58 protein-coding genes are annotated in these 53,177 nt (G+C 66.6%); 32 read left to right on the top strand and 26 right to left on the bottom strand.

The genetic code is table 11. From position 1 onward, the window contains the following. The first annotated feature begins 93 nt into the window (after positions 1–93). The 3 genes from J3E64_RS15865 (at position 94) to J3E64_RS15875 (ending at position 2,463) form a co-directional block, all read left to right on the top strand. Positions 94–1,095: a YjgN family protein gene (locus tag J3E64_RS15865; RefSeq protein WP_253344009.1), complete on the top strand. Its 1,002-nt coding sequence runs from the start codon at positions 94–96 to the stop codon at positions 1,093–1,095. 2 nt (positions 1,096–1,097) lie between these two features. Next, on the top strand, positions 1,098–2,177 hold the full coding sequence (locus tag J3E64_RS15870) for a M48 family metallopeptidase (protein ID WP_253344010.1): 1,080 nt from the start codon (positions 1,098–1,100) through the stop codon (positions 2,175–2,177). Positions 2,178–2,289: 112 nt separating this feature from the next. Beyond that, positions 2,290–2,463: a hypothetical protein gene (locus J3E64_RS15875; RefSeq protein WP_253344011.1), complete on the top strand. Its 174-nt coding sequence runs from the start codon at positions 2,290–2,292 to the stop codon at positions 2,461–2,463. 4 nt (positions 2,464–2,467) lie between these two features. Here the strand turns inward: J3E64_RS15875 and J3E64_RS15880 are convergent, their stop codons facing one another. From J3E64_RS15880 to J3E64_RS15900, 5 genes are read right to left on the bottom strand one after another with little or no spacing between them, the layout of a single operon-like run. Then, entirely contained in the window at positions 2,468–2,833 is a 366-nt protein-coding gene (locus J3E64_RS15880) for a DsrE/DsrF/DrsH-like family protein (RefSeq protein ID WP_253344012.1), read from the bottom strand. Then, positions 2,821–3,588: a HesA/MoeB/ThiF family protein gene (locus tag J3E64_RS15885; RefSeq protein WP_253344163.1), complete on the bottom strand. Its 768-nt coding sequence runs from the start codon at positions 3,586–3,588 to the stop codon at positions 2,821–2,823. Before J3E64_RS15885 ends, J3E64_RS15880 begins: the two co-directional genes overlap by 13 nt. Beyond that, a complete protein-coding gene (locus J3E64_RS15890; RefSeq protein WP_253344013.1) occupies positions 3,585–3,989 on the bottom strand; it encodes a hypothetical protein in 405 nt (134 codons plus the stop codon). The genes J3E64_RS15885 and J3E64_RS15890 overlap by 4 nt, the downstream gene beginning before the upstream one ends. 4 nt (positions 3,990–3,993) lie before the next feature. Continuing rightward, entirely contained in the window at positions 3,994–4,449 is a 456-nt protein-coding gene (gene dut / locus J3E64_RS15895; protein ID WP_253344014.1) for a dUTP diphosphatase, read from the bottom strand. Next, positions 4,424–5,680: a phosphopantothenate--cysteine ligase family flavoprotein gene (locus J3E64_RS15900; RefSeq protein WP_253344015.1), complete on the bottom strand. Its 1,257-nt coding sequence runs from the start codon at positions 5,678–5,680 to the stop codon at positions 4,424–4,426. Before J3E64_RS15900 ends, dut begins: the two co-directional genes overlap by 26 nt. Positions 5,681–5,769: 89 nt before the next feature. Between J3E64_RS15900 and J3E64_RS15905 the strand changes: the two genes are divergently transcribed. Beyond that, a complete protein-coding gene (locus J3E64_RS15905) occupies positions 5,770–6,228 on the top strand; it encodes a hypothetical protein (RefSeq protein ID WP_253344016.1) in 459 nt (152 codons plus the stop codon). Here J3E64_RS15905 and J3E64_RS15910 read toward each other — a convergent pair. The 3 genes from J3E64_RS15910 to J3E64_RS15920 are packed head-to-tail and all read right to left on the bottom strand — an operon-like array spanning position 6,202 to position 8,931. Beyond that, complete coding sequence (locus J3E64_RS15910) at positions 6,202–6,654, bottom strand: hypothetical protein (RefSeq protein WP_253344017.1); 453 nt, start codon at positions 6,652–6,654, stop codon at positions 6,202–6,204. The two genes, J3E64_RS15905 and J3E64_RS15910, sit on opposite strands and share 27 nt — an antisense overlap. Next, positions 6,654–8,192, bottom strand: coding sequence for a 2-polyprenylphenol 6-hydroxylase (gene ubiB, locus J3E64_RS15915; protein WP_253344018.1), 1,539 nt, complete (start codon positions 8,190–8,192; stop codon positions 6,654–6,656). Before ubiB ends, J3E64_RS15910 begins: the two co-directional genes overlap by 1 nt. A gap of 7 nt (positions 8,193–8,199) precedes the next feature. Then, positions 8,200–8,931: a class I SAM-dependent methyltransferase gene (locus J3E64_RS15920; protein ID WP_253344019.1), complete on the bottom strand. Its 732-nt coding sequence runs from the start codon at positions 8,929–8,931 to the stop codon at positions 8,200–8,202. Positions 8,932–9,012: 81 nt separating this feature from the next. Here J3E64_RS15920 and mutM point away from each other — a divergent pair, with 81 nt between their 5' ends. The 4 genes from mutM (at position 9,013) to J3E64_RS15940 (ending at position 12,645) form a co-directional block, all read left to right on the top strand. Continuing rightward, positions 9,013–9,825, top strand: coding sequence for a bifunctional DNA-formamidopyrimidine glycosylase/DNA-(apurinic or apyrimidinic site) lyase (gene mutM, locus J3E64_RS15925; protein ID WP_253344020.1), 813 nt, complete (start codon positions 9,013–9,015; stop codon positions 9,823–9,825). 116 nt (positions 9,826–9,941) lie between these two features. Then, a complete protein-coding gene (gene rpsT, locus J3E64_RS15930) occupies positions 9,942–10,205 on the top strand; it encodes a 30S ribosomal protein S20 (RefSeq protein ID WP_253344021.1) in 264 nt (87 codons plus the stop codon). Positions 10,206–10,614: 409 nt separating this feature from the next. Beyond that, complete coding sequence (dnaA, locus tag J3E64_RS15935; RefSeq protein WP_253344022.1) at positions 10,615–12,015, top strand: chromosomal replication initiator protein DnaA; 1,401 nt, start codon at positions 10,615–10,617, stop codon at positions 12,013–12,015. 33 nt (positions 12,016–12,048) lie between these two features. Then, complete coding sequence (locus J3E64_RS15940) at positions 12,049–12,645, top strand: peptidylprolyl isomerase (RefSeq protein ID WP_253344023.1); 597 nt, start codon at positions 12,049–12,051, stop codon at positions 12,643–12,645. Positions 12,646–12,687: 42 nt separating this feature from the next. On the opposite strand, the gene J3E64_RS15945 is transcribed toward J3E64_RS15940, so the two are convergent. Together J3E64_RS15945 and J3E64_RS15950 are read right to left on the bottom strand one after the other, a co-directional pair. Then, positions 12,688–13,923 carry a dicarboxylate/amino acid:cation symporter gene (locus J3E64_RS15945; RefSeq protein WP_253344024.1) on the bottom strand — a complete coding sequence of 412 codons (1,236 nt, stop codon included), beginning with the start codon at positions 13,921–13,923 and terminating at the stop codon, positions 12,688–12,690. A 102-nt stretch (positions 13,924–14,025) separates the two neighbouring features. Further along, positions 14,026–15,231 (bottom strand): penicillin-binding protein activator, encoded by a 1,206-nt coding sequence (locus J3E64_RS15950; protein WP_253344025.1) that lies wholly within the window; start codon positions 15,229–15,231, stop codon positions 14,026–14,028. 11 nt (positions 15,232–15,242) lie between these two features. On the opposite strand from J3E64_RS15950, the gene rsmI reads away from it, so the two are divergent. Genes rsmI through J3E64_RS15970 form a run of 4 tightly spaced genes read left to right on the top strand, consistent with a single transcriptional unit; the run spans position 15,243 to position 18,093 of the window. Further along, a complete protein-coding gene (rsmI, locus tag J3E64_RS15955) occupies positions 15,243–16,085 on the top strand; it encodes a 16S rRNA (cytidine(1402)-2'-O)-methyltransferase (RefSeq protein WP_253344026.1) in 843 nt (280 codons plus the stop codon). Beyond that, positions 16,082–16,435 (top strand): YraN family protein, encoded by a 354-nt coding sequence (locus tag J3E64_RS15960; protein ID WP_253344027.1) that lies wholly within the window; start codon positions 16,082–16,084, stop codon positions 16,433–16,435. The genes rsmI and J3E64_RS15960 overlap by 4 nt, the downstream gene beginning before the upstream one ends. A gap of 43 nt (positions 16,436–16,478) precedes the next feature. Then, the gene (gene gshB, locus J3E64_RS15965; RefSeq protein ID WP_253344028.1) at positions 16,479–17,453 is read left to right on the top strand and encodes a glutathione synthase; all 975 of its coding nucleotides are present in this window, start codon (positions 16,479–16,481) and stop codon (positions 17,451–17,453) included. A 40-nt stretch (positions 17,454–17,493) separates the two neighbouring features. After that, entirely contained in the window at positions 17,494–18,093 is a 600-nt protein-coding gene (locus J3E64_RS15970; protein ID WP_253344029.1) for a DedA family protein, read from the top strand. A 4-nt stretch (positions 18,094–18,097) separates the two neighbouring features. On the opposite strand, the gene J3E64_RS15975 is transcribed toward J3E64_RS15970, so the two are convergent. Continuing rightward, the gene (locus J3E64_RS15975) at positions 18,098–18,988 is read right to left on the bottom strand and encodes a tyrosine recombinase XerC (protein WP_253344030.1); all 891 of its coding nucleotides are present in this window, start codon (positions 18,986–18,988) and stop codon (positions 18,098–18,100) included. Between the two features lie 155 nt (positions 18,989–19,143). On the opposite strand from J3E64_RS15975, the gene J3E64_RS15980 reads away from it, so the two are divergent. The 7 genes from J3E64_RS15980 to J3E64_RS16010 all read left to right on the top strand — a co-directional run bounded on the left by J3E64_RS15980 (position 19,144) and on the right by J3E64_RS16010 (position 26,052). Then, on the top strand, positions 19,144–20,391 hold the full coding sequence (locus J3E64_RS15980) for a hypothetical protein (protein WP_253344031.1): 1,248 nt from the start codon (positions 19,144–19,146) through the stop codon (positions 20,389–20,391). 65 nt (positions 20,392–20,456) lie between these two features. Continuing rightward, on the top strand, positions 20,457–21,335 hold the full coding sequence (locus tag J3E64_RS15985) for an MBL fold metallo-hydrolase (RefSeq protein WP_253344032.1): 879 nt from the start codon (positions 20,457–20,459) through the stop codon (positions 21,333–21,335). Further along, positions 21,320–22,039: a DUF4230 domain-containing protein gene (locus J3E64_RS15990; RefSeq protein ID WP_253344033.1), complete on the top strand. Its 720-nt coding sequence runs from the start codon at positions 21,320–21,322 to the stop codon at positions 22,037–22,039. The genes J3E64_RS15985 and J3E64_RS15990 overlap by 16 nt, the downstream gene beginning before the upstream one ends. A gap of 32 nt (positions 22,040–22,071) precedes the next feature. Beyond that, the gene (gene nadA / locus J3E64_RS15995; RefSeq protein ID WP_253344034.1) at positions 22,072–23,061 is read left to right on the top strand and encodes a quinolinate synthase NadA; all 990 of its coding nucleotides are present in this window, start codon (positions 22,072–22,074) and stop codon (positions 23,059–23,061) included. A 13-nt stretch (positions 23,062–23,074) separates the two neighbouring features. Then, positions 23,075–24,394, top strand: a complete 1,320-nt coding sequence (locus J3E64_RS16000) for a DUF2254 domain-containing protein (RefSeq protein ID WP_253344035.1) — start codon at positions 23,075–23,077, stop codon at positions 24,392–24,394. Beyond that, on the top strand, positions 24,375–25,226 hold the full coding sequence (gene nadC, locus J3E64_RS16005; RefSeq protein WP_253344036.1) for a carboxylating nicotinate-nucleotide diphosphorylase: 852 nt from the start codon (positions 24,375–24,377) through the stop codon (positions 25,224–25,226). Before J3E64_RS16000 ends, nadC begins: the two co-directional genes overlap by 20 nt. Further along, entirely contained in the window at positions 25,219–26,052 is an 834-nt protein-coding gene (locus J3E64_RS16010) for a ribonuclease T2 (RefSeq protein ID WP_253344037.1), read from the top strand. Before nadC ends, J3E64_RS16010 begins: the two co-directional genes overlap by 8 nt. Before the next feature lie 3 nt (positions 26,053–26,055). Here J3E64_RS16010 and J3E64_RS16015 read toward each other — a convergent pair whose 3' ends face one another. Together J3E64_RS16015 and J3E64_RS16020 are read right to left on the bottom strand one after the other, a co-directional pair. Continuing rightward, the gene (locus J3E64_RS16015) at positions 26,056–26,478 is read right to left on the bottom strand and encodes a DUF4112 domain-containing protein (RefSeq protein ID WP_253344038.1); all 423 of its coding nucleotides are present in this window, start codon (positions 26,476–26,478) and stop codon (positions 26,056–26,058) included. Between the two features lie 21 nt (positions 26,479–26,499). Next, entirely contained in the window at positions 26,500–27,924 is a 1,425-nt protein-coding gene (locus J3E64_RS16020) for an ABC transporter substrate-binding protein (protein ID WP_253344164.1), read from the bottom strand. 215 nt (positions 27,925–28,139) lie between these two features. On the opposite strand from J3E64_RS16020, the gene J3E64_RS16025 reads away from it, so the two are divergent. Beyond that, a complete protein-coding gene (locus J3E64_RS16025) occupies positions 28,140–29,534 on the top strand; it encodes an OprO/OprP family phosphate-selective porin (protein WP_253344039.1) in 1,395 nt (464 codons plus the stop codon). A gap of 74 nt (positions 29,535–29,608) precedes the next feature. Further along, positions 29,609–30,073: a hypothetical protein gene (locus J3E64_RS16030; protein ID WP_253344040.1), complete on the top strand. Its 465-nt coding sequence runs from the start codon at positions 29,609–29,611 to the stop codon at positions 30,071–30,073. 108 nt (positions 30,074–30,181) lie between these two features. Here the strand turns inward: J3E64_RS16030 and rplL are convergent, their stop codons facing one another. Both rplL and rplJ read right to left on the bottom strand, forming a co-directional pair. Next, entirely contained in the window at positions 30,182–30,559 is a 378-nt protein-coding gene (gene rplL / locus J3E64_RS16035; protein WP_009820791.1) for a 50S ribosomal protein L7/L12, read from the bottom strand. A 69-nt stretch (positions 30,560–30,628) separates the two neighbouring features. Beyond that, positions 30,629–31,144: a 50S ribosomal protein L10 gene (gene rplJ / locus J3E64_RS16040; RefSeq protein WP_253344041.1), complete on the bottom strand. Its 516-nt coding sequence runs from the start codon at positions 31,142–31,144 to the stop codon at positions 30,629–30,631. 405 nt (positions 31,145–31,549) lie between these two features. Between rplJ and J3E64_RS16045 the strand changes: the two genes are divergently transcribed. The 5 genes from J3E64_RS16045 to cobA all read left to right on the top strand — a co-directional run bounded on the left by J3E64_RS16045 (position 31,550) and on the right by cobA (position 37,385). Continuing rightward, complete coding sequence (locus tag J3E64_RS16045) at positions 31,550–32,131, top strand: ANTAR domain-containing response regulator (protein WP_253344042.1); 582 nt, start codon at positions 31,550–31,552, stop codon at positions 32,129–32,131. Next, positions 32,128–33,336, top strand: coding sequence for an ABC transporter substrate-binding protein (locus J3E64_RS16050; protein ID WP_253344043.1), 1,209 nt, complete (start codon positions 32,128–32,130; stop codon positions 33,334–33,336). The genes J3E64_RS16045 and J3E64_RS16050 overlap by 4 nt, the downstream gene beginning before the upstream one ends. Before the next feature lie 239 nt (positions 33,337–33,575). Beyond that, entirely contained in the window at positions 33,576–33,995 is a 420-nt protein-coding gene (nirD, locus tag J3E64_RS16055) for a nitrite reductase small subunit NirD (protein ID WP_253344044.1), read from the top strand. After that, entirely contained in the window at positions 33,995–36,604 is a 2,610-nt protein-coding gene (locus J3E64_RS16060) for a nitrate reductase (protein WP_253344045.1), read from the top strand. The genes nirD and J3E64_RS16060 overlap by 1 nt, the downstream gene beginning before the upstream one ends. Then, positions 36,591–37,385: a uroporphyrinogen-III C-methyltransferase gene (gene cobA, locus J3E64_RS16065; RefSeq protein ID WP_253344046.1), complete on the top strand. Its 795-nt coding sequence runs from the start codon at positions 36,591–36,593 to the stop codon at positions 37,383–37,385. The genes J3E64_RS16060 and cobA overlap by 14 nt, the downstream gene beginning before the upstream one ends. Positions 37,386–37,404: 19 nt before the next feature. Here cobA and J3E64_RS16070 read toward each other — a convergent pair whose 3' ends face one another. Further along, complete coding sequence (locus J3E64_RS16070; RefSeq protein ID WP_253344047.1) at positions 37,405–38,400, bottom strand: LacI family DNA-binding transcriptional regulator; 996 nt, start codon at positions 38,398–38,400, stop codon at positions 37,405–37,407. An 88-nt stretch (positions 38,401–38,488) separates the two neighbouring features. Between J3E64_RS16070 and J3E64_RS16075 the strand changes: the two genes are divergently transcribed. The 6 genes from J3E64_RS16075 to J3E64_RS16100 all read left to right on the top strand — a co-directional run bounded on the left by J3E64_RS16075 (position 38,489) and on the right by J3E64_RS16100 (position 44,288). Further along, a complete protein-coding gene (locus tag J3E64_RS16075) occupies positions 38,489–38,713 on the top strand; it encodes a DUF4169 family protein (protein WP_253344048.1) in 225 nt (74 codons plus the stop codon). A gap of 136 nt (positions 38,714–38,849) precedes the next feature. Further along, positions 38,850–39,833 carry a hypothetical protein gene (locus tag J3E64_RS16080; protein ID WP_253344049.1) on the top strand — a complete coding sequence of 328 codons (984 nt, stop codon included), beginning with the start codon at positions 38,850–38,852 and terminating at the stop codon, positions 39,831–39,833. Between the two features lie 137 nt (positions 39,834–39,970). Next, on the top strand, positions 39,971–41,188 hold the full coding sequence (locus J3E64_RS16085) for an argininosuccinate synthase (protein ID WP_253344050.1): 1,218 nt from the start codon (positions 39,971–39,973) through the stop codon (positions 41,186–41,188). A gap of 213 nt (positions 41,189–41,401) precedes the next feature. Then, positions 41,402–42,058: an EF-hand domain-containing protein gene (locus J3E64_RS16090; protein ID WP_253344051.1), complete on the top strand. Its 657-nt coding sequence runs from the start codon at positions 41,402–41,404 to the stop codon at positions 42,056–42,058. A gap of 137 nt (positions 42,059–42,195) precedes the next feature. After that, positions 42,196–42,915 (top strand): response regulator, encoded by a 720-nt coding sequence (locus J3E64_RS16095; protein WP_253344052.1) that lies wholly within the window; start codon positions 42,196–42,198, stop codon positions 42,913–42,915. After that, on the top strand, positions 42,912–44,288 hold the full coding sequence (locus J3E64_RS16100; RefSeq protein ID WP_253344053.1) for an ATP-binding protein: 1,377 nt from the start codon (positions 42,912–42,914) through the stop codon (positions 44,286–44,288). The genes J3E64_RS16095 and J3E64_RS16100 overlap by 4 nt, the downstream gene beginning before the upstream one ends. Before the next feature lie 9 nt (positions 44,289–44,297). On the opposite strand, the gene J3E64_RS16105 is transcribed toward J3E64_RS16100, so the two are convergent. The 10 genes from J3E64_RS16105 to J3E64_RS16150 all read right to left on the bottom strand — a co-directional run bounded on the left by J3E64_RS16105 (position 44,298) and on the right by J3E64_RS16150 (position 53,150). Further along, positions 44,298–45,347 (bottom strand): flagellar motor protein MotB, encoded by a 1,050-nt coding sequence (locus J3E64_RS16105; RefSeq protein WP_253344054.1) that lies wholly within the window; start codon positions 45,345–45,347, stop codon positions 44,298–44,300. A gap of 3 nt (positions 45,348–45,350) precedes the next feature. Further along, positions 45,351–46,214, bottom strand: coding sequence for a flagellar motor stator protein MotA (motA, locus tag J3E64_RS16110; protein WP_253344055.1), 864 nt, complete (start codon positions 46,212–46,214; stop codon positions 45,351–45,353). A gap of 124 nt (positions 46,215–46,338) precedes the next feature. After that, complete coding sequence (locus J3E64_RS16115) at positions 46,339–47,184, bottom strand: flagellin (protein ID WP_253344056.1); 846 nt, start codon at positions 47,182–47,184, stop codon at positions 46,339–46,341. A gap of 18 nt (positions 47,185–47,202) precedes the next feature. Beyond that, positions 47,203–48,543, bottom strand: a complete 1,341-nt coding sequence (gene flgK, locus J3E64_RS16120) for a flagellar hook-associated protein FlgK (RefSeq protein WP_253344057.1) — start codon at positions 48,541–48,543, stop codon at positions 47,203–47,205. Further along, positions 48,540–48,869 (bottom strand): rod-binding protein, encoded by a 330-nt coding sequence (locus J3E64_RS16125; protein WP_253344165.1) that lies wholly within the window; start codon positions 48,867–48,869, stop codon positions 48,540–48,542. Before J3E64_RS16125 ends, flgK begins: the two co-directional genes overlap by 4 nt. After that, the gene (locus J3E64_RS16130; protein ID WP_253344058.1) at positions 48,869–49,984 is read right to left on the bottom strand and encodes a flagellar basal body P-ring protein FlgI; all 1,116 of its coding nucleotides are present in this window, start codon (positions 49,982–49,984) and stop codon (positions 48,869–48,871) included. Before J3E64_RS16130 ends, J3E64_RS16125 begins: the two co-directional genes overlap by 1 nt. Next, a complete protein-coding gene (locus J3E64_RS16135; RefSeq protein WP_253344059.1) occupies positions 49,984–50,664 on the bottom strand; it encodes a flagellar basal body L-ring protein FlgH in 681 nt (226 codons plus the stop codon). The genes J3E64_RS16130 and J3E64_RS16135 overlap by 1 nt, the downstream gene beginning before the upstream one ends. A 7-nt stretch (positions 50,665–50,671) precedes the next feature. Continuing rightward, a complete protein-coding gene (gene flgG, locus J3E64_RS16140; RefSeq protein ID WP_253344060.1) occupies positions 50,672–51,460 on the bottom strand; it encodes a flagellar basal-body rod protein FlgG in 789 nt (262 codons plus the stop codon). 69 nt (positions 51,461–51,529) lie between these two features. Beyond that, positions 51,530–52,273: a flagellar basal body rod protein FlgF gene (locus J3E64_RS16145; RefSeq protein WP_253344061.1), complete on the bottom strand. Its 744-nt coding sequence runs from the start codon at positions 52,271–52,273 to the stop codon at positions 51,530–51,532. A gap of 31 nt (positions 52,274–52,304) precedes the next feature. Continuing rightward, the gene (locus J3E64_RS16150) at positions 52,305–53,150 is read right to left on the bottom strand and encodes a flagellar hook-basal body complex protein (RefSeq protein ID WP_253344062.1); all 846 of its coding nucleotides are present in this window, start codon (positions 53,148–53,150) and stop codon (positions 52,305–52,307) included. Positions 53,151–53,177: the final 27 nt, after the last annotated feature.

Below are 53,177 nucleotides of genomic sequence, written 5' to 3' on the forward strand. Positions count from 1 at the left end.
CCCGGCTGTCCTGCCATTCCTGCCTCCGCCACAGCGTCGGCCAAGTGAATCAAATCTACCCCTCAAAGGCCAGCGTTTTTCGAGGTGTCCAACTTGCTGCTGACGATCGTGACGCTGGGCGTCTATCGTTTCTGGGCGACCACCCGGACGCGCCGTTACCTGTGGGCCAATACGCGGTTCATCGACGATCGTCTGGAATGGACCGGTACCGGCATGGAATTGTTCATCGGCTTCCTGATGGTGCTGTTGCTGATCGGTGTGCCTTTCCTGTTCATCCAGTTCGGCGCGCAGGCGCTGGTGCTGCAAGGCCATGGCGGACTGGCGGCGATACTGGGCGTCGTCGCTTTCTTCACGATTTTCTACATGGTGGGCCTGGCCCGGTTTCGCGCGCTGCGTTACCGGCTGAGCCGCACCTGGTGGCACGGCATTCGCGGTGGCAGCGACGATGCGGGCTGGGCCTATGGCCTGTCCTACATATGGAAAAGCATCGTCGGCACGCTGGCGGCGGGGCTGATGATCCCCTGGTCGATGATGTCGTTGTGGAACGAGCGCTGGAACAGGATGAGTTTCGGCGGCCATATGTTCGAATCGGCGGGTGAGCACGGGCCGACGATGAAGCGGTTTCTGCTCTTCTATCTGATGCCGTTCGTCATTCTGGCGATCGGCGGGCTGGCCGCCGTCTGGCTGTTTCCCGCGATGCCCGCCCTGGAGGAAGGGACGCCGCCGCCGGTCAGCGTGATGCTGATGCTCGCCCTGCTGCCGATCAGCTTCTACCTCGTCTTCGGCCTGATCGCGCTTGCCTTCTACGCCAAATTCTTTCGCATCGCGGTGGAGGGGCTGTCGCTCGCGGGCCTGAATTTTCATTTCTATGCGCGCACGAAGGAATGGCTGCTGCTGTTCCTGGGCGACGTCGCGCTGGTCGTCTGCACCTTGGGGGTCGGCGCGATTTTCCTGCAATATCGCCATTGGCGCTTCCTGATCACCCATCTGGGTGTGACCGGCGAAATCTACACCGATGAACTGACCCAGTCGCAGACCCGCACCGCCCGCCATGGCGAGGGACTGCTGGACGCGCTGGACGTCGGCGCCTTCTGACGATGGAGGATTTTCGGCTCTGGCACTATGACGGTGAAAGCGCGATCCGGCGGGATGTGCTGCTGGTGCCCGAAGACGATGCGCATTTCCATCTGGACGAGCCGGAGCGGGCGTGGCGCGGGGCAACGGTAGCCTGGGCCGAACTGACCGTCATCGGCGCGCAGGGCGGGCGCCATGCCTATGGCCTGCGCGACCGTCCCGGATGGCGCATGGGCTTTGCCGGAGAGCCGCCGCCCGCGCTGGCGGCGCGGTTGCCAAGGGCCGAACGCTATGGGCGGTGGATCGACCGTTTCGGCCTGTGGCCGGCGGCCGGGGCCTTTGCGCTGGTGGCGGCGCTGGTCGTGTGGGGGGCGCTGGAAGCCCCCGGAGTCATCGCCCCGATGATCCCGCGAAGCTGGGAAAACCGGATGGGCGACGCGATGGTCGGCGATTTCGGCGGGCGGATATGTTCCACGCCGGCGGGTGACGCCGCGCTGGCCGCGCTCGTCGAGCGGATCGACCCCGAAGGCGAGGCCCGGTCGCTCGTGCTGGCCAATATTCCCGTGGTGAACGCGGTGACGCTGCCGGGCGGACGCATCATCCTGTTCGACGGGCTGGTCCAGCAGGCCGCGTCACCCGACGAGGTGGCCGGCGTGCTGGGTCATGAACTGGGCCATGTGCGCCATCGCGACACGATGACGGGGCTTGTCCGGCAACTGGGCCTCAGCGTGCTGCTCGGAGGATTTTCGGGCAATGCGGGCAATTATCTGAACGGCGTGCTGGCGCTGAGCTACGGCCGCAAGGCGGAAAGTGCCGCCGATACCGTCGCCATCGACCAGATGCGCGCGGCCGCGATTTCGCCCGCCGGGGCCGCCGCCTTCTTCGAACGGATGGGCGGCAAGGGCGAAAGCGGCGGCGTCGCGCGCGCGGCGACCTGGTTTTCGTCCCACCCGCTGTCGACCGACCGGCGCAAGCTGTTCGCGGCGGCGGTCAGCAAGGACGCGCATTACCGACCGGCGCTCGATGCGGCACAGTGGCGGGCGCTGCGCGCGACCTGCGCGTCCGATCCAAGCGTGGAAAAATCATGGGACATGCGGTTCTGAGGGATACCGCCCCGCCGGTGCCATCGGCCAGGCGCCGGACCTGCGCGCGACGGCGGGCTTGTCGGGGCGCGCGGCACGGGATATTTTGCCCTGTCCGGGAAGGAGCGCAGGGGTGAATCGCGCATTGCATCATGCCATGGCGATTTCGCTGTGTGCCGCAGCGCTGTGGGGCGCCGCGCATATCGGAATGCTGCCCGGCCTGCGGGGTGGGGCGTTTCTGTCCTTTGCGCCCCATGCGACGGGGAAGGCGGACACAGCGTTGCGATTGCTGCCGATCCTGCGGTGACAGGTCAGGCGATCAGGAGCCGCGCGCTGTCCTCCACCTGTTGAAGGAACGCGACCGGGCCCGACGCGGTCACGCCATCCGGCAGGTCGCCGATGCCGAGCCCGCACAGGTCCATGCCGCTTTGGCACGCCATCATGGTGACGCCCAGATCCATGGCTTCGGCGATCAGCGTCGCAAGGTCAGGCAGGCCGGCGGCGACATGGGCGGCATCGCGCGGCGCGGCGACCGGCGGGGACAGAAGGCCGACGGCGTCCAGTTGCAGGAACAGGGTGGCCCGCCCCCCCGACGCGGCGTGGGCGGCCGCGAGCATCAGAGCGCCGCGCAACCGTTCGGCGTCGGCCGTCAGCACGGCGATGGTCAGGGAACGCATGTTTCCGCCATGCAGCCCGGGCAGGCGGGGTCCTTGGGCAGGGTGAGCGTGCGGAAACGCATGGAGAGAAGGTCCGCGATCAGCAGCCGGCCTGCCATATCCTCGCCAAAGGGCACGAGGGTGCGGATCACCTCCAGCGCGGCGAGGCTGCCGATCGTGCCGGTCAGGGCGCCGAGCACGCCGGTTTCCGCGCAGTTGCGTTCCGGATCGTCCTGTGGTGCGCCCACCAGGCACCGATAGCAGGGCCTGCCCGCTTCCCAGCCGCGATAGACGCCAAGCTGCCCTTCAAAGGGACCGACCGCCGCCGAAACGAGCGGCATGCGCAGGCGATAGGCGGCGTCCGCGACCGCGAGCCGGGTCGCGAAATTGTCGCTGCCATCCAGCACCACGTCCGCTTCCCGCAGCATGAGGTCGGCATTGGCCGCATCGATGCGGGCGTTGATGGGGATGACCTTCACCCCCGGATTGAGTCGCGTAACCGCGGTCATCGCGGCCTCCGCCTTGGCGGTGCCGACATCGCCGGACCCGAACAGCACCTGCCGCTGGAGATTGGAAAGGGCGACGACGTCATCGTCTATGACGCGGATGGTGCCGATGCCCGCGGCCGCCAGATACAGGATCGCCGGACTGCCGATGCCGCCCGCGCCGATGACGGCGACATCGGCCGACGACAAACGCACCTGCCCCGCGCCGCCTATTTCCTTCAGCACGATGTGGCGGGCGTAGCGGTCCAGCTGATCGTCGGTCAGCATCAGGGCGCGTCGGACCAGAGAAAGCGGACCTGCGAGCGCATCCAGCGCGGATCGGGGCTGTTGCCCCTGGGGAAGGATCCGCGCAACGATCCCAAAATGCGGTTGCTGACGAATTTCTCGACCTCTGGGCAGCGGGCGTTGACCGGTGCGATCCTCAGCGGCTTGCCGTCGCCCGACAGCAGGAACAGCATTTCGATCTCCAGCAGTCGCGACCCTTCATGATTGACCGCGCCACTGCATTCGCCCCGGCGGTAGAGCCTGGCGACATCCTCCGACCAGCGTGGCGAGACCTTGCGTCCCAGCCAGTTCGGGATCACCGGAACCGCCGCCAGGTCGCGCGGCATGTCCGGTGCGCCGGACGGCATGGGCGTCGCGGCCAGCATCAGCGTAAGCAGAAACGTCATCGCCCTACACTCCTGTCGAACCGAAGCCGCCCTGTCCCCGGGCGGTGTCGTCGAGACTATCGACTTCGGTGAAGCTGGCAAGCTGAACCGGCGCGACGACCAGTTGCGCGATCCGGTCGCCCCGCCGGATCGGGAAGGGGACATCGCCCAGGTTGATGAGGATGATCTTCAACTCGCCGCGATAGTCGGCGTCGATGGTGCCCGGCGTGTTGGGCAGGCTGATGCCGTGCTTGAGCGCCAGGCCGGATCGGGGGCGGACCTGAATTTCGTAGCCCTCCGGAATGGCCACCGCAAAGCCGGTCGCGACAGCGTGGCGCCGGCCCGGGAGCAGGTCCAGTTCCTCGGCCGACACCACGTCCATCCCGGCGGCGTGGGCGGTGGCGTAAGCGGGCAGGGGCAGTCCTTCGCCATGGGGCAGGCGCTTGAGCTGGATGTCAATCGGTGCGAGCGGCGAGGGCATTGGCGACCTTTTCGATGAGTTTGGCGGCGACCTGATCCTTGGGCAGGACCGGCCAGCTTTCCAGTCCGGCGGCGGTCACGATCTGGACGGCGTTGGCATCGCCGCCCATCACGTCGCCGGACACGTCGTTGGCGACGATCCAGTCCGCACCCTTCTTTGCCAGCTTTGCCTGCGCATGTTCGGCGATCTTCTGCGTTTCGGCGGCAAAGCCGATCAGGAGCGGCGGGCGGCGATCCGAATGGCCGATCGTGGCCAGGATGTCGGGATTTTCGACGAGGGCGAGCGGGGCGGGCTGGCCCGAACCGTCCTTCTTGATCTTCTGGCCGGCGGCGTCCGCAGTGCGCCAGTCGGCGACGGCGGCCACCATGATCGCAGCGTCGGCCGGCAGGGCGGCTTCGACCGCCGCCAGCATGTCGCGCGCGGTTTCCACGTCGACCCGGTCGACGCCGGCGGGCGTGGGCAGATGCACCGGCCCGGCGACCAGCGTCACGCGCGCGCCCGCCCGTGCGGCGGCGGCGGCGATGGCGAAGCCCTGCTTGCCCGAGGAGCGATTGGCGATGTAGCGCACCGGGTCGATCGGCTCGTGCGTCGGCCCGGCTGTGATCAGGACGTGCCTGCCCGCCAGCGGGCCTGCGTCGCCGGCGAAATCGGGCTGGCCCGTCAGCGGATCGGCCAGAGGGGCAACGGGTAGCGGCAGGGTGAGCAGCCGCTCTATCTCCGCTGCTATCGCGGCGGGTTCGGGCATCCGGCCCTTGCCATATTCGCCGCACGCCATTTCCCCGGCATCCGGTTCCATGACATGCACGCCATCGGCGCGAAGCTGGGCCAGGTTCCGCTGCGTCGCCCGGTGACGCCACATGCGCACGTTCATCGCCGGGACGGCCAGCACCGGCTTGTCGGTGGCGAGCAGCAGGGTAGTGGCGAGGTCGTCGGCGATGCCGTTCGCCATCCTGGCAAGGATATTCGCGGTCGCGGGGGCGACGACAACCAGATCAGCCTGACGGCTGAGCTGGATATGCCCGATCTCGCGTTCGGCCTTCAGGTCGAACAGGGCGTCGAACACCTGATCCTCGGTCAGCACGCCAAGGCTGAGCGGCGTCACGAACTGCTTGGCGCTCTCGGTCAGGACGGCGCGCACCGCGATGCCGCGCTTGCGCAGCAGCCGTACCAACTCCAGAGACTTGTACGCCGCGATGCCGCCAGAAATGATGAGGAGGATGCGCTGGGTCATGATTGACCGCACATTTGGTCGTGCGGTGGTGGCTTGTCCAGACTATTGATCATTCGAACAAGCGGAGGTGCCGAATGCGGAAATGCTTGATGCTCTGCACGGCGTTGTTTTTGACGGGATGCTCGCCGCCACCGCCGGTCGTGGTTGCCATGATGGAGGCGGACGGATTGATCTTCCATGTGCGCTATCGCGGTTTTGTAGAAAGGATATTTGGCTGGGATGATGAACGGGAAACCGTTGACCGGCTTTCCATTGTTGATGGCAATGCGGCGATCCTGCGTTTCGAACGGGATCGGGGGGCTGTCTCATCATCCTGCCGGTCTTCAACGACATTTCCGGTAAGATTAGGCGAAACGCGCTGCGGCTACCGATGGATGGGCAAGGCCAGCTTTCTGCGCCCCCATATCGTCTACCACATCTTTCTCGATTCCTGTTCTGGATCGTCGCAGGGCTGTGATGGCAGTGCGCCGCAATATTGGTCGGATACGCCGGTCGGCCGCTTCCGACTCGCTCAGGATGGATCAGTCCGCAACTTTCGGCCCGATTAGCGCCCGACACAAGGTTGCGCACAACATGCCACAGATCATGCCAGTAAGGATCAGGTTGCCCCATAATGTCTGACCCAGTCCCAGCGGAAAGGAATAGGCAAACAGGGCAGGCGGTCCGAGAAGCGCGCCGGCCATGATCCAGAATGGCCAGTTGAGGCGGATAGCGATGATAGGCTCCATACGGAACATGGCCTGCACGACCAGCAGTACGACCGGCCACACGGCAAATAAGGCAAACAGTCCGGCGGGTACGAAAAAGAATAATCCGCTTACCAGCAATTGCGCAGGGTTGCGGATCATTTCCCAATCCGGGCCGAAAGGAGCCCCAGGATAAATGTCCAGCACGAGGCAGAACAGGCTCAGCCAGCAAGTGAGCATCGATGCAAACAGCAGGCGACTGTATGGATTGTCCCGCCTGCTAACCATCACAGGAACTGCATGCCCCACATAGCGCCAGCCCCAGCCGCCGCCGCAATCGCCGCGACCAGCGCATAGCGCCAGCCGCCGCCCACGCGGATCAGTTTTACCTCGGTCAGCGGCGGTGGGGGCGGGGCGCCGCCCTTTTCGGGGAAGGCGTCCTCGATCCTGCGGACCAGGTCCGGCAGCCGCTGGAGCGTGCGCCAGTTTTCGATCAGCGTGTCGGCGACCTTGGCCTCCGGTCCCAGTTCGTCGCGCAGCCAGCCCTTCACATAGGGTCCGCTCGTTTCCCACAGGTTGATGTCCGGGTCGAGCGCTGTGGCGACGCCCTCCACCATGACCATGGTCTTTTGCAGCAGCAACAGGTGCGGCTGGGTCTGCATGTCGAAGTCACGGGTGATGGCGAAAAGGCCGTCGAGCATCCCGCCGACCGACAGTTCGCGCACCGGCTTGCCGCGCATCGGTTCGCCCACGGCGCGCAGGGCGGTCGCGAATTCCGCGATATTATGATGGGCGGGCACATATTGCGCCTCGAAGTGGATTTCGGCGACGCGGCGGTAGTTGCCGGTGATCAGGCCGTACAGAATTTCCGCCAGCCACATGCGCGCGCGCCGGTCGATCCGGCCCATGATGCCGAAATCGATGGCGACGATGTCGCCGCTGGCCGTCACGAACAGGTTCCCCTGATGCATGTCGGCATGGAAGAAGCCTTCGGCAATCGCCTGCCGCAGGAAAGCGTTGACCAGGCGGGCGGCCAGATCCTTCACATCATGGCCCGCCGCGATCAATGCGTCGCGGTCGGAAATCTTGATGCCGTCGACCCACTCCATGGTCATGACCTTGCCGGTCGTGCGGTCCCAGTCGATGGCGGGGATGCAATAGCCGGGCATCGCTTCCATCGCCTCGCTGAGTTCGGAGGCGGAGGCCGCCTCGCGCCGCAGGTCCAGCTCGCGCGCGGTCCAGCGCTTCATGTTGGCGATGACGAGGCGCGGGCGCAGGCGGGCGATTTCGCCGCCCAGTTGCTCGACATGGGCGGCGGCCCATTCATAGGTCTGGATGTCGCGGTTGAACTGGTCGATCACGCCGGGGCGGATGATCTTGACCGCGACGTCGCGCCCGTCCGTCGTCACGGCGCGATGCACCTGCGCGATCGAGGCGGCGCCGACCGGTACTTCGTCGAACCGGCTGTAGAGGGCGTCGAGCGGGCGGCCGAAGCTGTGTTCGACCTGCGCGCGGATCGTGTCGAACGGGACCGGCGGCAGCGCGTCCTGCAACCGCAGCAGGTCGTTGGCGGCGTCCTCGCCCACCAGATCGGGCCGGGTGGCGAGCGTCTGGCCCAGCTTGATCGCGGCGGGGCCGATCGCCTGGAAGGCGTCGGCATAGCGCGGCTGTGCGGGCACGCGTGCCCCCATGCGGGCGATGCGCACCAGCCGCCGGACCGGAGCGGGGGTCAGCGGATCGCGTTCGATGCCGCGCAGCGCCCCGTGTCGCGCCAGGGTGCGGCCCCATTTCAGGAGCCGCCAGATATGGGTGATGTGGGTGGTCATGCGGGCGTCAGATCTTCCAGCCCGAATGAATGGCGACCAGCCCGCCCAGGATCGGTTCGACCTTCGTATTCACGAAACCGGCCTGACGGATCATGCTTTCGAATTCGGGCATGGGCGGGAAGCGGCGGATCGATTCGATGAGGTAGCGGTAGCTGTCGGGATCGTTGGCGAACAGCTTGCCCAGCCGGGGCACCAGCTTGTGCGAATAGACGTCGTAAACGTCGGAAAAGCCGGGCCAGGTGGTCGTCGAAAATTCCAGGCAGAAAAAGCGGCCGCCATATTTCAGCACCCGGTGCGCCTCGCGCAGCGCCTGGTCGATATGGGTCACGTTGCGGATGCCGAAGGCGATCGTATAGGCGTCGAATTCCCGATCGCCAAAGCTCAGCCGCTCGGCATTTTGTTCGGACCAGATCAGCCCTTCCAGCCCCTTTTTCTGCGCCCGCTCGACCCCGACCGCCAGCATTTCGGGATTGATGTCGGACACGGTGACGTGCGCGCCGTGCCTGTGCATCCGGAACGCGATGTCGCCGGTGCCGCCGGCCATGTCGAGGATCTGTTCGCCGGCGCGCGGCTTCACCCGGCGCACGAATTGATCCTTCCAGAGGCGATGCGCGCCGCCCGACATGGCATCGTTCATCAAATCATATCTGGCCGCGACATTGGAAAATACCGCGCGGACCATGCCCGCCTTTTCGGCGGCATCGACGTCGCGATAGCCAAAGGATGCTGTTTCGTTCATGCCAAATCCTCTAGCCAGAGATTGCGTGCCGTTCCAGCCAAGAAGCTGGTTATTCCGACCGCCTTTTCCTAGATGCCTTTCATGCCAGAGCTTCCCGAAGTCGAAACCACCGTCGCCGGACTGCGCGCCGTCCTGCAAGGCAGCGTGCTGACGCGGGTGGAGCCGCGCCGCGCCGACCTGCGCTTTCCCATTCCGGTGGACCTGCGCCAGCGGCTGACCGGCGCGACCGTCACCGGCCTGTCGCGCCGGGCCAAATATGGCCTGGTCGAAACCGATCGCGGCGACATGATGGTCTTTCACCTCGGCATGTCGGGCCGCTGGCGGATCGACCCGGCGGAAATCGGCGCGCACGATCATCTGCTGATCGAAACCGGCGCGGGGCGGCTGCTTTCGCTCAACGACCCGCGCCGGTTCGGGTCGATCGACCTGGTGCGGGCGGAGGACTGGCAGGCCCATGCGCCCTTTATCCGCATGGGCCCCGAGCCGCTGGGCCCCGATTTCGATTCGGCGCGCCTGGCTGCCGTGCTGAAGGGCAAGGCCACGTCGATAAAGGCGGCGTTGCTGGATCAGCGGATCGTCGCGGGCCTGGGTAACATTTATGTATGCGAGGCGCTGAACATGGCGGGAATCGCGCCGACTCGCGCAGCCGGGAAGATCAGTCGGCCGCGCCTTGCATTGCTGGTGGATGCGATTCGCGCGGTGCTGTCCGCCGCGATCAGCGCGGGCGGGTCGACCCTGCGCGATTATGCCCGGCCCGACGGCGAGCTGGGCTATTTTTCAAAACAATGGCGGGTCTATGGGCGCGAGGGCGAATCCTGTGCGTGCGGCGGGACTGTCGCGCGGCGGGTCGATGGCGGCCGATCGACCTTTTTCTGCCCGAATTGCCAGAAATAGACCGCCGCCCGATGGTTGACGGGGGGCACCATCCCCTGTAAGGGGCGCACCTTCACGAGGCGGGGCGATCCATCGACCGGCCTCTTCCCGAGATTTGACGAGGACCGAGGAATAGAATGGCCAATACGCCGCAAGCCAAGAAGCGCATCCGTCGCAACGAGCGTCGTGCCGCAATCAATGGCGCCCGCATCAGCCGGATCCGCACCCTGGTGAAGAAGGTGGAAGCCGCCATCCTGGCCGGTGACAAGACCGCCGCCGCCACCGCGCTGCAGAGCGTCCAGCCCGAACTGGCCCGTGGCGTCGCCCGCGGCGTGCTGCACAAGAACACCGCCGCGCGCAAGTTCGGCCGCCTGACCAAGGCCGTCGGCGCGCTCGCCTGATCCGAGCTTCCCTTTTCGGGCTTGGAAAAAACCCGCTCCGGCATCCGGAGCGGGTTTTTCGTTATTCCTTCACCTTTCAGTAATATTTGGGAATCGGCGCTATTCCCGCGATTCGACGCGGTGCACCATAAATGCCGCCATTTAGCGCGATGAAAAACAACGGAAAAAACAAGCGCTTTGCTTTTCCGCGGCTTTCCTGAGTCAACGGGTTTATTTCACTTTTTTGAACGCGGCCGGCCTTGATCCGGCGAAGCGGGGCTGTCTATTTTGACCTTCGGCCGCCAATCGAATCATACATCCGGCGGCCGTCATTATGCCAACGCATGACACGAAATCGGAAGGCCAGGCGCTTTTCCGGACGAGGATCATCGCGTCGCGTGAACAGGGTTGCTGGGGGGCTGGCAGAATTATGAAGGACAAGGCGGCAGTGGTGGAACGGCAGGTCATGGAGGTGCATGGGGACACCGGCCTGGATTCCGCCTGGGCCGCGATCCGGGTCGGTCTGCGCCGCGACATCGGCGCGCGGATGTTCGACCAGTGGCTCAAGCCGGTGCAACTGGGCAGCTATTGCTCCGAATCGCTGACACTGGACCTGCTGGTCGCGTCGGATTTCACCGCTAATTTCGTGTCCGGCCAGTTCGGCGACCGGTTGCGCATGGCGTGGCGGTCGGCGGGCGTTGGCGTGCGCGAAATCCGGCTGCGGCGGGCAACCGAATCGACCGGGCCGCGCGTGCTGGAGGTGGTCCGCAACGAGGTCGAGGCGCCGGCGCCGGTGCCGACGGTTTCAGCCGCCAATTTCCTGCCGCGCCATGATTTCGACGGTTTCGTCACCGGCGACAGCAACCGGCTGGCCTTTTCCGCGGCACAGGCGATGGCCGGCGAGGCGACACCCCGGTTCAGCCCCTTGTTCATCCATGGCGGCACCGGGCAGGGAAAGACCCATTTGCTGCACGCAATCGCGGCGGCCTTCTGCGCCCATTCGCCGGCCGCGCCCGTGCTGTACATGTCGGCCGAGCGGTTCATGATGGAATTCGTCAACGCGATGCGCGCCAACGAGACGATGGCGTTCAAGGCCCGGTTGCGCGCGGCGCGGCTGCTGCTGATCGACGACATCCAGTTCATTGCCGGCAAGGGATCGACGCAGGAGGAGTTCCTGCACACGATCAACGACCTGATCGATTCGGGCGCGCGCATCGTCGTGACCGCCGACCGGGCGCCGCAAATGCTGGAGTCGATCGACGCGCGCATCCTGTCGCGCCTGGCCGGCGGGCTGGTGGCCGACATACGCCCTGCCGACCTGGACCTGCGCCTCGCCATATTGGAAACGAAGCGGGCGGTGGCGGGCGATCCCCCGGTGCCGGATGCCGTGATCGACTTTCTGGCGCGGTCGATCCGGTCCAACGTGCGCGAACTGGAAGGGGCGTTCAACAAGCTGGTGGCCTATGGGCAATTGACCGGCCGCTCCATCGACCTGGAATTCGCGCAGGGGATGCTGGCCGACGCGGTGCGCGCCAGCGCCCGGCGCATCACGGTGGATGAGATACAGAAGGCGTGCGCGGCCCATTATCGCATCGATGCGGCCGAGATGCGGTCCAAGCGCCGCGCGCGAGCGGTCGCCCGGCCGCGGCAGGTCGCGATGTATCTCGCCAAGAAGATGACGCCGCGTTCGCTGCCCGAGATCGGCCGCATTTTCGGCGGTCGCGACCATAGCACGGTGATCCACGCCGTGCGGACCATAGAACAGCTGCGCGAGAGCAATCCGGAACTGGATGCCGACATCCGCGCGCTTCAGCGCCAGCTGGAGGGATAGGCGGGCGCGGCGTTGCCGGTTAGGCTGGCCACCATGATTCGCCAGCTCGCCTTCCTGATCGCCGCCCTTCTTTTCGTCCCCGCCGCGTCGGCGCAGGCACCGTCCGTCGGAGACGTGCAGGTGGCGCTGGAAACCGGGAAGGGACGCATCGTCATCGCCGTCCACAAGGACAAGGCGCCGGTAACCGCAGCCAATTTTCTGCGCTATGTCGATGAAAAGCGGCTGGACGGAACCGCTTTCTATCGTGGGGTCGGCGCGCCGGACTATGGTTTCGTGCAGGGCGGCGCGCAGAATGATCCCAAGCGGGTGCTGCCGCCGATCCGGCATGAGCCGACCAGCGAGACGGGCCTGACCCACGACGACGGCGCCCTGTCGATGGCGCGCTATGCGCCGGGCAGCGCGACCGGAGATTTCTTCATCGTGCTGGGCAAGATGCCGGGGATGGACGCCAATCCGGCGGCACCGGGCGACAATCAGGGCTTTGCCGTGTTCGCCCATGTGACCGAGGGGATGGACGTGGTGAAGGCCATATTGGCGGCGCCCAAGTCACCAACCGCCGGCGAAGGCGTGATGAAGGGGCAGATGCTGGAAGCGCCGGTGACGATCGTGACCGCACGGCGGGTGCCCTGAGGCGCGGCCATCGCGCAACGGCCGGCGCGGCCATCGCGCCTGTCATGCGTCGTCGTCCGCGCCGCGCCGGTCGATGATCCGCGTCGCCGCCAGGTCGGCGGTGACATTGCCCACGGTGCGGAAGATGTCCGGCACGGTTTCGACGGCCAGCAGCAGCGGCAATGCCTCCACCGGTACGCCCATGGCCAGGCAGATGGGGCCGGTCGTTGTGAAGAAGGTGATCTGGCTGGGCAGGCCGACCGCGGCCAGGCTGACGATCGCGGCGACGGCGATGCCGACGAGAAGCTGGGTCGGGCCGAGCGGCACGCCGTTCATCGCCGCCACATAGATCGCGACGCCCAGATTGGCCGGCGGGCTGGTGATGCGGAAGAGCGAAATGGCAAGCGGCAGCACGATGGAGCGGCTGGTTTCGCGCACGGCCAGCGGCCCGTCGCTGGCCTGGATCATCGCGGGCAGCGAGGCGATGGAGCTTTGCGTGGAAAAGGCGATGGCCTGGGCCGGGAGGGCGGCCCGGACGAAGCGGCCCGGCGCGATCCGACCCGCCAGCACCGCCAGGGGATAGACCAGCGCTGTGACGACGGCGCAGATCACGACGATGAAGCCGATATAGTGCAGCAATGCGCCCGCCGTGGCGAGCCCGGAGCGGGCGCCCGCCACCAGCGCCAGGGCGAACACGCCCACCGGCGCCAGCCACAGCACCCAGTTGACGACCACCAGCAATGCATCGCCCAGCGCGTCGAACAGCCCGGTCAGTTGCGCGCGGCGATCCGGCGCGATGCGCGTCACGGCAAAGCCGAAGACGAGCGCGAACAGGACGACGGCCACCACCTGGCCTTCGGCAGCCGACCGCAGCGGATTGACCGGGATGAACCCAAGCAGCCATTCGGCCGAGGGACGCACGTCCGGCACGTCGCTGACCGGTCCGGCGCCGGCCAGGGCACCAACCGCGCCCGCCGGGACAGGCCAGAGATGCAGCATCAACGGCCCGATCAGGGCGGCAACCGCGGCGGCGGCCGTCAGCAGGACGGCGAACAGGCCGATCGCCCGGCCGGCCATGCCGTTGGCGCGGGCGGTTGCCGCGGCTCGCGCGATACCAGTGACCAGCAGGGCGAAGATGAGGGGGATGAGCGGCATTTGAAGCCCGCCCAGCCAGGCCTTGCCGACCGGCTGTGCCACGGCCACCAGCGCTGCTTCCGCGCCGCCGCCCCATTCGGCGAGGGCGATGCCGCAGGCGAGGCCCGCGACCAGCGCGATCAGGATGCGAACGGTCAGCGACATGGGCGACAGGGTCCTTTCCGGTTCCGCACCTGTCCGGGTAACGGATCAGTCCAGACTAAGCCGCCATGGCGCCCCGGCGACAGCGGAAACTGCGCCGGCCGGTCAGTCCGCGAAGTTGCGCGGCGCGGCATCGACGACGGTGACGCTGCCTGCCCCGACTTCCGACACTTCCAGCGCCCGTTCCGCCACGCCCGACCGGGTGAAGCGGAATGCGCCGTCAATGCCCGAAAAGCCGCCGGAATCGCGCAGGCGCGCGCTGGGGAAGGCGGTGCCGGGCTTCCAGACCTGGGCGATTCGCACGGTCAGCAGCACCGCGTCATAGCCGAGCGACGACAGGCGGAAGGGCGTGGTGCCGTAGCGCGCGCGATATTTGGCCGCGAGCTGGCGATAGAGCGCGTCGGAGACGCTGGCGAACCAGGCCCCGCGCAGCGCCGGGCTGGACGGCAGCGCGGCGTCGGTGTTCCACAATTCCGTTCCCAGCAGTCGCGCGCTCGCGCCGCCGCCCTTGCGCACAAGCACGGCAACCTGCGACGCGACGCGGCCGGAATCGGCGATCAGCAGGGCGTCATAGCTGGATGAAGCCTGCAATTTCTTGACCGCCGCCGCCATCGACCCCGCCGACCGGTCGAACGTCTGCATCGAAACCACGGTGCCGCCCGATTGCTGAACCGCGCGCAGCAGGGCATTGCCCGCCCGTTCGCCATAGGTGCCGCGCGGGACGAGGGCGCCGAACTGGCTGAGACCCCTGGACCGGGCGAAGTCGACCACGCGGTCGATCGACTGGTTGGGGTTGTAGCCCATGATGTAGACGCCGCCCCCGGCGACGCCGACATCATTGGAAAAACTGATCACCGGGACATTGGCACGCGCGGCGATGGGGCCGACAATCCGTGCGTCCTCCGCCAGCAACGGACCCAGGATCAACTGGTTGCCGTCCGCCAGCGCCCTGTTGACGGCGGCGGCCGCGCCCAGAGCCGTATCGTAGGTGGTGATGCGCACCTTGTCCGTCCTGGTGTCGAGCAGCGCCAGGGTGGTTGCGTTGGCGATCGACTGACCCACGCCCGCATTCGCGCCGCTCATGGGCACCAGCAGGGCGACGCGGTGCCGCGTCGCGTCGGTGGGCAGGCCCTGCACGACTTCCGGACCGGTCGGCTGCGTCGGGCCGGTGGGCGGTGTGGTCGCCGGCCCCTTGGGCACGATCGACTGACAGGCGGCCAGGAAAAGGGCGCTGGCGACCAGGGCGGCGCGCGCGCCGCGTTTCAGGAAAGCGAACAAGTCCGCTTGCCGTGGGGCATCCGTCTCTGTCATCTGGCGTCCTTATGGAAACTCGAAATTCAGGGCTTGAACCCGGGCTTTATATCGTGGCTGGCCCGATCGGCAACCTTGGAGACCTTACGCCGCGCGCGGCCGAGGTCCTGCGGCAGGCCGATGTGGTCGCCGTGGAAGATACACGGGTGAGCGCAAGGTTGCTGCGTCATGCCGGATCGGACCGGCCGATGGTCCCCTATCACGACCATAGCGCCGACCATGTGCGGGCGCGTCTGGTCGAGCGGATGGCGGGCGAATCGGTCGCGCTGCTGTCCGACGCGGGCACGCCGTTGATTTCCGACCCGGGGTACAAGCTGGTGCGCGACGCGCGCGCGGCGGGACGGACGGTGACGACCCTGCCGGGCCCCAGCGCGGCGATCGCGGCGCTGACGCTGTCGGGCCTGCCGACCGACCGGTTCCTGTTCATGGGGTTCCTGCCTGCAAAGGCGAAGGCGCGCGGCGATGCGCTGGACGAGGTGGCGGCGCTGCGGGCCACGCTGGTCTTTTACGAAAGCGGGCCGCGCCTGTCCGCTTCGCTGGCCGCGATGGCGACGCATCTGGGCAACCGGGAAGCCGCGGTCAGCCGGGAGATCAGCAAGGCGTTCGAGGAAACGGCGACGGGCACGCTGACGGACCTGTCCGCCCGTTATGCCGATGCACCGCCCAAGGGAGAGATCGTCGTGACCGTCGGTCCGCCGGGCGAAGCGCCGCCGGCCAGCGCCGAGGATGCGGACGCCGCGCTGGTGGAAGCGATGACGCGCCTGCCCGTGTCGAAGGCGGCGGGCGAGGTGGCGAAGAAGCTGGGGCTGGATCGTCGCACCCTGTACGACCGGGCGATGGAACTGAAAGGGTGAAGCGGCAGGCGGCCGAGCGGCGCGGACGGCAGGCCGAACGCATCGCCGCCTGGTGGCTGCGGCTGAAGGGATGGCGGATCGTCGGCCGCCGCCTGCGCACCCCGGCGGGCGAGGTCGACCTGGTCGCCCGGCGCGGCGCGATGCTGGCATTCGTCGAGGTGAAAGCCCGGGGGAGCGCCATGGAACTGGACGACGCGATCGATGAAAGGCGCCTTGCGCGGGTCGCGGCGGCGGCGGAAATCCTGTGGCACGAGCTGGCCCGGCCCGGCGACGACATGCGAATCGACGTCATCCTCCTTGCGCCGGGCCACCCGCCACGCCATCTGGCGAACGTCTGGCACGGGGGGTGACCGCTTGCCCGGCTTCCCAAGGCGCGAGTGAAAGGGTTTCTCGATGACGCAACTCAATCCCCTGACCGTCGCGGTGCAGATGGACCCGATGGAAGGGATCAAGATCGCCGGCGATTCGACCTTTCATATCATGCTGGCGGGACAGGCGCGGGGGCATAGCCTCTACCATTATCTGGCGCCCGACCTGACCTACCGCGACGGCCGGGTTCTGGCGAAGGCGCGGCCGGTGCGGGTGCAGAAGGTGGCAGGCGACCATTTCGCCTTCGGCGAGCCGGAAATGCTGGACCTGGGCCGCGACGTCGATGTCGTGCTGATGCGGCAGGACCCGCCGTTCGACCTCAGCTACATCACGGCAACCCACCTGCTGGAGCGGGTGCGGGAGGAGACGCTGGTGGTGAACGACCCGGCGAGCGTGCGCGACGCGCCTGAAAAGCTGTTCGTGCTCGATTATGCGCGCTTCATGCCGCCGACGATGATCACGCGCGACCTGGCGCAGGTGCGCAGCTTCCTGGCCGCCCATGGCGAGATCGTGGTGAAGCCGCTTTACGGCAATGCGGGCAATGCCGTCTTTCATGTCGGGCAGTCCGGCGCAAATCTGTCCGCGCTGGTGGAACTGTTCAACGCGTCCTGGGTCGAGCCTTTCATGGTTCAGGCCTTCATCCCCGGCGTCGCCGAAGGCGACAAGCGCATCGTGCTGGTCGACGGTGAGGTGGCGGGCGCGGTCAACCGCATTCCGGGCAAGGGGGAGATACGGTCGAACCTGGCCGTGGGCGGTTCGGCGGCGAAGACCGAATTGACGGAGAAGGAACGCGAGATCTGCGCGGCGCTCGGCCCCGAACTCAAGGCGCGCGGGCTGCTGTTCGTGGGGATCGACGTGATCGGCGGCGAATGGCTGACCGAAATCAACGTCACGTCGCCGACGGGCATCGTGTCGATCGACGCGTTCGACGGCACGGATACGGGTGGCATGATCTGGGATGCGATCGACGCGCGCCTGGCCGACCGCGCATCGGCCTGAACCGCATGACCGTCAAACCGCCATCGTGCCGGCATAACGCATGACCCAATGGGTGCTGCACCTGATAGACGCGGGCGGTTATTGGGGCATCGGCCTGCTGATGGTGCTGGAAAACGTCTTTCCGCCGATCCCGTCCGAACTGATCATGGGGATCGGCGGCATCCGTGTCGGGCAGGGGCGGATGGCGATGGAATGGCTGTTGCTGGCCGGCACCATCGGCACGACCATCGGCAATTATTTCTGGTATCTGGTCGGCCATGTCCTCGGTTTCAGGCGGCTGAGGCCGCTGGTCGACCGTTATGGCCGCTGGGCGACGCTGGAATGGCGCGATGTCGAGATGCTGGACCGGCTGTTCGGCAAATATGGCCAGATCGTCGTGTTCGTCTTTCGCTTCCTGCCCGCCTTCCGCACCATGATCTCGCTGCCTGCCGGGCTGTTCCGCATGGGCCATGTCCGCTTCCTCTTCTGGACCGCGGGCGGGGCGCTGATCTGGAACATCATCCTGGCCTATGCCGGCTATGTGCTGGGCCGCAATTTCCAGGATATCGACCGCTATCTGGGTCCGGTGGCGACTCTGTGCGTCGTCGGCGCGGTGCTGTTGTACCTTTGGCGACTGGCCACGTGGCGGCCGCGGGGCTGACGCTTCAGGCGCGGGGATGGGCGTTGCGGTAGATGTCGAGCAGGTGCGCGGCATCGACCTGCGTATAGACCTGGGTCGAGGACAGGCTGGCATGGCCCAGCAGTTCCTGAAGGCTGCGCAGGTCCGCGCCCCGGCCCAGCAGATGCGTCGCGAAACTGTGGCGGAGCGCATGCGGCGTCGTCCGGTCCGACAGGCCCAGCCGCCCGCGCGCGCCCTGCACCGCGCGCCGGATGAGGGCGGGCGAGAGCGGCCCGCCGCGTGCCCCCCGGAACAGAGGTTCGCCACGGCAGATCGGGTAGGGGCACTGGTCGACATAGGCGGCGATGGCGTCGCGCACCTGCGGCAGCAGCGGCACGATGCGGGTCTTGCCGCGCTTGCCGGTGACGCGCAGCGTGTCGCCCATCGGCAGCATGTCGCCCTGCAGGCCCATCGCCTCGCCAATGCGAAGGCCCGCGCCATAAAGCAGCAGCAGTACCGCCCAGTCGCGTGCGCCGATCCAGCCTTCGCGGGCGGTTTCGGCAATGTCCCCCGCCAGCGCTATCGCTTCGTCGGGGGAGATGGGGCGGGGCAGGCCGCGCTTGACGCGGGGCCCCTTCAACTGCGGCACCCGCGCGTCCTCGCCGCCCACGAATTTCAGGAAGCCGCGCACGGCCGAAAGTTCGCGCGCGGCCGACAGGTTGCCGATGCCGTCCATCCGTCGCGCGGTCAGGAAGGCGCGAAGGTCGGCCTGTTCCAGCCGGGCGAGCGCGGCGGCGCTGAAAGCTTGGCCCAGATGCTGTTCCAGAAAGGCGACCAGCCGCTCGGCGGTGGCGACATAGGCCCGGACCGTGTGGACCGACCGGCGCCGGTCGAGCGCCAGATGCTGGCGCCAGCGTTCTGGAAGGGATGCGGACATGCGGGCAACCTACGGGAGGACGACGGCAAAGGGAACGGGCAAGCACGCGGCCCGTCCGATATGGCTGCGCCAATTTCCCTGCGGCCGGAAACGGAATTTCAAGGACACGCGGGCAGAAGGACGTGGTGAATCCGTCCGTTACCGAGAGCATGCCGATGCCATTCCCGTCCGATTCCATGGCCGCGCCCGGCAGAGCCGGATCAGGCGAGGGCGCCGCACGGGGCGTGCCGATCCCGGCGCTGCTGGTCGTGGGCGCGTTCGCACTGGTCGTGGCGGCGGTGATGCTGACCATGCCCTTTCCCAGCACGATCGACGAACTGCCGCACTTTTCCGTCATCCGCAGCCAGTGGGAGCATCCCGCGCTGTTCCCCGACTGGAGCCGGTATCGCATCCTGAGCTATGACGACATCCGCCAATGGTCGGCCCAGTCCAACTATATAAACCATCCATCGCTTTATTATCTGCTGTTCGCCCCGCTGATGGCGGTGACCTACGATCCGACGGTCTTCCGGTTCGTCAACCTGCTGCTGTGCACCGGCGCCCTGGCGTTCGTCGTGGCCGCCGTGACGCGCCGCGTCGATGCACGCACCGCGTCGCCGGCCATATTCGCCATCATCGCCGCCAGCTTCCCCAAGGCGGCGTTGGTCGGCGGCATGGTCAACAACGACAATCTGGCGGCGCTGGCGGGCGCGGCGCTGTTCGCGGGGGTGCTGGGCATTCCGGGCGCCGCCTGGTGGATATGCGCCGGGCTGATGGTCGCGGGGTGGACGAAGCTGACCGCATTCCTGGCCCTGTCGGCGGTCGCGGTCGTGTGGACCGGCCTGGAGGTGATGGAGAAGCGTATCACCTGGCGGGACCGGATGGTCCTGCTGGTGGCGGTCGGCCTGCTGCTGGGGGCGCTGCCCTATGTCGTGACGCTGCTGCGCACAGGCCATGTCCTGTGGGTCAATATATCGGTATGGCGCGTGCCACCCGCCGATCGCCCGCAACTCGACCTGATCGAGTTCACGGTGCGTTTCCTGCGGGCGATGGTCTGGAAATGGCCCGCGGCCGAAGCGGTCTATCCCTTCTGGCTGGCGCTGGCGGGGCTGGCGAGCCCGCTGTTGCTGGCGGTGCCGGCCGTGCGCGATCCGCGCCTGCGGACGCTGACGCTTGCCTATGGCGCCGCGCTGGTCGGCCTGTTCGCGCTGCACTGGATGTTCGGGTGGCAAAGCTACCGGACGCTGGGCGACCTGTCCGTCATGCAGACGCGCTATTATAATATCCTGTGGCCGGGCATCGCGCTGGCCGCCGCGTCGACCGTCGGCCGCGTCATGCGATGGCGGCCGATGGCGGGATGGCTGCTGATGATCCTGTGCCTGTCGCCGACAATGCTGGGTGGCCTGTTCTACATGGCGTTGTGAGCCGTGGCGCGGCGCCGCGTGCGTCGCGGCCTTGAAATCCGCGCCGAAATGGGCACATGGGACGGATGGCAAGCCCCCAAGACCCGGCGGACATGCCGACCGGAAGGATGATGCAACTCAGCCCGCTGGTCGCGCGCGTGCTGGCGCCCAATCCGTCGCCCTTCACCTATACGGGGACGCAGACCTATCTGGTCGGCACTGGGACGCTGGCCGTGATCGATCCCGGCCCGGACGATCCCGACCATCTGGCCGCACTGATGGCGGCCGTGGACGGTCGCCCTGTGCTGGCGATCCTGTGTACCCATACCCATCGCGACCATAGTCCGGCCGCCCGGCCGCTGGGCGTCATGACCGGGGCGCCGGTGATCGGCTGTGCGCCCCTGACTCTGGACGATGACGGCCCCCGCGCGGATGCCGCCTTCGACGCGGACTACCGGCCCGACCGCATCCTGACGGACGCGGAGCAGGTGGCGGGACCGGACTGGACGCTGGAGGCCGTCGCCACGCCGGGGCACACGTCCAATCATCTGTGTTTCGCCCTGCCGCAGGAGCGGGCGCTGTTCACCGGCGACCATGTCATGGGCTGGTCGACCAGCGTCATATCGCCGCCGGACGGCGACATGTCCGCCTATATGCGATCCATGCAACGCCTGGCCGACCGGGACGATGTGATTTACTATCCGGCGCACGGCGATCCGGTCGAAAGTCCGCAGCGGCTGGTGCGCGGGATGATGGGCCATCGCAAGCAGCGCGAAGGGCAGATAGTGCGCTTTCTGCGGCGCCACGGCGACAGCGCCATCCCCGACATGGTGGCCGCGATGTACAAGGGCGTCGACCCGCGCCTGTACCCCGCTGCCGGTCGGTCGGTGCTGGCGCATCTGATCGACCTCGACGGGCGGGGCGTGGCCGCGCCGGCGGGGGACGGGCGATGGCGGATAGTCTGAGACGATATGCCGGGCCGGTCGTCGGCGCGATCCTGATCCTGCTCGCCGGGGTGGCGATGCTGGTCGGATGGCAGCGCTATGATCGCGACTATGTCGTGGCGGTGGAGGATGACGGATCGGCGGTGACGAAGATCATCGCCGAACGGATCGCTGGCGACGCCAGCCTGCGCGTGTCGCAGCTCAACGGCACGATCCAGTCCACCGCCCAGGATGTGCGCGCTTTCGGGCTGCTGAAGTCCGACCAGGTGGTGAAGATGCCCTTTTCGGTCGACTATTTCCTGGACATGCGCGGCATCGATGCCGGCGATCTGGAATGGAACGGCCAGACCCGCACGCTGATCGTCAATGCGCCGGACGTGACGCCGGGCAAGCCCAATGTCGACGAAAGCCGCCGCACGCTGGTGCGGACCAACGGGCTGTTCGTCACCCGGCAGGCCGGCGAGGAGCTGAGCCGCCGCGTGTCCGCCCATGCGCAGGCGCGCGCCGAATCCGCCGCCAGATCGCCCGAGCGTATGGCGCAGGCGCGCGACTATGGGCGGGCGGCGCTCGCCAGGGTGATGGCCGCGCCGCTGGGCGCGATGGGCTATGCCGACGCGCGGGTGATCGTCACTTTCCCGCCGGAACGCGCCGCCCGCAGCAAGGACCGCTGGGACGTCACCACCCCGATCAACGAGGTGCTGGCCAACAAGCGGCAGGCGCGGTAGGGCGCGGGCAAGAGGACCGAGGAGTCACAGGCATGAACGCAATCACCGGAATCCCCCAGGGCACCGACCTGCGCGCGGAAATCGACCGCCTGCGCAAGGAGCGCAACGCCGTCATCCTAGGCCATTATTACCAGAAGCCCGAAATTCAGGACCTGTCCGATTTCGTCGGCGACAGCCTGGAACTGTCGCGCAAGGCGGCGGAGACGGACGCCGACGTCATCGCCTTTTGCGGCGTGCGTTTCATGGCCGAAACGGCCAAGATCCTGTCGCCGGAGAAGATCGTCGTGCTGCCGGACATGGACGCGGGCTGTTCGCTGGAGGACAGTTGCCCGCCCGCCCAGTTCAAGGCATTCCGCGAGGCGCATCCCGATCATATCGCGTTGAGCTACATCAACTGTTCGGCCGAGGTGAAGGCGCTGAGCGACATCATCGTGACCAGTTCCTCCGCCGAAAAGATCCTGGCGCAGATCCCCCGCGAGCAGAAGATCATCTTCGGCCCCGACAAGCATCTGGGCGGCTATCTGAAGCGCAAACTGGGCCGGGACATGCTGCTGTGGCCGGGCGTGTGCATCGTGCACGAGGCGTTCAGCGAGACGGAACTGCTCAAGCTGAAGGCCCAGCATCCCGACGCACCGATCGCCGCGCATCCCGAATGCCCGCCCTATATCGTCGATCATGCCGATTATGTCGGTTCGACCAGCGGCATCCTGGAATTTTCCAAGACGATGCCGGGCGACACGCTGATCGTCGCGACCGAGCCGCACATCATCCACCAGATGCGCAAGGCGGTACCGGACAAGAATTTCATCGGTGCGCCCGGTGCGGACGGCAACTGCAATTGCAACATCTGCCCCTATATGGCGCTCAACACGATGGAGAAGCTGTATCTCGCCCTGCGCGACCTCCAGCCCCGGATCGAGATGGACGAAGAATTGCGCGTCGCCGCGAAGAGGAGCCTGGACCGGATGCTGGAAATGGCCAGCGGCACGGTGGGACGGGGCGACGTCGGCCCGCGTGTCTGAGGGCTGATCCGGCATGGTCGCCCGGCTCCGCGCGCTCTGGCAGGGGACGAGGGCCAGCTACTGGTTCTATCCCGCGCTTTTCACGCTGCTGGCGGCCGTGCTGGCGATCGTCACCGTCTGGCTGGACGGTCACGGCGCGGCGGACTGGCTGACGGGGCATCAATGGGTGGAACGGGCGCGGCCGGAGGGCGCGCGCAATGTCCTGAACGTCATATCCGGATCCATGATCGGGGTGGCATCCACCGTCTTTTCGATCACCATCGCGGCCGTCGTCTACGCGTCGGGCAGCTACGGCCCGCGCCTATTGGCGAATTTCATGGAGGATCGGGGCAACCAGCTTTCGCTGGCCACCTTCATCGCCACTTTTGTCTATGCCGTGATGGTCCTGCGGGTCGTGCGCGACGCCTATGAAACGTCCGGCGACGCGGGGTTCGTGCCGCAGCTCTCGCTGTTGATCGCGACATCGCTGATGGGCCTGTCCATCGCGGTGCTGGTCTATTTCCTCAACCATGTCCCGGCCTCCATCCGGATCAACGCGGTGCTGGAAGGCATCGGGTCGCGGCTCGTGCACGCGGTAAGGGACCGGTTTCCCGACGATTGCCGCCAGGATGCCGAGGGCGATCCGCCGCAGGGCGCGCCGGTCAGCGCCACCGCCACCGGCTATATCCAGATCATCGATTTTTCGGGGCTCGACCGGATCGCGCGCGATGCGGGATGCCGCATCGAGCTGCGGTTGCGGCCGGGCGATTTCGTACATCCCGATGTCGTGCTGCTGGCAGTGGTCGGCGCACGGCCGGACGAGGCGATGGCGGAGCGGCTGCGCGACTGTTTTTCGTGCGGCGCGATGCGGTCGCCCGCGCAGGACATCGAATTCCTGATCGACGAACTGGTCGAGATCGCGCTGCGGGCACTGTCACCGGGCATCAACGATCCGTTCACGGCCGTGACCGCAATGCACTGGCTCGGCGCGGCCACTGCGGAAATCGGCCAGCGCGACCTGCGCGGCGGCCCCGACCGGGGCGATTATGACTGGAACCGCGTCGTGCCGCTGCCGGACGATTTCGATCATTTCGTCCGGCGCGGCTTCGGCGGCATCCGTCCGGCGGCCGCGACCAGCCCGATTGCCGCCGCCCAGTTCCTTGACTGCCTGATGGGCGCCGCATCGACCCTGACCCTGCACGCGCGCCGGGCGCGTCTGCGACAGGAAGGGGCGTTGCTGATCGAGCAGGCCCGCATCGACCTGGCAGGGCCATCGCTCCACGAACTGGAAGCGCGCTATTGCGATTTCGCGCGAGCCATGAAAGACGGCACCCATGAACGGCTTTTATCTTGACGGCTTCGATCTCGATGCCTTTGTGGCAGCGACCCTGGCGGAGGATATGGGACCGGACGGTCGCGACGTCACCAGCGAGGCGGTGATCCCCGCCGATGCGATATTCGAAGGGGTGATGGACAGCCGCGATGCGGTGACGCTTGCCGGCCTGCCGATCGCCGTCGCCTTCTTCCGCGCGCTGGACCCCGATGCGCGGATCGAGCAGTTGCATCAGGATGGCGACCGGGTCGCGGCGGGCACCGACCTGCTGCGCGTCCGGGGCCGGGCCCGCGCGATGCTGACGGCCGAGCGATCCGCGCTCAACACGGTACAGCACCTGACCGGCATCGCGACGATGACCCGCGCCTATGTCGACGCGATCATGGGCACCGGCGCGACATTGCTGGACACGCGCAAGACCTTGCCGGGGCTGCGGGTGCTGGAGAAATATGCGACGCGCATGGGCGGCGCGACCAATCATCGCATGGGCCTGTGGGATGCGGCGATGATCAAGGATAATCATGTCGCCGTCGCCGGATCGGTCGAGGAGGCGGTGCGTCGCGCCGCGGCGGCGGGGATCGCGCGCATCATCGTGGAGGTAGACCGGGTCGACCAGATCGAACCCGCGCTGGCGGCGGGCGCCACCCATTTGCTGCTCGACAACATGGACGCGCCGACCCTGCGCGGCGCGGTGACGCTGGTAGGCGGGCGCGTGCCGACCGAGGCGTCGGGCGGCGTCACGCTGGAAACGATCCGCTCCAAGGCGGAAACCGGGGTCACTTATATCAGCGTGGGCCGGCTGACCCAGTCGGCGCCGGCCGCCGATATCGGGCTGGATTTCGCCTATGCCTAGGGTGCTGATCGCCCTGCTGCTGTTGCTTGCGCCCGCGCCCGCTCTCGCCCAGGCGGCGCAGTGCCGGATTCCCGGCCGGATCGAGCAGCCGAAGGCGGAAGGACCCACGGCGAAGGAACCAAAGCGCCTGCTGCCGATCGGCGGCTATACGCTGGCGCTCAGCTGGACGCCGCAATATTGCTCGACCGCGCGCGACCGTGGCAGCTTTCAGTGCGGCGGGCGCGGCGGCAAGTTCGGTTTCACCCTGCACGGCCTGTGGCCCGACGGACAGGGCAAGGACTGGCCGCAATATTGCCGCAAGGCCGACATCCTGCCGGACGCGGTGATCCGCGCAAATCTCTGCGCGACGCCGTCGCCGCAGCTGATCCAGCATGAATGGGCCAAGCACGGCACCTGCATGACCACGAAGCCGGACCTGTATTTCAACCTGTCCCGCGCCTTCTACCAGTTGATTCGCTACCCCGACATGGCGGCGCTCGCGCGCAACCGGAAACTGACGGTCGGGCAGTTCGCCGATGCGTTCGCGCGTGCGAACAAGGGGCTGAAGGCGGACATGATCCGGGTCACGACCGTCCGTGGCAACTGGTTGTCGGAAATATGGCTGTGCATGGACCGGGCGATGGAATTCACCCGTTGTCCGTCGCATCAGGGCGGGGCACCGACCATCAGCTACCTGAGGATAGAGCCCGGACCGATCATCGCCAATCCGCGCCTGCCATCGGCAAGGCCGCCCGCCAAGGCAGGCGCCCGGCCCGCGCGTCGGCCCGAACTGATCCTGGACCTCGATCCCAAGGTGCAACCGCTCACCAACGGGACCGGCGGTTAGCGGTCAATTGTCGATCGTCACGGTCGATGGATGATGCCGGTCGAGATGACGGCGGATGATCCGCAGATTCTTCGTGTTGGATTTGTAGAGGAAATCGAACAGGTCGCCCGCAAAGGGGATCGCGCCCACCAGCGTGTCCACGCCCACATTGGCGGCCATGCGGGTAAGTTGCCATTTCGACATGCCCAGATTGCGGGCTTCCCACACGATCCACGCGCCCATGGTCGCGGTCGCGATATCGCCGACGATGGGGATGAGGCCGATGAGGCTGTCCAGCCCGACGCGGCGCTGCGTGCCGGGGATGACGAACAGCCCTTCCAGCAGCTGTTCCATGGCCTCGATCCGCCGGCGCACGGATGCGGGATCGCGTCCGAACCCGGGTAGGTCGCGCGTCAACTGATCAAACCGATCCTGCGAAATCGCCATGTCTGTCATCTCCTTGCCCCCTTAATTGGGGGGGCGGAACAGACGGTTCAATGGGTGGCGCGCGCGCGCCGAAGGGGCAAAGCCGGTCAGGCGCCGCGATACCAGCGACCAGCGGATCGGCGCGCCCAGTGCGATATAGCCATTATGGCCCTGCATCAGCGCCTCGGCCAGCGCGATGCGCGCATCGCGGTCCTGCGCATTGCTGGCAAGGCTCGCTTCCTGAAGGGCGCTGTCTGCCGCGTCGCTGCAATGGACCTTGCGGGCGCAGCCGATGCGCCCGAGATACCAGAGCACGCTGTCATAGGGCGCGACCTCGTCGATCAGGCGCAAGTCGGCGCTCCGGTCGTCGACTGCGACGCGTCGGGCGTCGAGGCCGATCATCGCCAAGTCCCGCCGCAGCAGACCGAACAGCAGCGTCGCCCCCGGTCCGTCGGGCAGGGCGATGCGCAACGGGGACGGTGTGCCGTTATCGGCTGTCCAGCGGGTGACGGTGGCGCTGGCACGCGCCCGGCGTTCGGCCATCGTCAACAGCGCCCATGCCGGCGGCGTGGGCGGGCGCGACAGGTCGAGTTGTGCCGGCACGATCTGTTCGGTCGTCGCCCAGCCGCCCAGCGGGAACAGGGCGGGCAGTTCGGTCCGGTCGATCGCCATATTGATCGCCGCGCGGACATTGTCGTCGTCCAGCAGTTTCCCCTGACCGACGACGGCCAGTCCCATCAGGCCCTGAACCGGATCGACCTGCACCGACCCCCGGTCGATCCCGGCCGAAACCAGCAGCGGCAGATCCGCGAATCGGCCGCCCAGCATCAGCGCTGCCTGCGCTTCGCGGAAGCGGATGACGGCGAGCGCCGCTCGCTCCGCGCGCACGACGCGCAACTGGTCGGCGGGTATGGGTTCTTCCGCCCCTTCGTCATCGCCGGTCGTCCGGTCGATCGGCGTCAGCAACAGGGAATGACCCCGCGATCGGCTGCGATAGGGGCCTGTCCCGCCTTCGCTGGACAACAGGCCCAGTTGCGGTTGCGCCAGCATTTGCAGCAGGTAGGGACGCGCCGCGGCGAGCCGGATCTCGATCACCTCGCCCGTCATCGACAGGACCGCTTGCACGGCGTCGAGCGGGCCGTCGGGGTCGAGCCGGCGCAACGCCACGATCCGCGCCATCAGCAGCCGCGCGACGTCGGGCGCCGTCACCCGCCGGCCATCGGCCCAGAAGGCGCGGCGAAGGCGGAAAATATAGCTGCGGCCGTCATCTTCCACGATCCAGCGCTGGGCGAGGGCGGGAATGATGTCGCCGCTGGCGTTGAAGCCGACCAGCCCCTGCGCGGTGCTTTCCAGCATCAGCTTGGCCGCGGGCGCGCCCGGGCTGGCAAGCGGCTTCGCCAACTGATCCCTGTCCCCCGCGACGCTGACGACCACCGGTCCGCTCCCTTCGCGCGAGCACCCCGCCATCGTCGTGGCAAGGGCAAGGCCGGCGGCGAAAACAAGGCAGCGGCGGAAACGGGGCGGAGAGGAGGCAGTGCGCATCACGAGACAGACTTAGCCCGTGATCGCTACGGCGCCAACCGCGATTGCCCGCGCACCGATTGTCACGAAACAGAAATAATAACTACGCGTGAATGTAACAAAAAATTCATAACGGCGTCGCCAACCGGGAAGGGAAATCGATGACGTTTCGAAAGATATTGGCGACCGGCACCGCGCTGGCCCTGATGATGCCTATGACCGCCGCCGCCCAGGCGATGAGCGCCGAAGAAGCCGAGGCGATGCGCGCGCAGCTCGCCGCGCTCAAGGCCCAGGTCGATCGCCTGGAGGCGCGGCTGAACAGCGATGCCGCCACGCAGCAGCAGCAGGCCGCCCTGGCCGCGGCCGCTCCGGCCCCTGCGCCGCAGGTGGCGGCCAAGCCCGCCAGCGAAACCGTCATCGGATGGAAGGGCGGTCCGGTCTTCACCAAGGGCGCGGCCAGTTTTCACGTCAAGGGCCGCATACAGTATGACGCCGGCCTTTTGATGGCGCCCGATGGCGTGGACGACCGCGCCAAGGGCTATTCCAACGAACTGCGGCGACTGCGCCTGGGCGGAGAAGGGCAGCTTGGCGGCGGCTTCGGCTACAAGCTGGAACTGGAACTGTCGGACAACAGCGTCGATCTGGTCGATACCTACATCACTTATGAAAAGGGCAAATGGCTGGTCACGCTGGGCAACCAGAACGCCTTTCAGTCGCTGGACGAACTGATCAGCGACACGGCGGGGTCGGTGATGGAACGCGCGGCCTTCACCGACGCGTTCGGATTCGAACGGCGGCTGGGCCTTTCGGCCCAATATCGTTCGGGCATCCTGCTGGCGCAGGCCGGCATCTTTTCGGACAGCGCCGATTCGCTGATGAACAGTTCGGACGGTGCCAATGGCGGCGACGAGAATAACAGCTACGGCGTCGACGGCCGCATCGTGCTGGCGCCCAAAATGGGCAAGACGCAACTGCATTTCGGCCTGTCGGGCCACTGGCGCGACTTCCAGCGCCTGTCCAGTGTGGCGCAGCGCTATCGGCAGCGGCCGTTCATCCATACGGTCAACAGCCGCTTCCTCGCGACGCCGGGCGTCGCGGGCGACGGCGAGAGCCATTATGGCGCCGAATTCGCCGGCGTGCGTGGCCCGCTGTGGTGGGCGGGCGAGGCGCACTGGCTGCGCGTATCGCGGCCCGGCGTGGGCGACCCGACCTTCTTCGGCGGCTATGGTGAGGTCGGTTATGTCCTGACCGGCGAGACGCGCAGTTACAAGAACGGCATTTTCGGCACGGTGAAGCCGGATCGTCCCGTGGGCAGCGGCGGCTGGGGCGCGTTGCAGGCTACGTTGCGCTACGACTATCTGGACCTTAACGATAAGGACATCGTCGGCGGCACGCAAAAGGGCGTGATCGCGGCGCTGGTCTGGACGCCGATCGATTATCTGCGCTTCAACGTCAACTACGCCCATATGGATTATACCGATGCGGCGATCCTGGCCGGTGGCAAGAGCGACTATGGCGTCGACGTGATCGGATGGCGCGCGGAACTGGATTTCTGATCCACGAAATCAGGATTTGACCGACCGGGGTCTTCCCTGCCTTATGCGACGACACATGGCAGGGGAGACGGAAAATGAAGAGATGCGCAGTGACGGTCGCGGCCGCGCTGTCGATGAGTGCGGTCCAGGCCGGCGCGCAGGCGCCCACGGATGCCGCCATCCAGGCCCAGGCGCAGGCGCTGGGCGAATGCATGGTCCTCAAATCCACCGGCGCCGACCGGCTGACGGTCGCGCGCTGGTTCCTGACGGCGGTCGCTTCGGCGCCGCAGGCGGCCGGCGTCGCGACCCTGACGCCGGGTAAGAAGGAGGAATTCGACAAGGGCATGGCCGCGATCTTCACGCGGCTGATGACGGTCGATTGCGCCGATCAGGCGCGCCCGCTGTTCAAGGCGCGCGACCAGGCGGGTTTCCGCATCGCGGGCGAGGCGCTGGGGCGCGTCGCCATGGAGGAACTGCTCAACAATCCGCAGGCCAGCGCCGCGCTGGGCGCCTATACCCGCTATTTGCGACAGGAGGATTTCAAGGCCGTCCTGCCCTGACCCGCGCGGACATGAAAAAGGCGGCATCCTGAACGGTGCCGCCCTTTCCTGTCCGGCCCGAGCCGGATCGGTCCGCCCCGCAGCCAAGGGCCGCGGGGCGAGCGCCGATTACTTCAGCTCGACGGTCGCGCCGGCTTCTTCCAGCTGCTTCTTCAGCTTTTCGGCTTCTTCCTTGTTCACGCCTTCCTTGACGGCCTTCGGCGCGCCTTCGACCAGCGCCTTGGCTTCGGTCAGACCCAGGCCGGTGATGGCGCGGACTTCCTTGATGACGTTGATCTTCTTGCCACCGTCGCCGGTCAGGACGACGTCGAATTCGTCCTTCACTTCTTCAGCGGCAGCGGCCGGGGCGCCAGCGGCGGGGCCAGCGACGGCAACGGCTGCGGCGGCCGAAACGCCCCACTTTTCTTCCAGAGCCTTGGACAGCTCAGCGGCTTCGAGAACGGTGAGGGCCGAAAGCTGATCGACCAGAGCGTTGATGTCTGCCATTTTTCAATTTCCTTGTTTGGGGCGATGCGCCCCGTCAGATTTGGGTCAAAAACCGGAGGGTTACGGCGTTCAGGCCGCTTCCTTCTCCGCATAAGCGTTGAAGACACGCGCGAGCTGCGCGGCCGGCGCCTGGGTGACGGTTGCGAGCTTGGTAGCCGGGGCGACGATAAGGCCGACCAGCTTGGCGCGCAGTTCATCCAGCGACGGCATCGATGCGAGCGCCTTGACGCCCTCCGCATCGAGCAGCACTTCGCCCATCGCGCCGCCAACGATCTCAAGCTTGTCGTTGGTCTTGGCGAAATCGATCGCAACCTTGGCGGCGGCGACCGGATCGGCCGAGGTGGCAAGGCCGACCGGACCGGTGAGCAGGTCGCTCAGGCCGGTATAGGCGGTGCCATCAAGGGCGATGCGGGCGAGGCGGTTCTTCGTAACCTTGTACGAGGCGCCGGCTTCGCGCATTTTCTGGCGCAGGACAGTCGACTGGGCGACGGTCATGCCGAGGTTGCGGGTCACGACGACCACGCCAACGTCTGCCAGCTCTGCGTTCAGCGCGGAAACGACCTCAGCTTTCTGATTACGATCCATGCCATTACTCCACTTCATGTCCGGCCGGTCATGACGACCGGACGGACGGCTAAAACCCGCAGGCCGGTTGCGGCGCGCGGGGCACTAAGTCCGAAGGGGAGAGAGCGACTGGCCCGTACCCCGGTAAGGAAACAGGCAGACCCGAAGCAGGCGCGAGGCCCGGTTCGGCTAAGAGCTTTTCCCCGTCTAGGCTGGACATTAAGAAGGGCATATTCCCTTCACCAACTGTCTCGGACGGAAGGTCGCCGGCATCGCTGCCGTGACCTGCTGGCGGCCCCATACAGAGTCCGGCCTGCGCTGTCACGCGGAATCTGGCGGTGCAAAGCGCCCGGGGCGCACGCTTGGCTCTTGACCCGGCCCCGTCATTCGCCGACCTGCGGAAATGATGCATCGAAGTTTCCCCGCATGAGAATCGTCATCATCGACGATAGCGGACTGCGCGCGACGGTCCTGGAGGAAGGACTGCGCGACGCAGGCTATGACGATATTCACATCGTTCCCCCTCGCGGCGCCTTCGTCGCTCGGCTGGAGCGCATGGCGCCCGACGTGGTGCTGATGGACCTGGGCAGTCCCAGCCGCGACACGCTGGAGGAAATGCTGACCGTCAGCCGCGCGCTTGCCCGCCCGATAGCGATGTTCGTCGATCAGTCCGACGACAGCATGATCGGAGCGGCGATCGACGCGGGCGTATCCGCCTATGTCGTCGACGGACTGCGCAAGGAACGGGTGAAGCCCGTGCTGGAGCTGGCGGTGCGCCGATTCAACGCTTTTTCGAAGATTCAGGCGGAACTGGACGAGGCGCGCACGGCTTTGTCCGACCGGAAGGTCATCGACCGCGCCAAGTCGATCCTGATCGCCCAGCGTAACCTGACGGAGCAGGAGGCCTATGCGCTGTTGCGGTCGAGCGCGATGAATCAGGGCAGGAAGATCGTGGAGGTGGCGCAGGCGCTGATCACCGCGAGCGACCTGCTGGGAGGGGGAATATGACCACCAATCTGAAGATCGCCTTCCTGCCGCTCAACGACGCCGCCGTCCTGGTGGCTGCACGCGAACGGGGATTTGCCGAGGAAGAAGGACTGAGCCTGGACCTGGTGCGCACGACAAGCTGGGCCACATTGCGCGACCGGCTGGTGTTCGGGCAGGTCGACGCCGCGCACATGCTTGCGCCGCTTGCGATCGCGGTGACGCTGGGGCTGAGCCAGCAGCCCGCCGCGCTCGCCGCGCCGTACAAGCTGGGCGTCAACGGTAATATGCTGGTCATGGCGACCGGCTTCGCCAAGGCGCTGGAGCCCGATGCGGTCGCGCGCCTGGCCGATCCGCTGGGCACTGCGCACGATTTCGCGGCGGCGATCGGCCTGTGGCGCCGCAAGCCGGTCATCGGCGTCGTCCACCGCTTTTCCAGCCATGCGATCATGTTGCGCTATTGGCTGGCAAGCGCCGGGGTCGATCCGGACAAGGATGTCGTGCTGCGCGTGCTGCCGCCGTCGCTGACGGTGGAGGCGATGCGCGCAGGGGAAATTGACGGGTTCATCGCCGGGGAGCCATGGGGCAGCGCGGCGGTGGAAGCGGGGCTGGCCGAAGCGGTGGCGATCGGCGAACGCATCTGGCAGCGCGGCGTCGAGAAGGTGCTGGCCTTTCGAGAAAGCTGGCTGGAGGAGAATCCCGATACGACCGACCGGCTGTTGCGCGCCCTGGCGCGGGCTGCCGCCTGGTGCGACGATCCGGCCCATCATGCCGCGCTGGCCGACCTGCTGGCCGACCGCCACTATGTCGACCAGCCTGCTGACCTGATCCAGCGGGCCCTGGTCGGTCAGATCGTGGCGTGCGCGGGCGAACCGCCGATCGCCAGTTCCGATTTCATGCTTTTCAGCCGGGAAGCCACGCCCTTTCCCTGGCGCAGCCAGGCGCTCTGGATCTATTCGCAACTGGTCCGCTGGAACATGGTGGAACAGGATGCGGGCATTGCGACGCGGGCCGGAGCGGTGTTCCGGCCGGACATTTATCGCCGTGCGTTCGCCGACAGCGACGTGCCGATGCCCGGCGCAAGCATGAAGGTGGAAGGCGCGCTAGGTACGCCGTTGACCGTCGGATCGCGGCGCGGCGGCCTGACGCTCGGGCCGGATCGCTTCTTCGACGGCCGGGTGTTCGATCCGGAGCGGATCGGGGAGTATCTGTCCGGCTTCGCGCGCTGACCGTGCCTTTTGCACCAGGGGCCGGGGCGGTCGGCGGGTCCGTCACGGAATCGCTTGAGCAGGCGGGCGATTCGGATTATGGTGCAGTGCAAGAGACAAGGTTGTCTCCTTTTTCATAGCTGAGTCGATCCACAGGCGGACCGGCGCGGCGCACATGATGGCAAGGCCGCCATCCAGACTATCGGGTTTCGACCCCGGCAGTCCGGATGGCGGCCTTTTTCTGTTCCGGAGACGCAGGCATGGATTTTCAGGTCAGGGACGAATGCGGGCGGCATGAGGCGGCCGGGCAGGCCGCGCCCGCCGACGTTGAATACGCGCATCGGGATGCGCACTGGATCGACATCGGGACGCTGGCCGATATTCCCCGGCGCGGCGCCCGCACGGTGCGGATCGCCCGCGAAAAGGAAATCGCCATATTCCGCACCGGCGACGACCATGTGTTCGCGCTGGTCAACGAATGCCCGCACAAGAAGGGGCCGCTGAGCCAGGGCATCGTCCATGGCCACAGCGTCGCATGCCCGCTGCACAACTGGACCATCGCACTGGATACGGGCGAGGCGCAGGGCGCCGACCATGGCTGCACGCCGACCATCGCCGTCCGCCGCGATGGAGACCGTATCCTGATCGCGCAGCCGCGCGCCCGGAAGGCGGCCGCCTGATGACGCAGGCGATCCGCACCACCTGCGCCTATTGCGGTGTCGGCTGCGGGATTGCGGCGACGCCTACCGGCGCGCGCTCCGTGGAGATAAGGGGAGACGAGGCGCATCCGGCCAATGGCGGCCGCCTCTGTTCGAAGGGCACGCATCTGGGCGAGACGGTCGGCCTGACGGGCCGGCTGCTGCATCCGATGATCGGCACGCGACGGACCGGCTGGGACGAGGCATTGGGCCTGGTCGCATCCCGTTTCCGCGAGACGATCGACCGCCACGGCCCCGACAGCGTGGCCTTCTATGTGTCCGGCCAGTTGATGACCGAGGATTATTACGTCGCCAACAAGCTGATGAAGGGCTTTATCGGATCGGCGAACATCGACACCAACTCGCGCCTGTGCATGTCGAGCGCGGTGGCGGGGCACAACCGGGCGTTCGGCGAGGATGTGGTGCCGGCCACCTATGGCGACCTGGAGGAAGCGGACCTGATCGTGCTGGTCGGCTCCAACACGGCCTGGTGCCATCCCATCGTCTATCAGCGCATCCAGGCGGCGCGGGCTGCACGGGGCACGAAGCTGGTCGTCATCGATCCGCGGCGCACGGAAACCTGCGAGGGCGCCGACATGCATCTGGCGATCAAGCCCGGCACCGACGTGGCGCTGATGAACGGCCTGCTGGCATGGTGCCACGCCACCTGTACGATCGACCGGACATTCCTGCGCGACCATGTCAGCGCGCCCGACGGGTTCTGGGACCATATTCTCACCGGCCACGACGTCAGGACGATTGCCGCCGTTTGCGACGTCGCGCCTGCGCTGCTGGAGCAATTCTACACGCTGTTCGCCGGAACGCCGCGAACCGTCACGATGTTCAGCCAGGGCATTAACCAGTCGATCCGCGGCACCGACCAGGTGAACGCGATCATCAACGTCCATCTGGCCACCGGGCGCATCGGCAAGCCCGGTGCCGCGCCTTTCTCCATAACCGGACAGCCCAATGCGATGGGCGGCCGGGAAGTCGGGGGGCTGGCGTCCACACTGGCGGCGCACATGGATTTCGCTCCCGACAATGTGGCGCGGGTCGGCCGTTTCTGGGCTGCGCCCGCCATGGCGACCGAGCCGGGCCTGAAGGCCGTCGACATGTTCCGGGCGGTGGAGGACGGACGTATCAAGGCATTGTGGGTGATGGCGACCAATCCAGCGGTTTCCATGCCCGATGCAGGCGCGGTGCGCGCCGCGCTGGCGGCGTGCCCGTTCGTCGTCGTGTCGGACATCATCGCGGACACCGACACCGGCCTGCACGCCCATGTTCGCCTGCCCGCCGCCGGGTGGGGGGAAAAGGACGGCACGGTCACCAATTCGGACCGGACCGTCAGTCGCCAGCGCCCCTTCCTGGCGCTGCCCGGCGAGGCCATGCCGGACTGGTGGATCGTCAAGGAGATCGCCGCCCGCATGGGTTGGGGACCGGCCTTCGCCTTTGACGGACCGGCCGACATTTGGCGGGAACATGCGCGCCTGACCGCCTATCAGAATGACGGTGCCCGGTTGCTGGACCTGCGGGCCCACGCCGCCATCGGCAATGAGGCCTATGACGCGATGGCGCCCTTCAGCTGGGGCGGGACGCCGTTCGCCGACGGCCGGTTTCCCACTCCCGACGGCCGCGCCCGCCTGGTGCCGACGCATCAGATGGCGCTTGAGCCGCAGACCCGGGACTGGCCGTTGACGCTCAATACCGGGCGCTACCGCGACCAGTGGCATACGATGACGCGCACGGGCCTGGCCCCCAAGCTTGCGCGGCATCGCGAGGAACCGCTGGTGGACATCCACCCGCGCGACGCTGAGGCACTGAATCTGTCGGACCGGGACCTTGCCCGCGTCCGTACACCACAGGGCGACACTATGTTCCGCGTATCGGTGAGCGAGGGGCAGCGCGTCGGGGAAATCTTCACGCCGATCCACTGGACCGATCAGGTCAGCAGCGGTGGCCGCACCGGGCTGCTGCCGCGCCCGCTGGTCGATCCGCATTCGGGCCAGCCCGGTTTCAAGTCCACGCCGGCCAGGGTCGAAAAGGTCGAGACGGAATGGCGCGGCTTCCTGATCCTGCGCGGGCAGGAGCCGGTGCGGCCGCCATGCCTGTGGTCCACCCGCGTCGCCGTACCGGGGGGAACGCTGTACGAGGTCGCCGGGAATGGCGATCCGGCGCGGCTGGAGGCGCTGCTTCCGCAAGGCGAGCGGGCCGAGGCGGTGGACGCGAGCCGCGGCACGCGCCGCGTGGCGATCATCCGCGACGGCCGTCTGTCCGGCGTGCTGTTCGTCACCCGGTCCGGACAACTTCCCGCGCGCGACTGGCTGATCGCCCAGCTGGAGGCGGAAGGCGTGGGCGGCGCCGTGCTCGCGGCGCGGGGACCGGGCAACCAGCCGGACAAGGGCGCGATCATCTGCGTCTGTTTCGATGTCGGCCTGAACCAGATCGTGGCCGCCGTTCGCGACCAGCGGCTGGTGGACGTGGCGGCCATTGGCAAGGCGCTTGGCGCCGGCACAAATTGCGGGTCCTGCCGCCCCGCGCTCGCCAATATTCTGGCCCAGACCCCGCAGGAGATACTTCATGCAGCCGAATGAACAGATCGTGCCCGGTCATGTCTGGCTGGTGGGTGCAGGGCCGGGCGACCCCGACCTCCTGACCCGCAAGGCGGAACGGCTGATCGCGGCCGCCGACATCGTGTTTCATGACGCGCTGGTGGGGCCGGGCGTGCTGGACCTCATCCCGCAGGGGATCGAGCGCGTCGGCGTGGGCAAGCGATCGGGTCGCCACTCGAAGGCGCAGGACAATATCAACGACCTGTTGCTTGCGGCGGCGAGGGCGGGGCGCCGCGTCGTGCGGCTGAAAGGCGGCGATCCGTCCATCTTCGGGCGTTCCGCGGAAGAAATGGCGCATCTGGCGGCCGGTGGCATTCCGGTCCACATCTGCCCGGGTGTCACGACGGCAAGCGCCGCGGCGGCGAGCGGTCATGCTTCCCTGACCCTGCGGGGCGTGGCGCGCGGGGTGACGTTGATCACCGCACATCTGCGGGCGGGCGAACCGCTGGCGCTGGACTGGGACGTGCTGGCGCGTCCGGGCGGGACGCTGGGCATCTATATGGGCCGCGCGGCGGCGGGCGAGATCGCCCGCAACCTGATCGCCGCCGGCCGCGATCCGGATACGCCGGTGATGGTGGCTGTCAATGTGTCGTTGCCGGAGGAACGGCTGATCCGTGGCCGGCTGTCTGCACTGGCCTTTCTGGTGCGGACGATCAGCGACAATGAACCGACGCTGTTGCTGGTGGGCGAAGCGGTGGCGGCGGGTGGTGAGCAGCAGGGGGACCCACATATCGTGACGGCTCCGCGCGCCTGCGTCCGATAGGCGCGCGGCGCGCCGGTCGTCAGCGGGATTTGCGCGGAGATCCCGAACTGTCGCGTTCGACGAGCGTGAACTGGAATTCCGGTGCCTCGGCCGATCCGTCGACCAGCCCGTCGATGACCGCCCGGCCCATATCCTCCAGCGGCTGACGCACGGTGGTGAGCGGCGGCCAGGCGGTCAGGCTGGCGGACGTGTCGTCGAACCCCGTTACCGAGAGATCTTCGGGCACCCGCAGTCCGACCCGGTGTGCGAAGGTCAGGAGGCCCATCGCCATTTCATCGTTGGTGGCGAAAATCGCACTGGGCGGGTCGCTCAGGTTCATCAGCGCCTCCCCGGCGGTGATGCCGGAGGCGAAATCGAACCTGCCCGTCACGAACAGCGCGTCGTCGGTCGCAAGACCGGCCGCCGCCAGTCCTTCGCGAAATCCCTTCACGCGCAACGTCGCGGCCATGTGGCCCGGGGGCGGGGTGATGACACCGATGCGCCGGTGACCCAGCCCGATCAGATGGTCGGCCATCATCCGTCCGGCCGCCCGTTCGGGCGTGTGGATGGTAAAGGCCTTCGCAGCCATAGACCCTGCGATGCGCGCGCAGGGCAAACGCATTTCCTCGAGGCGGGCGAGCAGTTCTTCGTCGTCGGCCAGCGGCGGAACCAGCAGGACCCCGTCGGGCCGCAGGGCCGCGACGAGCCGGTCCAGCACGTCGAACCGCTCCGCGCCTTCGGGCGAGATCGGCTCCACCACCAGATGGTAGCCGCGTTCCCGGCATCGCCAGGCGGCGCCGATCTGGATCCGGCTGACATAGCCGGGCGCCGGATTATTGTAGAGAAACGCGATCATATAGGAGCGCCCACCGGCCAGGCGGCGCGCCGACTGATTGGGTCGATACCCCAGCTGGTCGATCGCCGCCTGCACCCGCGCACGCAGTTCGTCGCGAACATTGGGCGCCTTGTTGACGACGCGGGAGACGGTCTTGATCGAGACCTGCGCGAGCGCGGCCACGTCGTGGATACTGGTCATGTGAGATTCGCGATCAGATACAATGGCGCCGTCCTTTCATCGCGCGGTGCCCTTGGCAAGGGGCGATATGCCGCCGTATGAAGAAGCGATGGGTGACGTGATCAATCTTCGCCAGGCGCGCAAGGCCCGGGCCCGCGCGGAAAAGGCGGAGCAGGCGGTATCGAATCGTGTCCGGTTCGGTCGGACCAAGGCGCAGCGTCTGGCCGAGGCAGCCGAAGACAAGCGTACAAAAGATGCCTTGGAAAGAACATTTCGCGAGGACCGTCAAAACAAACGCGACGATAATCAAGTCAAGAATAACCCGGACCAATGATTGCGTAAATATGCCATTCATCTGGAAGATGAACGCCTGTTAATTTACACCGTCTTGTCGATAAATCGCCTCCGTTCGCCGTTAATTTGCGTCGGCGACGGATGCGTTCTGCCGAATGGGGCGTTGATGTTCGGCTATGACTGGACATATACTCCCAATCCGCCCCGCCAGGGCCGCGATCGCCGCTGTTCTGGCATTCAGTGCAACGCCCTTGCTCGCGCAGACGGCAGCGCCGCCGGTTGTGCCGACCATCGTTCCGCCGGTTCAGGCGGTAACGCCTGCGCCTGTGACGACCGCACCGGATACCGCAGTGTTCGCTCCGAGTGCGCCGGTCGTGCAGGCAACGCCGCCTGTGGAGGAGCGGATCGCTGCTGCGCGTGCCGCGGCCGAAGCGGAAACGCCACGGGCGGTAGCGCCTGATCGTTCCGCGACGGCGCCGCGCGCCGGGCGGAGTTCGACGGCATCGACAAGTGCCCGAACCACGGCACCGGCCACCCGGGCGCCTGAAACCCAGGCTGCTGCGCCCGCTTCGTCGGCGATGCCCGCGCCAGCCGCGGTTGAGGCCCCGGCCCAAGCCCCGATTGCGGAACAGTCCGTACCGGCCGAGCCTGCTGCACCCGCGCCCGTCGCGAATGATACCGTCAATGATACCGCGGGCGACAATGCCCTGCTATGGGCGCTGGGTGGCGGTGCCCTGCTGTTGATGGGCATCGGCGGCGCGGCGCTGGCCCGACGTCGTCGGCCGGAGCGCGATGCGGTTGTGACAACGGCGGAGCCCGTCGCGGTGGCCGATCCCTATCCCGTCGCGCCCGCGCCCGTGATGGACCGTGCGCCGGCACGTCCGGCCATGGCGGCCGCGCCGGTCGGGGAAAACGGATCGCTCGCGGCGATGGTGGCTGCGCCGCCCAGCGCGGAAAACCCGTTCCGCACCCGCAAGAACCGCATGCGCCGCGCCCGCTGGCTGATCGCGCAGCGCGACGATGCGGCTGCCCCTGCCACGCCGCCCCAGACCTTTCATGCGGAACCGGTCCCCGCATCGGCGGCGGATCGCAGCCAGACCGTCTACAGCTTTGGTCGGCAGGACGCGCGCAAGCCGATATTCCGTCCGCGCACGACCTGAAGCGGCGGCGATTGAGACCATGGGCAGGTGCCACGGCATCCTGCCCATGGTCATGTCCGGTTGCGCTTTGGCGGCGTGACTGATACCGGGCGCGCGGTTCATTTCCGCGCCGTTCCAGCCAAGAAGAGTCGCCAGCCATGTCAGACCAGATCAATCGCATCGTTCTCGCCTTTTCGGGCGGACTCGACACCAGCGTGATCCTGAAATGGTTGCAGCAGACATATCAGTGCGAAGTGGTGACTTTCACCGCCGACCTGGGGCAGGGCGAGGAACTGGAGCCGGCGCGCGCGAAGGCGCGGCTGATGGGCGTCAAGGAAGAACATATCTTCATCGACGACCTGCGCGAGGAATTCGTGAAGGACTATGTCTTTCCGATGATGCGCGCGAACGCGCTGTATGAGGGCCTGTACCTGCTCGGCACATCGATCGCCCGTCCGCTGATCGCCAAGCGCCAGATCGAGATCGCCAAGATGGTGGGGGCCGACGCGGTGTCCCATGGCGCGACCGGCAAGGGCAATGACCAGGTCCGCTTCGAACTGGGCTATTACGCGCTCCAGCCCGACATCAAGGTGATCGCCCCCTGGCGCGAATGGGACCTGACCAGCCGCACGAAGCTGATCGAGTTCGCCGAACAGCACCAGATTCCGATTCCGCGCGACAAGCGGGGCGAGGCGCCTTTCTCCACCGATGCGAACATGCTGCACACCTCCTCCGAAGGAAAGGTGCTGGAAGATCCGTGGGAGGAAACGCCCGACTTCGTCTATTCGCGCACCGTGAACCCGGAAGACGCGCCCGACGCGCCGGAATATATCACGATCGATTTCGAGCGGGGCGACGGCGTGGCGATCAACGGAGAGGGGATGAGCCCCGCGACGCTGCTGGAAACGCTGAACGAATATGGTCGTCGTCACGGCATCGGCCGGCTCGACCTGGTGGAAAACCGCTTCGTCGGCATGAAGTCGCGCGGCATGTACGAGACGCCGGGCGGGACCATATATGCGGCGGCCCATCGCGGAATCGAGCAGATCACGCTCGATCGCGGGGCGGCGCACCTGAAGGATGAACTCGCCCCGAAATATGCCGAGCTGATCTATAACGGCTTCTGGTTCGCGCCCGAACGCGAGATGTTGCAGGCGGCGATCGATCATAGCCAGCAGAAGGTGACCGGGACTGTGCGCCTGAAGCTGTACAAGGGCAGCGTCAATGTCGTCGGCCGCAAGTCGCCCTATTCGCTCTACAGCGAAAAGGTCGTGACGTTCGAGGACGACGCCGGCGCCTACGACCAGCGCGATGCGGCCGGTTTCATCAAGCTGAATGCGCTGCGGCTTCGTTTGCTGGGACGGCGCGACCTCTGATCGCGCCTGGGGGTTTGCCGGGACGGCGCATCCCTGATCGCGCCTTGGGCGCTGCGGGAACAACGTGACGGCTGATTGCAGCGCGCCCGCCGATACAATTTGCGACAATCGGCCGGGCGTCCTGACAAAGTTGCGGGACATCTTCCGCCCATAAGCGGCTTCAAGGACGGCGGATCGCCGTTCGGGACCGACGCTTGAAAAGGAAGAGATGACATGATCCGCAAGTTCATGACCACCGTCGCGGTGGGTTCGCTGTTCGTTGGCGGCCTCGCCGCGACCCACCTGGCCTTCGCCCAGCCCGGCGCCGAGGGCGGCCCCGGCCCCCGCGGCGGCATGATGATGAGGGCCGACACCGACAAGGACGGCAAGATCAGCAAGGCCGAAATGACCGCCGCGCTGGAAGCCCGCTTCGCGAAGATGGATGTCGACCGCGACGGCCAGCTGACCGCCAAGGATCGCGACCTGATGCGCAAGCAGCGCATGGACACGCGCTTTGCGGCCATGGACAGCGACAAGAACGGGCAGATCAGCAAGGCGGAATTCACCGCGGCCCACGAGGCCCGCGCCGAAAAGCGCGAAGAGATGCGCGGTCGGGGCGGTTCCGACGGGCATCGCATGGGCAAGGGCAAGGGGCATCATCGCGGCATGATGCGCGGTGGCCCTGGCGGTCCGATGGCCGAGGCGCGCAAGGACGGTATCGTCACCAAGGCCGAATTCGTGGCCGGCCCGCTGGCCATGTTCGACAAGGCGGACGCCAACAAGGACGGGTTCGTGACTGCGGACGAGATGAAGGCGGCGCATCAGGCCATGCGGCAGGATATGCGGGCGAAGTGGCAGAACCGCAACGCGCCGTCCCCGGCCGACGATTGATCCCGTTGCCGGCGGCGTGATCGCGCGGGGGTTTGCCCCCTGGCCCCGCGCGTCCGCCGTCCGACCGGAAGGGCGAAGGCGTGCCCACATCTGCCTTCGCCCTTCCAACCATTTTGCAGCCGTGACAGACAGGCAGGATGAACGAGAAACCCCATTTGCTGCTCGTCGACGACGAGCGTTCGATCCGTGAGCCGCTGGCCCAGTATCTGGGCCGCAACGGCTTTCGCGTCACCGCCGTCGAAAACGCGGCCGAGGCGCGCCTGCGCCTGAACGCCAGCGCGATCGACCTGGTCATCCTGGACATCATGATGCCGGGGGAGGACGGGCTCTCGCTCTGCCGCTATATTCGCGAGACCAGCGAGATACCGGTCATCCTGCTGACCGCGCGATCGGAGGAAACGGATCGCATCGTGGGCCTGGAAATGGGCGCCGACGATTATGTGCTGAAGCCCTTTTCCCCGCGCGAACTGGTCGCCCGCATCAAGGTGATCTTTCGCCGCGTTGTCACCGGCGGGCAACGCGTCACCGCGCCCGATGGCGCGACCTATGCCTTTGCCGGCTGGCTGCTCAAGACGCATGAACGTACCCTCGTCGACAGCGAGGGCGTCGCCCTGCCGCTGTCGACGGCGGAATATAATCTGATGCTGGCCTTCGCCACGCGTCCCAATCAGATACTCAGCCGCGATCAGTTGCTCGACATCACGCAGGGGCGGGAGGCCAATGCGTTCGACCGGGCGATCGACAACCAGATCAGCCGCCTGCGCAAGAAGATCGAGCCCGATCCGAAGAACCCGACGCTTATCAAGACCGTATGGGGCGGCGGCTACACCCTGTCGGCGGAGGTCCGCAAGCTGTGAGCCTTTCCCGCCTGTGGCCGCGCAGCCTGGTCGGCCAGGTCATCCTGCTGGTGGCCATCGCCCTGTTCGTCGCCCAGGCGATCAATTTCGCGCTGCTGCTGCGCGAGCGCAACCGCCTGGAACTGACCGGCCAGACGGCCCCGGCCGTATATCGGGTCGTCAACGCGCTGGACGGCCGGGCCGATCGCTGGCCCGGCCGGACCGACCGGCGCGCCGAACGCGACACGCCCGACCGGCGCGCCGTTGCCTTCACGACGGCCCGGCCGGCGCTGGGCGGCAAGGGGCGTCCCGATGTCGAGGCGCGGGCCAAGGCGATGTTCGAGGATATTGGCCTGACCGTGCATTCGGTGGCGGCGGCCGAGGACAGCCGCATCATGCCGCTGCGCCGATGGGAACGCATCCGCAGCCGCGCAACGGGCGACGTCCCGCGCGATCGTCGGGTGGGACGGCTGCGGCTGGCGGTGGAATATGAACCGGGCAAATGGGTGACGACCGAAGCCCGCATCGGCAATCGTCCGGCGCGTTTTGGCGGATGGCTGGTCGGGCAGACGCTGACGCTTTATGTCATCGTGCTGTTGCCGCTGTTGTGGATCGGACGCCGCATGGCGCGCCCGATGACGGACCTGACGGCATCGGCCCGGCAGTTTGCCAGGACAGGCACGGCCGACGCAGTGGACGAAAGCGGGCCGGGCGACGTGCGCGACCTGACCATGGCCTTCAACGCCATGCGCGCCCGGATCATCGCGATGCTGGACGAAAAGGACCGGATGCTGGGGGCGATCGGCCATGACCTGCGGACCCCGCTGGCATCGCTGCGCGTCCGGGCAGAATCGGTCGAGGATGACGGCGAGCGCGCCCGCATGTCGGAAACGATCGACGAGATGAACCGGATGCTGGAGGATATTCTCTCGCTCGCCCGCGCCGGACGCAGCAGCGAAAGCCCGCAGAAGGTCGACCTTGCTGCGTTGACCGATGCGGTGGTGGAGGATTTCATCGAACTGGGTTCAGCGGTCGACATGGCCGAGAGCGATCGCGCCGTCGCGTTCGTGCGGCCGCAGCAGATCCGCCGAGCCGTGCGCAACCTGATCGAGAATGCGGTGGTCTATGGCGAGCGCGCACATGTGTCGGTGAGCCGGGAGGCGAACGTGATCCGCATCGCCGTCGCGGACGACGGTCCCGGGATCGCGCCCGACAGGATGGCCGAGATGCTGGAGCCCTTCACACGCCTGGAAGGATCGCGCAATCGCGAGACCGGCGGGGCGGGGCTGGGGCTGGCGCTGGTGCGGGCGATCATGGCCGAACATCATGGCGAACTGCGCCTGGCCAACCGGCCCGAAGGCGGGCTGGAAGCGAGCCTCGTCCTTCCGGCCTGACGCGCCGGATCAGTGCTTGCCGGGCTTGGTCGAGGTGCCGGGCGCGGTCGGATTGATCAGCGCGGCGCCTGTCGGCAGGCCGGTACCGCCCATGTCGATCTTCTGCGCTTCGCGCCTGGCGACCCGGGCCGGGTCGTCGCGCGCGGCGATCGCGGCCTTCGTTTCCTCGTCCATCTCCTCGTCGTCGGTCGCCTTGCCGCCACGGGTCCAGCCCAGGATGATCGACATGCGCCGGTTGCGCGGGTCGTAGGCATCGTCCTTCACATAGGGTTCGCGATCGGCCACGCCTTCGATCCGGGCGAAGCGTCCGTTGACGATGCCATTGTCCGACAGTGCCTGGCGGGTCGATTCGGCGCGCGCCGACGACAGCCGCCAATTGTTCATCGTCCGGCCGGCGGCGTAGGGCAGGCCATCGGTATGGCCGCGCACGATCAGCGGATTGGGCATGGTCTGCAACGCGCTCGCGACTTCGCCGATCAGCGCGCGGGCCTGCGGCACCAGCCGGTCGGTGCCCATGGCGAACATCGCGAAATCGGCCTCGTCGATCAGGTCGATGCGCAGCCCCTCGCGCGTTTCGGTGAAACGGACATTCTTGCGCAGCTTGGCCAGCCCCTTGCGATCCATCCGGGCTTCCAGTTCCTTCTTGATCGATTCGAACTTCTGCCGATCGGCCGCGCGCATGGCCTTTCCGCCCTGGTCCTTCGTCCCGGTGGCGTCGCGCGGAATGGTGATCGACATGTTGCCCTGACCGCCGGTGGTCGGGTAATTTTCCTTCGCCATCAGGCTGTCGCCGCCGAACATGCCGGTCGAACCTGCCGATGCCATCTTCAGTTCGACAAGTGTCGGCGTGAAATAGTCGGCCAGCGCCTTGCGCTGTTTCTCGGTCGTCGCGCCCAGCAGCCACATCAGCAGGAAGAAGGCCATCATCGCCGTCACAAAGTCGGCGTAGGCGACCTTCCATGCGCCGCCATGATGCCCGCCATGCCCGTCGACGATGATCTTCTTGACGATGATCGGCCTCGGTTCGGGCTCATTCTGGCCCCGCTTCTTTTCGGCCATGGCCTATTTGCCCCGCATGCCGTCGAACACTTCGGCGAAGGCCGGCTGGTTCGCATGGGTCAGGCTGGACCGCGCGGCTTCGATCACCAGCGGCTGGGGATGGCCGTGCAGCGAGGCGATGATGATCTGCTTGACGACATGATAGATGGCGCCGTCCTGTTCGATCACCGTACGGCAGCGATTGGCGAAGGGGTTGACCATGCCATAAGCCAGCAGAACACCCAGGAAGGTGCCGACCAGTGCCGACCCGATCATCGCGCCCAGAATGGCGGGAGGCTGGTCGATCGATCCCATGGTCTTGACCACGCCCAGCACCGCCGCGACGATGCCCAGCGCGGGCAGCGCGTCGGCCAGCCCCTGAAGATTGTCAGCCGGCTTGATCGCTTCGTGATGATGGGTCTTGAGCGCATTGTCCATCACCTCCTCGACCGCGTGCGGATCGAGCGTGCCGGAAGACACGACCACCAGGCGCAGCGTGTCGCTGATCAGGTGGACCAGCGTCTTGTCCTTCATCAGCTTGGGATAATCGCCGAAGATCGTCGAACTGCCCGGATCCTCGATATGCGGCTCCAGCGCCACCGGGCCTTCGACCCGCAGCGTCTTCATGAGCTTGGACACAAGGAAAATGCAGTCGAGGAAATCCTGTTTCTTGTATCGCGGCCCCTTGAACACCTTGCCCAGGCCGCCGCCCAGCGCCTTCAGGTCGGCGCCCGAATTGCCGATGATCAGCGCGCCGACGGCCGCGCCGCCGATGATGATCATTTCATGGGGAAGCGCGTGGAGCACCGGGCCGATGTCGCCACCGGTGAAGATGAAACCACCGAACACCATGCCCAGAAGTACGACAAGGCCGATGATTGCAAACATGATTATCCCCGATTGATGCGCCCGGAGGCGGTGGCTCCGTCGGCGTCCAAGTGAACGCCTGTCCTTCTGGTTAATACGGACTGGTTAGCATCGGCTTTAGGGTGCCCCGCCTTTTTGCGTCCGATTACCTGATCAGGTCGAACAGGGTCTGCTGGTTGATCCGTGCGAACGTGGACTGCGCCGCTTCCAGCTGGAGCAACTGCGTCTTCATCTGCGAAATGACCTCGGTCAGGTCGGTCGATTCGAGGCTCGATCGACGTTCGGTCAGATTGAGCCCGATGTCGGTGAGCCTGGTGCCGACCACATCCAGCCTGTCGCTGCGCACGCCCTGCTTGGCGAGTTCGACGGTGATGTGGCCTTGCGCGGCCTTCACCGCGTCCAGTCCTTCGGCCATGCTGGTGTCATCGCCGCTGTCGATGGCGTCGATAGCCTGCCCCAATATGTCGTCGATCGACATGGGAGTGCCGTCCACGTCGATCCCTTCGGATACTTCCTGCCGCGTTCCCACGACCGAAAGATTCAGGCCGCGACTGACCGGCACCAGGACGCTCTGTCCGTCGTCGAACACGGACGTGCCCTGATAATCCTTCTGGTTCAGCAATTCGTTCACCGTGGTGCGGATCGTCGACATTTCCTCGATGATGGCGGTACGGTTGGTGTCGTTGAGCGATCCGTTGCGCGCGAAGGTCACCAGTTCCTGCGCGCGCGTCAGCAGATTGTCGATTTCCGAAAGATTGGCTTCGGCATTGCCCGACCGCGCCTGGCCATAGTCGATATTGGCCTGCCAGGCGGCCTGTTGCGCCTGCGCCCGCCCGATTTCGGAAACCTGCACCCAGGCAAGCGCGTTGTCCGACGGCTTGTTGAGCGTGATGCCCGTGGAGATGTCGGTCTGGTTGTCGACGATGTTCTGCGACAGCTTCTGCTGCCGACGGATCTCGGCGAGCATGATCTTGTTGGTGATCCCTACCATGGCTCAGCTTCCTTCCGGTCAAATGATCTGCAGAATCGAATCGACGGTTTCCTTTGCGACCTGCAAAATCTTGGCGCAGCCCGAATAGGCCTGCTGCACGCGCAGCAGGTCGGCCGCCTCCATGTCGAGATCGACGCCGCTCACCGCTTCGCGCGCGGCAACCGCCTGATCGTTGCGGCTGGCCGCCGTGTCGACCGCCGCCTGGGTCGCGCCGAGCAGGTTCGCGTGGGTCGCGATCATCGATGTCCAGTTCAATTCCACGCTGCCATTGCCCCGCAGGGTCGATGTCACCGTGAGAAGATTGCCGTTCAGCGTGCCGTCCGGGGACCGCAGCGCAAGATCGGACGGACTGACGGACAGTGCCGCGAGCGTCGCCGCGCTGCCCGTCCAGCTGACCAGATCGCCGCCAGCCGCGCCGTCATCGGTGATGCCCTGCGCATGCCAGGCGTTCAGGTCGGTCGCGAACTGTTCGGCCAGGCCGTCCAGGTCGCTGCGGCGATCGGCGACGGTCTGCGCCGCGGAAAAAAGACCGCCCAGCGTGCCGTTGGCGGGCGCGGCCAGCGCCGTGCCGTCGGCCAGCATCATGCCCAACGTTCCGTCGTCGTTCGTTGTCAGGGACAGACTCGTCGCGCTGGACCCCGACACCAGCGTCTGGCCGCCGAAACTGATTTCGGCGCTGTCATGCGCACCGAAGCTGATCGACACGTCCATATTCTCGGACAAGGTCTGAAGCGCGGAATCGCGACTGTCGAGCAGCTGGGCGTAGGCGGATGTGCCCGGTTGCGCCCGTAACAGGCTGTTGTTGATGTCGGCCAGCGACGCCAGCGCGCGGTTGACGGTGCTGACCGCCGACTGACCTTCGGTGGCGATGCTTGCCGATACGTTCTTCAGGTCGTTGGCGGTCTGGCTGAACGCCTGCGCCACCCGGCTGATGCTGTCGAGCGTGGTCACGCGCAGCGACGTGTCGCTGGGCGCCGCGGCCAGTTTTTCCATGTTCTGGAACATGTTGGTCATCAGCGCGCCGACGCCGGTCGTGCCGTCGTTCAATGCCGTTTCGGTGTCGGTCAGCCAGCGCAGCCGCGCGTTGGCGCTGCCCAGGTTCATGCCCGTGGCGCGCACCGTTGCGTCCAGATAGGGATCGGTCTCGCGTCCGACGCTCATCACCTGCGTGCCGCCGAAATTGGCGCGCGCAATGTACATCGCCATGGTCGCTGTCGACGCGCCGGATTCGGCCGTCACCACCGAGCGTCGCGCATATCCCGCCGTGCTCACATTGGCGATATTCTCGGAAATCGCCGACATGACGGTGCGATAGGCACGCGTGCCCGAGGACCCGATGATGAAGAGGTCGCCGCTCATGCGCCTTCTGCCGGGGTCGGACCGTCAGGCGCGGTGGGGGATGGGGTGTCGTGCACGCGGGCGCCGAACTGCTGTATCAACAACTGGGCGATGCCCATGCTGCCCTTGCCCGCCAGCGCGTCGGCGGTGCGGGCGTCGGCCATGTCCCGAAACTGCTCGCTCGCGGCGGAATCGGTGATGCCTTCTGCCAGGCTGGCCGATCGCATGGCGCCGATCATCTGCCGCAGGAAGATCGCCTCGAACTGTTGCGCCGCCTTTTCCAGCGCGGCTTTCTGCGATGCGCCGCCGGTCTGGGCCGGGGACGACGAAAGTGTCGAGACCTGCATCATAGCACCACCAGCTCCGCTTTCATCGCGCCCGCCTGCTTGAGCGCTTCCAGAATGGCGACCATGTCGGCGGGGGAAGCCCCGATTGCATTGACCGCCTTCACTATATCGGCCAGCGACGCGCCACCTTTAAAATTAACCATAGGTTTCTTTTCCTGGTCGATGCTGATGCTGCTCGACGGTTCGACGGCGGTCTGGCCCTGGCTGAAGGGTGCAGGCTGCACGACGCGCGGCGCTTCGTTGACGCTGACGGTCAGCTTGCCGTGCGCGACTGCGGCGGGATGGATCCGCACCGCGCCGTTGATGACCACCGTTCCGGTGCGTGCATTGACGATCACCTTGGCCGGGGCGTCGGCCGGAGCGACCTCTATATTCTCGATCATGCCCATCATCAGGATGCGCTGTTCCGCGCCCGGTTCGGCGTCGATCGCCACGGACACAGCGTCCATCGCGCGGGCGCGGCGGTCCCCAAAGGCACGGTTGATGCCGTCGGCCACGCGCAGGGCGGTGGTCAGATCGGCTTCGGCCAGGTTGAAGGTCAGCGTCGGGGCCGTGTCGAAGCCCGTCGCGACCGCGCGTTCGACCGTGGCGCCGCCGGGTATGCGCCCGGCCGAAGGGACATTGACCGATATCTGGCTGCCGTCCGCACCGGACACGCCCAGTCCGCCCACGGCCAGATTGCCCTGCGCCATGGCATAGATTTCATTGTCCGCACCGCGCAGCGGCGTCATGATCAGTGTGCCGCCCCGCAGCGATTTGGCCTTGCCCAGTGCCGATACGGTGACGTCCAGCCGCTGGCCGGGCTTGGAGAAGGCGGGGAGGTCGGCCGTGACCAGCACGGCCGCGGCATTTTTGAGCGCGGGATTGATCCCCTGCGGCAAGGTGAGGCCGAAGCGCGAGACGACGCCCTTCATGCCCTGCGTGGCATATTCGATGCTGTCGTCGCCGGTGCCGGCGAGGCCCACGACAATACCATAGCCGGTCAGCTGGTTGGGACGCACGCCCTGAAAGGTGCCCAGGTCCTTGACCCGTTCGGCATGAGCGGGCGCGGCGATCAGCGCAAGGATCGGAAGCAGAAGGCGGAACAGGCGGGTCATGGCGGTGCCGATCTCCATCAGAATGGGCTGATTGCGGAGAAGAAGCGCTGCAACCAGCCCTGACGGCTGGCCCGCGCGATTTCGCCCTTGCCGGTGTAGATGATCTTCGCGTCGGCCACGCGGGTGGACGCGATGCGGTTGTCCGGGCTGATGTCTGCCTGGCGGACGAGGCCGCTGATCTGGATGAATTCGTCGCCACGGTTGAGCGTCAGCGCCTTCTCCCCCTTCACCAGCATGTTGCCGTTAGGATAGACGGCGGCGATGGTCACGGTGATCTCGCCGGTCAGCGCATTGGACTGGGTCGCGGCACCCTTGCCGGAAAAGCCGTTATTGCCGCCCATGGCGACATCGCTGGCGGAAAACAGCTTGGACAGGATACCGGTGCTCGGCGGGGTCAGGCCCAGCGAGCCGTCGCGGCTGGTGTCGGCGCTGTTGCTTTTTGTCGCCTGTGTCCTTTCGACCAGCACGATGGTGATGATATCGCCCACGCTGGTCGCGCGCGCGCCGCTGGTCAGCGGCGTATATCCCGTCGACGCCTGGAAAATGGAGCCGTTGGCCGGTGCGGCCGGCGGCTGCGCCAGGACGGTGGGGGCGTAGAATTCGCGTTCGACCTCGCGCTTCTTCTTGCCGGCTTCCGCAGGGGAGGCGGCCAGCGCGATCAGCGACACGGCGGCGATGATGGACAGGGAAAGACGCATCAGTCGCTCACATGTTCTGGTTGACATATTGGAGCATTTCGTCGGTCGCCTTGATCATCTTGGAATTGACCTCGTAGGCGCGCTGGGTCTCGATCATGTCGACCAGTTCCTCGACGATGTTGACGTTCGACGTTTCCAGGCTGCCGGACCGGATGACGCCGCGGCCCTCGAGCCCGGCGACGCCCACCTGCGGGGTACCGCTCGCAGCGGTTTCGACCAGCAGGTTGCCGCCCATGGACTGGAGGCCCGACGCGTTCATGAAGCTTGCCAGTTCGATCTGGCCGAGCTGGGTCGGTTCGCTTTCGCCCTGAAGGGTCGCCGACACGGTGCCGTCATTGCCGATGGTGACCGACGTCGCGCCCTGCGGCACGGTGATCTGGGGGATCAGCGGCAGGCCGTCGCTGTTGACCACGGTGCCTTCGGCCGTGACGCTGAAATTGCCCGCGCGCGTATAGGCGGTGGTGCCGTCCGCGCGCTGGACCTGGAAGAAGCCGGCGCCTTCGATCGCCATGTCCAGCGCATTGCCGGTTTCCTGCAACGTGCCCTGGGTGTTGATCTTGCTGGTGCCCTGGAGCGAGACGCCCGACCCCAGGTTGAGCCCGGTCGCGAACTTGTTCTGGCTGTCCGAATTGGCGCCCGCCGCGATCATCTGCTGATAGGCGAGCGTTTCGAAATCGGCGCGGTCCCGCTTGAACCCGGTCGTGTTGACGTTCGCCAGGTTGTTGGCGATCACGCGCATCTTCGTGTTCTGCGCGTCAAGGCCGGTGCGGGCGACATGAAGGGCGGCGTTGCTCATCGTTTCATCTCCGTGCGGCAACCCGTCAAGGGCGCCATTGCATTCAATTCAGCAAGAAACGTGCCAATATTAACCATCCAGGCGCATCAGCGACGCGCCGCCGTCATCCAGCTGTTTGGCGGTGTCGATCATCTTGACCTGCGTTTCCCAGGCCCGGCTCGCCTCGATCATCTGGACCAGGGCTTCGGTGGGATTGACGTTGGATCCTTCGACCGATCCGGACGTCACCGTCGCCAGCGGGTCGGACGGCAGGGCGCCGCCATTCACCTCGCGGAACAGGCCGTCGATGCTCTTGGCGATGCCCGATCCGGTCGGATTGACCAGCTTCAGCTTGTCGATCTGCTGCGGATTGGCGGGGTCGCCGCCCTGCGGCACGCCCCAGATGCTGCCGTCCTGCGCGATCGACACGCTGTCGAGCTGGGGCAGGACGATCGGCCCGCCTTCGCCCAAGACGGGCAGGCCGTCGCCGGTCGTCAGCAGGCCGCTGTCGGATATTTTGAGGTCGCCGCGCCGCGTATAGGCTTCGTTGCCGTCGGCGGCCTGAACGGCGAGCAGCGCGTCGCCGTTCAGGGCCACGTCGAGCGCGTTGCCGGTTTGGGTGACCGCACCCTGCGCCATGTCGGCGGAGATCACCTGTTCCGAAGCCTGCGCGCGGGTGTCGAAGCTGTCGCCTTTTAGCCAGCGCGTTTCGGCATTGGCTATTTCGGCGCGAAAGCCGACGGTATTGGCGTTGGCGAGGTTGTTCGCGATCGACGCCTGCCGCGCCATCGCGCCGCGCATGGCCGTGAGTGCCGTGTTGACGAGCCGGTCCATGGGCTACCCCTTCTATCCCGTGTCCTGTGCCTTAGGTGCGCATGTTGACGATGGTGGTGGTCAGCGTGTTGGCCGCCTCGATCGCCTTGGAGTTCGCCTGGAAGTTCCGCTGCGCGGCGATCAGCGCCACCAGTTCGTCGGTGATGTCGACATTGGAGCGTTCGAGCGAGCCGGAATTGACCGCGCCGTACATGCCCTGGTTGGCCGTGCCCAGGATGGGAGAGCCGCTCGCGACGGTCGACGTCCAGTGCGCGTCGCCTTCCTGGCGCAGCCCTTCCTGGCTGTTGAAGGACGCCATGGCGACCTGGCCCAGATAGACCGTGCTGCCGTCGGCGTAGATGGCCGATACCAGGCCGTCCTTCGCCACGCCCACGCTGGTGAGTTGCGGGCCGTCCGTCTCGCCCTTGTAGGTGGTGGGGATCTGAAGGTCCGTGAGGTCGGCAGGGGTCGTCGTGGAGGTCGGGGCCGTCGACAGCGTGCCCGTATCGGGATCGACCGCGAAGACCTGGATGCGCGATCCGGTGGTATCCACGGCGTAGCGGTCGTCGTCGACCGCGAAGGCCCCGTTGCGGGTATAGCTGACGGTGCCGTCCTCACCCTTCACGGTGAAATAGCCTTCGCCGGTGATGGCCAGATCCAGCGTCTTGTCGGTCGTTTCGATCGTACCCTGCGTGAATTGCTGGGTCACCCCCTGCACGCGCACGCCCTGGCCCGCCACCTGGCTGGTGGTCTGCATCGGGGCGGCGGCGAAGATGTCGCCGAACTGCACGGCGCTCTTCTTGAAGGCGGTCGAATTGACGTTGGCCACGTTGTTCGAAATGGTCGCCAGATCGGTCTGGGCGCCCTTGAGGCCGGACAGGGAGATGTAGAAGGACATGGCGTTGCTCCTTGGGTGAAAAGGATA

The sequence above is a fragment of the Sphingobium sp. OAS761 genome, assembly GCF_024168485.1.
Lineage (GTDB): Bacteria > Pseudomonadota > Alphaproteobacteria > Sphingomonadales > Sphingomonadaceae > Sphingobium.

Bases quoted from the DNA above. Each gene is read 5' to 3' on its own strand.
- J3E64_RS15920 (WP_253344019.1), bottom strand. From the start codon at position 8,931: ATGAACGAAACAGCATCCTTTGGCTATCGCGACGTCGATGCCGCCGAA.
- dut (WP_253344014.1), bottom strand. From the start codon at position 4,449: ATGCCCTCGCCGCTCGCACCGATTGACATCCAGCTCAAGCGCCTGCCC.
- J3E64_RS15870 (WP_253344010.1), top strand. From the start codon at position 1,098: ATGGAGGATTTTCGGCTCTGGCACTATGACGGTGAAAGCGCGATCCGG.
- J3E64_RS15975 (WP_253344030.1), bottom strand. From the start codon at position 18,988: ATGTCCGCATCCCTTCCAGAACGCTGGCGCCAGCATCTGGCGCTCGAC.
- J3E64_RS15900 (WP_253344015.1), bottom strand. From the start codon at position 5,680: ATGACCCAGCGCATCCTCCTCATCATTTCTGGCGGCATCGCGGCGTAC.
- J3E64_RS16050 (WP_253344043.1), top strand. From the start codon at position 32,128: ATGACCACCAATCTGAAGATCGCCTTCCTGCCGCTCAACGACGCCGCC.
- motA (WP_253344055.1), bottom strand. From the start codon at position 46,214: ATGTTTGCAATCATCGGCCTTGTCGTACTTCTGGGCATGGTGTTCGGT.
- J3E64_RS16125 (WP_253344165.1), bottom strand. From the start codon at position 48,869: ATGCAGGTCTCGACACTTTCGTCGTCCCCGGCCCAGACCGGCGGCGCA.
- J3E64_RS15970 (WP_253344029.1), top strand. From the start codon at position 17,494: ATGACCCAATGGGTGCTGCACCTGATAGACGCGGGCGGTTATTGGGGC.
- J3E64_RS15990 (WP_253344033.1), top strand. From the start codon at position 21,320: ATGGCGGATAGTCTGAGACGATATGCCGGGCCGGTCGTCGGCGCGATC.
- nirD (WP_253344044.1), top strand. From the start codon at position 33,576: ATGGATTTTCAGGTCAGGGACGAATGCGGGCGGCATGAGGCGGCCGGG.
- J3E64_RS16150 (WP_253344062.1), bottom strand. From the start codon at position 53,150: ATGTCCTTCTACATCTCCCTGTCCGGCCTCAAGGGCGCCCAGACCGAT.
- J3E64_RS16105 (WP_253344054.1), bottom strand. From the start codon at position 45,347: ATGGCCGAAAAGAAGCGGGGCCAGAATGAGCCCGAACCGAGGCCGATC.
- J3E64_RS15950 (WP_253344025.1), bottom strand. From the start codon at position 15,231: ATGACAGAGACGGATGCCCCACGGCAAGCGGACTTGTTCGCTTTCCTG.
- rplJ (WP_253344041.1), bottom strand. From the start codon at position 31,144: ATGGATCGTAATCAGAAAGCTGAGGTCGTTTCCGCGCTGAACGCAGAG.
- ubiB (WP_253344018.1), bottom strand. From the start codon at position 8,192: ATGACCACCCACATCACCCATATCTGGCGGCTCCTGAAATGGGGCCGC.
- rsmI (WP_253344026.1), top strand. From the start codon at position 15,243: ATGGAAACTCGAAATTCAGGGCTTGAACCCGGGCTTTATATCGTGGCT.
- nadC (WP_253344036.1), top strand. From the start codon at position 24,375: ATGAACGGCTTTTATCTTGACGGCTTCGATCTCGATGCCTTTGTGGCA.
- J3E64_RS16025 (WP_253344039.1), top strand. From the start codon at position 28,140: ATGACGTTTCGAAAGATATTGGCGACCGGCACCGCGCTGGCCCTGATG.
- J3E64_RS16085 (WP_253344050.1), top strand. From the start codon at position 39,971: ATGTCAGACCAGATCAATCGCATCGTTCTCGCCTTTTCGGGCGGACTC.
- gshB (WP_253344028.1), top strand. From the start codon at position 16,479: ATGACGCAACTCAATCCCCTGACCGTCGCGGTGCAGATGGACCCGATG.
- J3E64_RS16145 (WP_253344061.1), bottom strand. From the start codon at position 52,273: ATGGACCGGCTCGTCAACACGGCACTCACGGCCATGCGCGGCGCGATG.
- rplL (WP_009820791.1), bottom strand. From the start codon at position 30,559: ATGGCAGACATCAACGCTCTGGTCGATCAGCTTTCGGCCCTCACCGTT.
- J3E64_RS16010 (WP_253344037.1), top strand. From the start codon at position 25,219: ATGCCTAGGGTGCTGATCGCCCTGCTGCTGTTGCTTGCGCCCGCGCCC.
- J3E64_RS15890 (WP_253344013.1), bottom strand. From the start codon at position 3,989: ATGACGTTTCTGCTTACGCTGATGCTGGCCGCGACGCCCATGCCGTCC.
- J3E64_RS16070 (WP_253344047.1), bottom strand. From the start codon at position 38,400: ATGACCAGTATCCACGACGTGGCCGCGCTCGCGCAGGTCTCGATCAAG.
- J3E64_RS16020 (WP_253344164.1), bottom strand. From the start codon at position 27,924: ATGGCGGGGTGCTCGCGCGAAGGGAGCGGACCGGTGGTCGTCAGCGTC.
- rpsT (WP_253344021.1), top strand. From the start codon at position 9,942: ATGGCCAATACGCCGCAAGCCAAGAAGCGCATCCGTCGCAACGAGCGT.
- J3E64_RS15945 (WP_253344024.1), bottom strand. From the start codon at position 13,923: ATGTCGCTGACCGTTCGCATCCTGATCGCGCTGGTCGCGGGCCTCGCC.
- J3E64_RS16080 (WP_253344049.1), top strand. From the start codon at position 38,850: ATGACTGGACATATACTCCCAATCCGCCCCGCCAGGGCCGCGATCGCC.
- J3E64_RS15905 (WP_253344016.1), top strand. From the start codon at position 5,770: ATGCTCTGCACGGCGTTGTTTTTGACGGGATGCTCGCCGCCACCGCCG.
- J3E64_RS16115 (WP_253344056.1), bottom strand. From the start codon at position 47,184: ATGGTAGGGATCACCAACAAGATCATGCTCGCCGAGATCCGTCGGCAG.
- flgG (WP_253344060.1), bottom strand. From the start codon at position 51,460: ATGAGCAACGCCGCCCTTCATGTCGCCCGCACCGGCCTTGACGCGCAG.
- J3E64_RS16060 (WP_253344045.1), top strand. From the start codon at position 33,995: ATGACGCAGGCGATCCGCACCACCTGCGCCTATTGCGGTGTCGGCTGC.
- J3E64_RS16030 (WP_253344040.1), top strand. From the start codon at position 29,609: ATGAAGAGATGCGCAGTGACGGTCGCGGCCGCGCTGTCGATGAGTGCG.
- J3E64_RS15985 (WP_253344032.1), top strand. From the start codon at position 20,457: ATGGCAAGCCCCCAAGACCCGGCGGACATGCCGACCGGAAGGATGATG.
- J3E64_RS15880 (WP_253344012.1), bottom strand. From the start codon at position 2,833: ATGCGTTCCCTGACCATCGCCGTGCTGACGGCCGACGCCGAACGGTTG.
- flgK (WP_253344057.1), bottom strand. From the start codon at position 48,543: ATGAGCGGCGACCTCTTCATCATCGGGTCCTCGGGCACGCGTGCCTAT.
- J3E64_RS16095 (WP_253344052.1), top strand. From the start codon at position 42,196: ATGAACGAGAAACCCCATTTGCTGCTCGTCGACGACGAGCGTTCGATC.
- J3E64_RS16130 (WP_253344058.1), bottom strand. From the start codon at position 49,984: ATGGAGATCGGCACCGCCATGACCCGCCTGTTCCGCCTTCTGCTTCCG.
- J3E64_RS16075 (WP_253344048.1), top strand. From the start codon at position 38,489: ATGGGTGACGTGATCAATCTTCGCCAGGCGCGCAAGGCCCGGGCCCGC.
- dnaA (WP_253344022.1), top strand. From the start codon at position 10,615: ATGAAGGACAAGGCGGCAGTGGTGGAACGGCAGGTCATGGAGGTGCAT.
- cobA (WP_253344046.1), top strand. From the start codon at position 36,591: ATGCAGCCGAATGAACAGATCGTGCCCGGTCATGTCTGGCTGGTGGGT.
- J3E64_RS16015 (WP_253344038.1), bottom strand. From the start codon at position 26,478: ATGGCGATTTCGCAGGATCGGTTTGATCAGTTGACGCGCGACCTACCC.
- J3E64_RS15940 (WP_253344023.1), top strand. From the start codon at position 12,049: ATGATTCGCCAGCTCGCCTTCCTGATCGCCGCCCTTCTTTTCGTCCCC.
- J3E64_RS15910 (WP_253344017.1), bottom strand. From the start codon at position 6,654: ATGGTTAGCAGGCGGGACAATCCATACAGTCGCCTGCTGTTTGCATCG.
- J3E64_RS16045 (WP_253344042.1), top strand. From the start codon at position 31,550: ATGAGAATCGTCATCATCGACGATAGCGGACTGCGCGCGACGGTCCTG.
- J3E64_RS16090 (WP_253344051.1), top strand. From the start codon at position 41,402: ATGATCCGCAAGTTCATGACCACCGTCGCGGTGGGTTCGCTGTTCGTT.
- mutM (WP_253344020.1), top strand. From the start codon at position 9,013: ATGCCAGAGCTTCCCGAAGTCGAAACCACCGTCGCCGGACTGCGCGCC.
- J3E64_RS16135 (WP_253344059.1), bottom strand. From the start codon at position 50,664: ATGCGTCTTTCCCTGTCCATCATCGCCGCCGTGTCGCTGATCGCGCTG.
- J3E64_RS16000 (WP_253344035.1), top strand. From the start codon at position 23,075: ATGGTCGCCCGGCTCCGCGCGCTCTGGCAGGGGACGAGGGCCAGCTAC.
- nadA (WP_253344034.1), top strand. From the start codon at position 22,072: ATGAACGCAATCACCGGAATCCCCCAGGGCACCGACCTGCGCGCGGAA.
- J3E64_RS15980 (WP_253344031.1), top strand. From the start codon at position 19,144: ATGCCATTCCCGTCCGATTCCATGGCCGCGCCCGGCAGAGCCGGATCA.